We start from the raw sequence: 51,453 nt of genomic DNA, 5'->3' as shown, positions 1-51,453 counted from the left end.
ACCGAAACGGTCGACCGGCGCCGCACCTACCGCCCGGCCGACACACGCAGCGGCGCTGACGAACCGAAACGGTCGCTCGACACCGCAACGATGGCGACAGCCCGACAACACCACCGGGGACCCGACCGAGGCTGAGGAAGCGCTAACTGAACGGCACCTGGGCGACTAGCCCAGCAGGTGGAGGCGACGGGCCAGGTCGCTGACGAAGTGGCGTTCGGGGTCGAGGCGGTTGCGCACCGCCCGCCACTCGTCGAGCCGGGGGTACATCTTCGGGACCAGCTCGGGGTGCAGGACGCTGTCCTTGGCGAGGTACACGCGGCCGCCGCAGCCGGCGATCTCGCGGTCGAGCCGGGCCAACAGCTCGACCAGAGCGCCGTCGCCGGCGGGGATGTCGAGGTTCACCGTCCACCCTGACGCCGGGAACGACAGCGGGCCCGGGTTGGCCGGGCCGAAGCGCTTCAGCACGGCCAGGAAGCTGGCGGTGCGGCTGCCCGAGATCGACTCGACCACCGACCGCAGCAGGTCCTCCTCGCCGAACGGCACCAGGCACTGCCACTGCAGGAAGCCCTTGGAGCCGTAGAGGCGGTTCCAGCGGTCGATCATGTCGAGCGGGTAGAAGAACTTGGTGACGGTCTGGAGCTCGTCGCGGCGGCGCTTGGGTTCCTTGCGGAACCACAGCTCGTTGAAGGCCCGGATCGTGAAGCGGTTGAGCAGGCCCGACGGCGCCGGGGGAGCGGGGAGCAGCTTCGGCGGGTCGAAAGCCAGCGGGTCGCCCTTGCCTCCGTCGGCCGCGAACTGCTCCACCGTGGCGAACTCACCCTGGTAGAGCACCGAGCGGCCGAGGTTGCGGCCCCGGGCCAGCAGGTCGATCCAGGCGACCGAGTAGCGGTAGCGCTCCTCGCCCTCGGCCAGCTGGGCGAGCAGGCTGTCGAGGTCGGGCGCCCGGTCGGTGTCGACGGTGATGCGACTGGTCTCGATCGGCCGCAGCGCCACGGTCGCCTCGACGATGGTGCCGGTGAGGCCCATGCCGCCGCACGTGGCCCAGAACTCCTCGGGGGTCGACTCGGGCGTGAGCACCCGGGTGGAGCCGTCGGACAGGCCCAGCACCAGGGACCGCACGTGCGTGCCGAAGGTGCCGGCGGCGTGGTGGTCCTTGCCGTGGACGTCGGACGCGATGGCCCCGCCGACGGTCACGAACTTCGTGCCGGGCGTGACCGGTAGGAACCAGCCCTGCGGGATGGTGACCCGCATCAGGTCGTCGAGCGACGTGCCGGCCAGCACCCGGACGATGCCGCTGGCCGGGTCGAGGTCGAGCACGCCGGACACGCCGGTGGCGTCGACCACGAGGCCGCCGGCATTCATCGCCGCGTCGCCGTAGGCCCGGCCCAGGCCCCGGGCGACGACACCTCGCGGGCCGGCGTCGAGCGGTGCCTTGGTCAGCTCGTCGGGGCTGGTCGGGCGGGCGACGCGGCTTGCCGTGACGGGGTTGCGCCCCCAGCCGGTGACCAGCTCCAGATCATCGTCCATCACGCCGTGTACACCCCGATCCCGAACACCACGACCCAGGCCAACCCAATCAACTGGAGGATTCTGTCACCCAGGAAGATCTCTTCGGGCGCAGAACCCTTGCCCTGATCGAGCACGAGCGCGTAGCGCAGCACGGCGGTCACGAAGGGCACGATCGACGCCTGGAACCAGGGCAGGCCGTCGGGGTTGGCGATCGCCGCCGACGTGGCCTCGTCGAACGCCCAGATGCAGTACGCCACCAGGAAGGCGCTCGACGTGACCGACCGCACGTAGGCCGTGTACTCGGGCCGGTAGGAGGCGAGCACGGAGCGGAACGAGCCGGCGTTCTCGCCCATCTCGGCGGCCTCGGCGCCCCGCTTGCCGGCCACCACGAACAGCGAGCCGAAGATCGTCACGATGAAGAACCACTGCGAGATCCCCACCTCGGTGGCCTCGGCCCCGGCGACCGCCCGCAGCACGAACCCGGCTGCCACCGCCACCAGGTCGACCACGGCGATGTTCTTCAGCCAGCTCGAGTAGGCGGTGGTGAGGCACACGTAGCCGACGACGACCGCCGCCAGCTTCGGGTTGGCCAGCAGCGCCACACCCACCGACGACACCAGCAGGCAGCCGCCCAGCACGAAGGCCAGCGACACCGGCACCACGCCGCTGGCGACGGGGCGGAAGCGCTTCTTCGGGTGCAGGCGGTCGGCGGCGACGTCGCGGGCGTCGTTGATGTAGTAGGTGCCCGCCGCCGCCATGCAGAAGGCCACGAAGGCGATGAGCGAGTCGGTGAGCGGGCCGACCTCCTTGAGCAGCCCCGCGGCGCCGGGGGCCGCGAACACCAGGAGGTTCTTGATCCACTGCTTGGGCCGGGCCAGCTTGAGCAGCCCGAGGAGCAGCGACGAGGAGTCGTCGGGCGCCTGGTCGTCGGGCACGGGCACGGGTGCGGAGGTGCGGGTGGAAGGGTCCGACGTCGCGGTCATCGTCGGCCTCCCGGTCCGGGAGTCAGCGGTTGGCGGAGACCTTGCGCCACAGCGGTCTCGGGAGGTGCCGGAAGACGGTCATCAGATAGCGGAAGGTGTTGGGTACCCATACGATCTCCTTGCCGCCCGAAGCCAGTGCCCCGGCCACCGCGTCGGCGACCACCTCCGGCGTCGTCGCCAGCGGAGCAGGGTCTTTGCCCTCCGTCATGGATGTGTGCACGTAGCCGGGGCGGACGACGACGACCCGCACGCCCGAGCCGACCAGCGAGTCGGCCAGGCCCTGCGAGAAGACGTCGAGGCCGGCCTTCGACGAGCCGTACACGAAGTTCGAGCGCCGGGCCCGCTCACCCGCCACCGACGACAGCACCACGATGCTGCCGTGCCCCTGCTGGCGCAGCCGCTGGGCGACGTGCAGCAGGGTGGACACCGGCCCGGTGTAGTTGGCGGTGAGGGCCTCGGCCGCGGCCGTGGGGTCGTCTTCGAAGTGGGACTGCTCGCCCAGCACGCCGGCGGACATGACCACGCAGTCGACGTCGCCGCCACCGGGCATCGCGTCCCAGGCGGCCTTCACGGCGTCGGCGTGGCTGCCGATGTCGACGGCGTCCCAGACGGTGACCCCGACCTGGGCACCCGCACCCCGGAGGCGCTCGGCGACGGGCTCCATGGCCTCGGGCCGGCGACCCGCCAGCACCACCGAACGGCAGCCGTCGCGGATGAGCCGCTCGGTGATCGCGGCCCCGATGTCGGAGGCACCACCGAGCACCACAACTGATTGGACAGAACCGAGTGCGTTGCGCACAGTCTCATCTCCCGGAGCCCGGCAGGACAGGCCGAGACTTTAGTTGGCTGCCGGGCCGCGAGGCGCGCTCCCTGATCTCGGCTCACGCGCGGTGGGTGCAGGTGCCTTGACGGGCTAGCGTTTCCGCACGCCGAACCAGGCTTGGGGCAGGGAGGTCCACCACATGGCGCAGATCGCCGTCATCGGAGCTGGGTACGTGGGCCTCACCACGGCCGCCTGCTTCTCGCACCTCGGCCACGACGTCGTGTGCGCCGACATCGACGAGGGCAAGGTGGCGCAGCTCAGCCGGGGCGAGATCCCGATCGTGGAGGCCGGCCTCGACAACATGGTGCGCGAGGGCCTCGAGGGTGGCCGGCTGCGTTTCGTGGTCGGCGCCGAGAACGCCGCCAGCGACGCCGACTTCGCCTACCTGTGCGTGCCCACCCCGCAGGCCGACGACGGCTCCGCCGACCTGTCGTACATCGAGACCGCGGCCCGCCAGATCGGGCCGGTGCTGCCGGCCGAGGCCGTCGTCGTCAACAAGTCGACCGTGCCGGTGGGCTCCACCCGGGCGGTCGAGCGGGTGCTGGGGCGCGACGACGTCGCCGTGGTCAGCAACCCCGAGTTCCTGCGTGAGGGCTCGGCGGTGCACGACTTCCTCCACCCCGACCGCATCGTGATCGGCAGCGAGCACCAGGCCGCCGCGGTGCGGGTGGCGGCGCTGTACATCGGCGTGACCGCCCCGATCATCGTCACCGACCCGGCGTCGGCCGAGACCATCAAGTACGCCTCCAACGCCTTCCTGGCCACGAAGATCAGCTTCGTGAACGCCATCGCCGCGGTGTGCGAGGCCGTGGGCGCCGACGTCAAGGACGTGGTGCTGGGGATGGGCTACGACAAGCGCATCGGCCACGAGTTCCTCCGCCCGGGCCCGGGTTGGGGCGGCTCGTGCTTCCCGAAGGACTCGCGGGCGCTGGTCCACATCGCCGACACCGCCGGGTACTCGTTCGACCTGCTGCGGGGCGTGATCACCGTCAACGACGACCAGTTCCACCGGGTGGTCACCAAGGTGCGGGAGATGGCGGGCGGGTCCCTGGAGGGCGTGAAGGTGGGCGTGTGGGGCCTCACGTTCAAGGCCCGCACCGACGACACCCGCGACTCGCCGGCGCTGAAGGTCATCCAGCTGCTGCAGGCCGAGGGCGCCGACGTGTGCGCCTACGACCCGGCCGTGAAGTCGGAGATCGTGGGCCTGACGCCCGCCAACGACGCCTACTCGGTGTGCGAGGGCGCCGACGTTCTGGCGGTTCTGACCGAGTGGGACGAGTTCCGCTGGACGGACTTCGACAAAGTGGCCAATCTGATGAAGGCGCCCCGCATCGTGGACGCTCGCAACCTGTTGGACCGACCGGCCCTGGAACGTCGAGGGTTCTCGTACGTCGGCATCGGCCGGTAGCAGTCGTCGCCCGGCGGGGGCGTCACAGGCACAGCTACAGCCACAAACCGAAAGTTGAGAGACGAGAACCATGGCGCGCGTCGTCGTCACCGGTGGAGCTGGCTTTCTCGGATCGCATCTGTGCGATGTGTTGCTCGCGCGCGGCGATGAGGTCATCGCGCTCGACAACATGAGCACGGGCGCGGTCCCCAACATCGAGCACCTCTTCGGCCATCCCGGGTTCACGTTCGTCGACCACGACGTGAGCACCTACGTGTGGGTGCCCGGCCCCGTCGATGCGGTGCTGCACTTCGCGTCGCCGGCCTCGCCTCGCGACTACATGGAGATGCCGATCCAGACGCTCAAGGTCGGCAGCCTCGGCACCCACAACTGCCTGGGCCTCGCCAAGCGCAAGGACGCCCGCTTCCTGCTGGCGTCCACCAGCGAGGTCTACGGCGACCCCAAGGTCCACCCCCAGCACGAGCAGTACTGGGGCCACGTCAACCCCGTGGGCCCCCGCGGCGTCTACGACGAGGCGAAGCGCTTCGCCGAGGCGATCACGATGGCGTACCACCGCTACCACGGGTTGGACGTGAGGATCGTCCGCATCTTCAACTCGATCCTCGCTGACGAGCAGGTGCTCTACGACGACGGCACCGAGCTACGGCGCGAGCGTGTCGGCGACCTGGCCGCCCGCATCGGCACCAACGTCGACCTCCACGGCTACACCGTGCCGGCGTTCGGCGACGGCGGTCGGATCGCCGCGTCCGAGGCGATCGCGCTGCTCGGCCATCCGCCGACCGGCCCCTGCTTCGAGGTCCACACCCGCTACGGGCGCTCGGTTCGGGTGACCGGCGACCACAGCCTGTTCGTCGAAGGGCCCGGCGGCGAGCCGGAGGCGCGACCGGTCACCCAGCTGCAGGTGGGCGACCGCATCGCCGTGGCCACTCGCATCGAGGTGCCGGAGCGCGACAAGGAGTGGGTGTCGGTGGTCGACGCCTGGGAGGCGACGGGCGGCTCCGCCGACGACCTCCAGGTCACCTGGCCGGGCCTGGGCTGGCACGTGTGGGAGAACCGCCAGGACCTGGTCGCCGACCGGGTGTCCCGCCGCACTCCTGGGCCGAAGGTCCGGCAGTCGACCTGGGGTTCGGTGGTCCGCAGCCGTGATCTCGACTACCTGACGGTTGGCGAGGTCCGTCGGCTGGGCCTGCACGTCCCAGAGACGGCGATGGTGCGGCGCCGGGTCAGCGGCGCGTCGCCCTGGCTGCCGATCACGTTGAAGGTCACCGACGAGCTGCTCTGGCTGCTGGGGCTGTGGGTGGCGGAGGGTTGCTGGCAGCAGAGCGACCACGACGCCTACGTCAACTGGTCGTGCGACACGGACACGCTCAAGCGGGCCGCGAAGGTGGTCGAGCGGGACCTGTGGCTGCACGTCGGCTGGCAGCAGCCGAGTGAGGCGCGGTCGGGGGCGATCATCGCCCGAGGCCAGCTCCTGCTCGCCGTGCTGGAGCACCTCGGCTTCGGCGCGGGTCCCAAGAAGATCCCCGGCTGGATCCTGGGGCTGCCGTTGTCCCGCCTCAAGTGGTTCATGGAGGGCTACCGCGAGGGCGACGGCGTCCACTCCGGTCAGAAGTTCGAGGAGGGTGTCCGGCACGAGTTCTCCACGGTCAGCGACGACCTGAAGGACGACCTGATCGTGGCGCTGGCCCGCTTCGGCATCTGCCCCAGTGTCGGTCGCTACACCAGCACCTTGAGGCAACGCACCGGTGATCGTCGGTATCCCTTCTGGCGGGTCACGGTGCCGCAGGTGTCACCGTGGAGCCCGCTCGACTGGGACCGTGGTGTCACGCAGAAGCTGAACGCTCGCCGCACTGGCGACCTCGTGTGGGCTCCGGTGAAGTCGATCGAGGAGATCGAACCGACCGAGCTGGTCTACGACTTCTCGGTCCCGGGCCGGGAGAACTTCTGGGCGGGGACCGGCGTGGCCTGCCACAACACCTACGGTCCTCGGATGAGGATCGAGGACGGGCGGGTGGTGTCGAACTTCCTCGTGCAGGCCATCCAGGGGAAGTCGTTGACGATCTACGGGGACGGGACGCAGTCCCGGAGCTTCTGCTACGTCGACGACGAGATCCGGGGGATCGTCGCGCTGCTCGACGGCGACATCACGGGGCCCGTGAACATCGGCAACCCGGTGGAGTTCACGGTGTCCGAGCTGGCCGAGATCGTGCTGGACGTGGTGGGCTCCTCGTCGGAGATCGTCTACGAGCAGCTGCCGGCCGACGACCCCACCCAGCGCAAGCCCGACATCAGCCTGGCCCGCAAGAGCCTCGGCTGGGAGCCCAGCGTCGACGTTCGCGAGGGGTTGGCCCGCACCGCCGACTACTTCCGCAAGGCCCTCCGCCACCCGTAAGGGTCGGCGGTGTCGGCGACGCCCAGTCCCGGCACATTGCGTCGATCAGCCCGCCATGAGCGGGTTTTCGAACGCAATTTGCCGGGGGAGGGGTGGGTCAGACCGCTCGGGCCTCGGCTTCGGCTCGGTGGGCCTCGTACCACTCGACGGTCGTCTTCAGGCCGACCGTGAACGGGGTCTGGGCCTTGAAGTCGAACAGGTCGGCGGCGCGGGAGGGGTCGACGCGGCGGCGGGGCTGGCCGTCGGGCTTCGACGTGTCCCAGCGCACCTCGCCGGTGAACCCGGTGGCCTCGGCGATCAGGGGCACCAGGTCGCGGATCGGGACCTCCTCGTCGGTGCCCAGGTTGACCGGGAGAGGCCCGTCGTAGCGCTCGGCCGCCAGCACGATGCCCTCGGCCGCGTCGTCGACGTAGAGGAACTCACGCGAGGCGGCGCCCGTGCCCCACACCTCGATGTGGTCGAGCCCCTGCTCCCGGGCCTCGACGCACTTCTTGATCAGCGCGGGGATCACGTGGCTGACGGCGGCGTTGAACTTGTCGCCCGGGCCGTACAGGTTCGTCGGCATCAGGTACACGACGTTCTGCCCGTACTGCGCCCGGTTCGACTGCGCCTGCACGAGCTGCGCCAGCTTGGCGATGCCGTACGGGGCGTTGGTCTCCTCGGGGTAGCCCTGCCACAGCGAGTCCTCGCTGAACGGCACCGGCGTGTGCTTCGGGTACGAGCAGATCGTGCCGATCACCACCGCCTTGGGCGTGCCCGACAGCCGGGCCTGCTCGATGACGTAGGTGCCCATCAGCAGGTTGTCGAGGTAGAGCGCGGCCGGCCGCTCCTGGTTGGCGCCGATGCCGCCGACCCGGGCCGCGAGGTGGACGACGAGATCGGGCTCCAGGTCGTCGAACATGCGCTCCACGTCGCCCGGGACGCGGAGGTCGTAGTCGGACGATGACGGGGTGGACAGCGATCCGACGCCACGCTGGTTCAGCTTGGCGGCGACGTGCTTCCCGAGGAACCCCGTGCCACCGGTGACGAGCACCTTGCGGTCGGACCAGAACCCAGACATGGCCGCGCACTGTACCGCCTTCACGAGCGCTGCGACCGAGCGTCCGATGAACCCTCGGTGGCCCCCCAGCGACGCCGTATGACGACGGGGTTCCGCCCCACCCGTCCCGTTCGTGCGATCATTCGAAGCCGTGCGAGTTGCCGTCGTCCTGGAGCAGTGTTGGCACCGTGTGCCCGGGGGCACGGCGCGTGCCGCGCTCGAGCAGGTCCGGGCGGTGGCGGCGACGCGGCGGGTCGACCAGATCGGCGTGGCTGCGAGGCACCTGCGCCAGCCGCCCGAGTCGTGGCGACCGGTGATCCCCGTGCGGCAACTGCCCTTCCCCCGCAAGGTGCTGTACGAGTCGTGGAACCGGCTGCGCTGGCCCGGCGTCGAGTCGGCGACCGGCCGGGTCGACCTGGTCCACGCCACCGGCTACGCCGTGCCCCGCCGCACCTGCCCGCTGGTGGTGACCATCCACGACCTGGCCTGGCGCCGCGACCCCGGCAACTTCACCGCCAACGGCGTGCAGTTCTTCGAGGGGGCGCTGGCCCGCACCCGCGACGACGCCGACCTGGTGCTGTGCCCCTCCAACGCCACCCGCGACGACTGCTCGGCGGCCGGCATCGAGCAGGGCCGGCTGCGGGTGATCCCCTGGGGCATGGCGGCCGAGGCCGCCACCGACGACGCCGTCGTCCGCATGCGGGCCCGCTACGGGCTCACCGGCCGCTACGTGCTGTCGGTCGGCACGCTGGAGCCCCGCAAGAACCTCCCCCGCCTCCTGCAGGCCATGCAGCGGGTGCCGCACGACGACGTGACGCTGGCCGTCGTCGGCCCCACCGGCTGGGGCGACGCGCTCGGCCCCGAGGCCGCCCAGCTCGGCGACCGGGTGAAGCTGCTCGGCTTCGTGCCGCCGGACGAGCTGCCGGCCCTCTACCGGGCGGCCGCCGTGGTGGCGTACCCGTCGCTGTGGGAGGGCTACGGGCTGCCGGTCGCCGAGGCGTTGGCGCAGGGCGCGCCGGTGGTCACGTCGAAGGGCACGGCCACCGAGGAGCTCGTCGCCGGGGGAGCGGGGATCGCCATCGACCCCTACGACCCGGACGCCATCGCCGGCGCCATCGCGTCGATCCTCGACGACTTCGACTTCTCCGAGCAGCTCCGGGCGGCGGCGTTGGCCCGCGCCGCCGAGTACACCTGGGAGGCGACGGCCAGCCAGACGGTGGCCGCCTACGAGTTCGCCGCGGCCCGCGGAAGGGTGTGGACTTGAGCGACGTGACCGGTACCGACACCACCGACACGAAGACGCAGGTGGCCTTCAACCTCCTGTGGCTCGTGCCGGGCGTGGTGGGCGGCACCGAGGAGGCGACGGTCGAGCTGCTGACGGCGCTGGCCGAGGATCGCCCCGACGACCTGGAGCACCGCCTCTACGCCCTGGAGTCGTTCGCCGCCACCCACCCCCGTGTCGCCGGCCGCTACCCGACCCGCCTCCTGCCCCTGCGCGGTCGCCTCAAACCCATGCGGATCGTGGCCGAGGGCACCTGGCTGGCCAACACCGCCCGGCGCGACGGGGTGGCGCTGGTCCACCACCTGGGCGGGACGCTGCCGCCCCGCTCGAGCCTGCCGGCGGTCGTCACCCTGCACGACCTGCAGCCCTTCGACCTGCCCGAGAACTTCCACCCCACCAAGCGCGCCTACCTGCACCGGGCGGTGCCGCGGTCGGTCCGCAAGGCCCGGTTCGTCCACGTGCACAGCGAGTTCGTGCGCACGGGCGTGGTCGAGCGCTTCGGCATCGCGCCCGAGCGGGTGCGGGTGGTGCCGGCCGGCGTGCAGCTGCCGTCGGCGCCCGACACGCCGGTCGAGGAGCTGCGGGCCCGCTACGGCCTGCCCGAGCGCTGGTTCATCTACCCGGCGATCACCTACCCCCACAAGAACCACGTGACGTTGCTGCGGGCGTTCGCCGGCGTCGTCGCCAAGGATCCCGACGTCGCCCTGGTGCTCACCGGTCGCGCCGAGCGGGCCGCCCCGGTGGTGGAGCAGGAGCTGGTGCGGCTGGGCCTCGAGCAGAGCGTGGTGCGGACCGGCCGGATCCCCCGCCACGACCTGCTGGGGCTGCTGGCGGGCGCCGTCGCCCTGACGTTCCCCTCGCGCTACGAGGGCTTCGGCCTGCCGGTGCTGGAGGCGATGGCGCTGGGCACCCCGGTGCTGGCCGCCGACGCCACCGCCCTGCCCGAGGTGGTGGGGGCCGCGGGCCTGCTCCTGCCCCCTGACGACCTCGACATGTGGGCAGACGCGATGCTGGATGCCTTGTCGGGCACCAGTCGTGAGAGTTGGGCCCGGGCCGGTCGGGCCCGGGCGGAGAAGCTGTCGTGGGCGCGCGCCGCCTCCGGGATCGCCCAGTTGCACCGTGACGCCCTCGGGTTGGGTGCCGGGGCCGGGGCCGGGGCCGGTGCGGGCTCGGGTGCCGGGACGACGCCCGACGTGGACGCGGGGGCCGGCGCGTGAGGCTCCTCGTCCTCTGCCCGCACTACGCCCCCGACGTGGCACCCACCGGCGAGGTGATGACCAGCATCGGCACCGAGCTGATCAAGCGGGGCCACACGCTGCACGTGGTCACGTCGCTGCCCTGGTACGAGCACCACCGGGTGGAGCCGGGCTGGGGCGGCCGGCTGTGGCGCCACGAGACCACCGAGTGGGGCCAGCTCACCCGGGTGCACCCGTTCCCCACCGACAAGCGCAACATCCCCGCACGGGCGCTGGCGTTCGTGGGCTTCACGCTGCTGGCCACGTGGAAGGCCATCGTCGGGAAGCGCCCCGGCCGGCCGGACGCGGTGCTGGCCATGTCGCCGCCCCTCACGCTGGGCGCCGCCGGGTGGCTGGCCGCGAAGCGCTGGCGGGTGCCGTTCGTCTTCAACATCCAGGACGTGTTCCCCGACGTGGCCGTCGAGGTCGGGGCGATCAGCAACCCCAAGGTGATCCGGGTGGCGTCGTGGCTGGAGCGCTGGAGCTACCAGCGGGCCGACGCCGTGACCGTCCTGTCCGACGACCTCCATGCCAACCTCGTCGCCAAGCTGGAGGGGCACGTGCAGGACCCGGTCGACCGGGTGCGGGTGATCCCCAACTTCGTCGACACCGAGCGCATCTACCCCCGCGACCCCGAGGAGGGCAGCTACCGGGCGGAGAACGACCTGGTCGGCAAGCGGGTGGTGATGTACGCCGGCAACGTCGGCTTCTCGCAGTCGCTGGGGCTCGTGCTCTCGGCGGCGCGGGAGCTGCGGGACCGCCGTGACGTCGTCTTCGTCATCAACGGCGGCGGCTCGGCCCGGGCCGACCTCGAGCGCGACGCCGCGGGGGCGCCCAACATCCGCTTCGTCGACTTCCAGCCCAAGGAGCGCCTGCCCGAGGTGCTGGCCGCGGCCGACATCCACGTCGTGCCCCTCAAGCGGGGGCTGGCGGCCTCCAGCGTGCCGTCGAAGACCTACTCGATCATGGCGTCGGGCCGGCCGCTGATCGCCAGCGTCGACGAGGGCACCGAGGTGGCCCGGGTGGTCGAGCGGGCCGAGGCCGGCATCGCCGTGCCGCCCGACGACCCCGCGGCGTTCACGGCCGCCGTCACCAAGCTGCTCGACGCCCCCGAGATGGCCTCCCATATGGGCCGCAGCGCCCGCCGCTTCGTGGAGCGCTGGGCCTCCCCGGCCGTCGTCGCGCTCCAGTACGAGACCCTCTTCGAGGAGCTGCGCGCCCGCCGCGCGTGACGCCGTACTCAGGCCACGGACAGCCGCTGCAGCGGCTGTCCGGTGATGTCGGCGATGAGCTCGAAGTCCTTGTCGACGTGCAGGACCGTGAGATCCGTCAGTTCGGCGGTGGCGGCGACGAGGAGGTCGGGGACGGAGGGCGCCCGATGGTGACCGCGGTCGGCCAGCGCAGCCTGCACGGCGATCGCCCGGTCCTCGATCAGCGGCGTGAGGTACTCGACCGGCATCGCTGACAGGGGCGGTCGTCGGATGCCGTCGCGCAGCTCGTCAGCCGATCGAGCCGAGTAGCCGACCTCGAGAAGGGTGAGTGTCGTGATGCGGACAAGGCCCCGTTGGATGCGGGCTGCCCACTCCTCGGCTTCCGCACTGACGGCGAGCCGCACGAGTGCCGACTTGTCGACGAGCCAGCTCGTCACTCCCACGCCTGTCGCATGACGTCGTCGTCGGCCAGGTCAGCGAATGTCTCGGCAAAACGGGACAGGTCTCGCACGCTCACGTCCTCGTCGCGGCCGGTGCCCTCCCTCGCCAGGGCGCGGCGGAGGTACTCCGTGCGCGAGACGCCCATCCGTCGGGCCTTCGCGTCGATCGCCGCGACTACGTGCTCAGGTACGTCTCGGATCAGCAGATCGGTCATCGGCACCTCCCTCGTCTGATATCTGATGATATCGCCCACCGTGTGAGGTTGGCCCAGTTCCCGTCGCACCCTCTGGGGCGAGTACGGTGGCTCCCTCTATGGGCAAGGCTTCCTCCGCCAAAAAGATCGCGCGCGCCGCCCGCGCCGGTGGGCGCGCCTCGGGCGTGCGCCAGCGCAACCTGCTGTTCCCGGGCACCATCGCCGCCATCGTCATCCTCGGCGTGACGATGGTGGGGTTCTCGATACGTGAGCACCGGGCCGACGCGAACACCGTTCCCCCGCTGGCCGGCAAGGACGGCCTACCCGGCGACCACTGGCACGCCGCCTACGGCTTCTGGGTGTGCGGCGAGTGGCTGCCGAGCCTCCCGACGTTCGAGAGCACCGCGGGCATCCACACGCACGCCGACGGCGTGATCCACATCCACCCGTTCGGCGACGCCGGTGCAGGTCGGAACGCCACCGTGGGCACCTTCCTCGAGCAGGCGCCGGGCGTGACGCTGACGGACGACAAGCTCACCGTCGGCGAGGAGTCCTGGGAGACCGGCAAGACGGAGTGCGACGGGAAGAAGGGCGAGCTGGTCGTCGCCCGCTGGGAGAACGTCCAGACCACCGACGAGAACCCGAGCCTGGACTACGACAACTTCGACGACATCCGGTTCCGGAAGGACGGCGAGGGCTACACGATCGCCTTCGTCCCCGAGGGCGACACGGACGACATCCCGAAGCCCGAGTCGGCAGCCCAGCTGAGCGAGCTCGGTGCGGTCGACTCCGAGAACCCGTCGGGCACCACCACGGTCCCCGAGGGCGGGGCGACCACCACCACGGCTCCCCCGCCTCCCCCAGGGGAGACCACCACGGTTCCCCCGCCCCCGCCTCCCCCAGGGGAGACGACGACGGCGCCACCCGCGCCCCCGGACACAGAGGCCCCGGGGTGATGCGGGCCGTCGTGCTGGTGGGTGGGTTCGGCACGCGGCTCCGCCCTCTGACCAACACCCGTCCCAAGCAGATGCTGCCGATCGTCAACCGACCGATGATCGAGCACGTCGTGGGGCACCTGGCCGACCACGGCATCGACGACGTGGTGCTGTCGATGGGCTACCGGCCCGACGCCTTCGCCGCGGCCTACCCGTCGGGCCGCTGCGCCGGCGCCACGCTGCACTACGCCGTCGAGCCCGAGCCGCTCGACACCGCCGGCGCCATCCGCTTCGCCGCCGAGGACGCGGGGATCGACAGCCGCTTCCTGGTGCTCAACGGCGACATCCTCACCGACCTCGACCTCACGGCGTTCCTGGCCTTCCACGAGTCGCACGGGGCCGAGGGGACGATCCACCTGTTCCCGGTCGACGACCCGTCCCGCTTCGGCGTGGTGCCCACCGACGACGACGGCCGCGTGCTGGCGTTCGTGGAGAAGCCGCCCCGCGACGAGGCCCCCACCAACCTGATCAACGCCGGCACCTACGTGCTGGAGCCGTCGGTGCTCGACCGGATCCCCGCCGGGCGCAAGGTGTCGGTGGAGCGCGAGACGTTCCCGGCTATGGCGGCCGCCGGCACGCTCTACGCCGTGGGTGGCGCCACCTACTGGCTCGACACCGGCACGCCCGAGCAGTACCTCCAGGCCCAGGTCGACCTGCTGGAGGGGGTGCGGGGCACGCCGGTCGACGGCGTCGACCCCACGGCCGAGGTGAGCCCCGACGCCACCGTGGTCCGCTCGGTGATCGGTCCCGGAGCCACGGTGGACGCGGGGGCGACCGTGATGCGGTCGGTCCTGCTGCGGGGTGCCTGGGTGCACGCCGGCAGCATCGTGGTCGACTCGGTGCTGGGCGAGTCGGCGGAGGTGTTGCCGGGGGCCCGGATCGTGGGCGGTACGGTCGTGGGCGACGGCGAGGTGATCGAGAGCGGAACGAGCCTCGACGGGGCACGGGTGCCGGTGGCGGCCCCCTGAGCCACGCACCGGGACGACGGCGAGAGCGGGAGTTGGACGCATGAAGGCGTTGGTGACGGGAGGGGCCGGCTTCATCGGCTCGACCCTGGTCGACCGGTTGCTGGCCGAGGGCCACGAGGTCGACGTGCTGGACGACCTGTCGTCCGGCTCGCTGGCCAACCTGGCGGAGGCCCGGGCCGACCGCGACCGGGCCAACAAGCTGACCTTCCACCAGATCGACGTGCGCGACCCCGAGATCGTGGGGCTGATCGAGCGCCGGTCGCCCGAGGTGGTCTTCCACCTGGCCGCCCAGGCCGACGTGCGGGTGTCGGTGGCCAAGCCCGCCTTCGACGCCGAGGTCAACGTCGTGGGCACGATCAACGTGCTGGAGGGCGCCCGGAAGGCCGGGGCCCGCAAGGTCGCGTTCGCCTCCAGCGGCGGCACCATCTACGGCGAGGTCGCCGGCATCGACCTGCCGGCCAAGGAGTCGCAGCCGCAGCTGCCGGTGTCGCCCTACGGCGTCGCCAAGCGGGTGGTGTTCGACTACCTCAACGTCTACCGGGTGCTCCACGGCATCGAGTTCACGGCGCTGGCCCTGGCCAACGTCTACGGCCCCCGGCAGGACCCTCACGGCGAGGCCGGCGTGGTGGCGATCTTCGCCGGCAAGCTGCTGGCGGGGGAGCCCTGCACGGTCTTCGGCGACGGCGAGCAGACCCGCGACTTCGTGTTCGTCGACGACGTGGTCGACGCCTTCGTCCGGGCCGCCGGCCGGGGTGACGGCCTGCTGGTGAACATCGGGACCGGCAACGAGACGTCGGTCAACAAGCTGTACCGCACGATGGCGACGGCGGCGGGCGTCGACACCCCGGCGCTCAGCGCCGCGGCGCGCGCCGGTGAGCTGCAGCGCTCGTCGCTCGACCCCGGCCGGGCGGCGGTGCAGCTGGGCTGGCGGCCGTGGACGTCGATCGAGGAGGGCGCCGCCCGCGTCCTCGAGTGGTTCAGAACGAAAACCTGAGTCCGTAGCACAGCTATTCTTGCCGGGTTCTACCCGGCAGCCGTGCAGAAGGGGCGGAGGATGGTGACGACGGTGACGACAGCGCCGTCTCGGGACGAGACGGTGGCGGCGTCAGCCGTGGAGGCCCCCGCGCCGGCCCGGGAGGATCGCGGGCGGGGCTTCGGGCGCGTCGTCGGATCGGCCGCGCTGGTCGGGCTGGGGTTGCGGATCGCCATCGCCCTCACCGACCGGGCGCCGTCCACCGACGAGGTCGCCTACCTGCGCTCGGGGCTGTCGCTGGCCGCCGGCGACGGGTTCGACCGGGTCCCCGGCCGGCCCGAGCTGCACTTCCCGCCGTTCGTGCCGTTCCTGATGGGCCTGGCCAGCAAGCTGTTCGACGACCCGCACACCGCGGCCGTGGTGATCACCTGCCTGGCGAGCGCCGCCCTGGTGCTGCCGCTGGCGCTGCTGGCCCGCCGGGCGGCCGGCCGGCGCGCCGGCAAGATCACCGCCTGGGTGGTGGCCCTGACCCCGGGCCTGTCGACCACGTTCGTGATCTCGGGCGGCGGGTCGGAGGCCGTGTACACACTGCTGCTGGTGACCGCGGCGTGGCTGGCGGTGGTGGCGTCGTCGCACACCGGCAGGACGCAGCTGGCGTGGATCGCCGGCAGCGGGCTGTCGGCCGGCTTCGCCTACCTCACCCGTCCCGAGGGCCTGATGGCCGCCCTGCCGCTGCTGGTGGCGGTGGTGGTCCCGGTGGTGCTGGTCGCCCGCGCCGGTGGCGCGGGCCTGGTCGGGTGGGCGCGGGCCGTGGCGCTGCCGGGAGCGGCGTTCCTGCTGGCCCTGGCCGTGTGCGTGGTGCCCTACGCCCGCTTCCTCCACTCCAACACGGGGAGCTGGGAGCTGAGCGCCAAGTCGCAGGACGTGTCGATCGAGGCGTGGCGGGCCGTGGCCGACGGCGACCGCCGGGCCCGCGACGAGGAGCTCTACGCCCTCGACGAGTCGGGCCTCGAGCTGGCGTCCGACGAGCGCACGTCGCTGCCGGCGCTGGCCCGCGAGGACCCGGGCGGCTACGCCGGCATCTTCGGCACCAACGTCGTCAACCTGTTCGACACGCAGATCTCGTCGTTCGGTGGCCACCCCTTCGTCTGGCTGCTGCTGCCCCTGCCGCTGTGGGGGTTCGCGGTGCTGGGGGCGTGGCGGCTGCGGCGGTCGCGCACGGTGGGCCTGCTGCTGGCGATCGGGGCGCTGCCGGTCGCCACGGCGCTCGTGTTCTTCGTGCAGCCCCGCTACCTGATCACCGCGGTGGCGCCGGCCGCGGTGCTGGTGGGCGTGGGCCTGGCGAGCATCGCCTCGGAGCGGCGCCGGCGCGGGCTGCTGGCGGGCACGTTCGTGCTCCTGGCGCTGTCGTGCGCGTTCGCCTTCGAGGGCGGCGCCGGCTGGGGGCACCCGTCCGACCAGCTGAGCCAGCGTCGGGCCGGCGAGTGGATCAACGCCAACACCGCCCCGGACGACCGCCTGATGGCCCGCAGCATGGTGGTGGAGTTCTACGCCGACCGGGCGACCGCCCCCATCCCCTACGGCTCCTACGACGAGATCCTCCGCTTCGCCCGGCACTACGGGGTGGAGTACCTGGTGGTCGACCCGAGCACCTACAACCGCCTGCGGCCGCAGCTGTCGTTCCTGCGCTCCGTCGAGTCCACCCCCGACCTGCGGCTGGTCGCCAGCGTGCGGGCCGACTCCCAGACCACGCGGATCTTCGCGCTCGACCCGGCGCCGACGGGCGAGGGTGCGCCGATCACGCAGGGCCTGGGCTACGTCGGCGACGCCACCGGCTGACGCCGGGCCTCCGAGGTTCAGCCCCGCGGGGTGAAGCGGACCAGGTAGAGGTCGCCGTCGTACACGGTGATCTCGGTGGCGACGTAGACGAAGCGCACCACGGGGTCGGCGAGCAGCCGCTCGACCCGGCGCTGGCCCTCCGGGCTGCGGTCGACGTACCAGACGGTGGTGCTGGGGTCGGCCACCATCCGCCGGCCCATGTCGCGGGGCGAGATGGTGTCGTAGAAGCGGCGGACGTCGCCGAGCGGCTCGACGGGGGAGAGCGGCACCAGGTCGGGGCGGGGGGCCTCGTCGCCGCCGGCGGCCCACCAGTAGTCGACGGGCGGGCGGTACTTCTCGGGGACGAGCAGGCGGTCGCCGTCGCGGGCGCCGGCGGCGAGGTGGGCGACGACGCCGGGCCAGTCCTCCTGGCCGCCGGACGTGACGTGCGAGTGGTCGGCCAGCAGCGCCACCACCAGCACCACCCCGGCGGCGGCGCCCAACACCCGGGGCCGGATGTGGGCCAGCGCCAGGCCGGCCAGCAGGGCGACGGCGGGCAGCGAGCTCAGGACGTAGCGGGGCTCGGCGTAGGGCCGCTGCGTCGACAGGGCCAGCAGGCACAGCGGCATCACCGTGAGCCACAGCACGGGCACGAGGGGGGCCCAGGCGGCGATCTGGTCGGCCCGGTCGGCGGGCTCGCCGTCGCCGCCGGGCGCGTGGGGGCCGGGTCGCTCGGTCCGGTGGCGGAGCTCCACGACCGCCAGCACGGCTCCGGCGACGGCCACGCCGCCGATGGCCCAGCCGGTGAGGCCGTAGCCGAACAGCACGTGGGCCATGCTGTGCACCTGGTCCCAGTGCAGCGGCGGCACCCAGTTGCCCACCTCGCCGGCGCCGATCGTGAACAGCAGCCCGGCCTCCAGCGCCAGCCCGGCGGCCACCGGCACGCAGGCCCGCAACCACCGACGCCGGTCCGGGGCCAGGGCGAAGGCGGCCAGGTGCCCCGCGAACTGGAGGGCGGCGAGGCCGTGGGCCAGGGGCATCAGCAGGGTGGCGGTCACGTAGAGCCACCACCAGCGGCGTCGCTCGGCCGGCGCGTCGGGCGCGGCCTGCACGGCGGCCACGAGCCCCAGCCAGCCGAGCGACACCACGAGGATGGTGAGCGTGTAGGAACGGGCCTCGATGGCGTAGCGGGCCAGGGCCCACATGGCGGCGAGGGTGCAGGCGGCCAGCGCCCCGGCCCGCCGCCCGGCCACCCGTCGCCCGATCTCGTGGACCACCACGACGGTGCCGAGCGCGCACGCCAGCGACGGCAGGCGCAGCCAGGCCTGGGCGGTCGACACCCGCGTCACCGGCCACATCAGCAGGTAGTAGAGGGCCTGGGTGCCGCCCGAGCCGCGCCAGGTGGCCACCAGGTCGCGGGTGGCGCCGACGGTGTAGGCCTCGTCGAGCCACACGGGGCGGGTGTCGATGTGCGGCAGCGCGGCCCCGAGCGCGATGACGACGGCCAGCCCCAGGGGGCCGACCCGGGCCAGGCGGTCGAGGCCGGGGTGGGGCCTCTGCCGGGCGTCGACGGGCGCGGTCGTGGTGCTCATGGTCACTTTCGTCCGCCCACGTAGGCAGCTTCGCGCACGGCTCCGGCCCCGACGACGCGCCTGACCGGGTTCTTCGCGGTCGCGCGGACGCGGTCTAGCGGAAGAGGTCCTCCGCCGGGGGACGGACGACCTCGGTGACGACCTCGCCGCGGCCGAGCCACGTGGGGTCGACGCCGCGGACGACGGCGGCGCACAGGCCCGTCGCCTTGCCCATCACCATCTCGGCCGCCGACGCCAGCTCGTCGACCACGCACACCTCGGTGGCCTGCAGCTCGTAGCCGTTGCTGTCCTCGGTGCCCCGCAGGTCGACGATCGCCTTGATGCCGGCGCAGCCGATGGCCACGTCGGTGAGGCCCCGCCGCCACGGCCGCCCGAAGGTGTCGCTGATGATGACGGCGACGTCGACGCTCATCCGGCCCCGCAGGCCGTCCCGGAGCCGCCGGGCCGACCGGTCGGGGTCCTCGGGCAGCAGCGCCGCCCACCCGGCCGACACGTTGGACAGGTCGACCCCGGCGTTGGCGCACACGAACCCGTGGCGGGTCTCGCTCACCACCAGCTCGCCCCGCCGGCGCAGGATCCGCACCGACTCGCCCTCGACGATCCTGGTCTTGCTCAGCGGGTCGCCGGGGTCGATCGGCACCAGCTGCGCCTCGGCCTTCGACACCACCTTCTGGGTCACGACGAGGACGTCGCCGTCCTCCAGGTCCGGCTTGGCCGCGACGATCAGGCCGACCAGGTCGTCGCCCGGGCGCACCTCGCCGATCCCGTCGACCGCCCATATCTCGAGCCTCGGGCTCGGGCTCATCGTGCCCCCTCCACGTCTCAGAACCGCAAGATCGTAGAGCACAGCTCCGCGGCTGCGGACGGGTCGCGCATGATCGTTCCCGTGACCCGGCAGCGCATCCCCGCCGCCTCCACGTCGGCGGCGAGCGCGGCGTCGGCGTGGTCGACCACGAGCGTCCCGGCGAAGCCCGCGTAGTGCCGGGCCACGCCCACGACCGACTGCTCGTGGCCCAGCTCGGACAGCATCCGGTCGGCCGGGCCCTTGAGCGCCCGCCCACCGACGATGGGCGACACGGCGACCACCCGGTCGCGCCGGGCCTCGACCGCCGCCCGCACCCCGGGCACGGCCAGCACCGGGTCGATCGACACCAGCGGGTTCGACGGGGCGATCACCACGGCGTCGGCGTCGGCGATCGCCTCGAGGACGCCGGGCGCGGGTCGGGCGTCGTCGGCGCCGGCGAAGCGGATCCCCGCCACCGGCACCGAGTGCTGCCGCCGCACGAAGTACTCCTGGAACGAGACCTCGTCCGAAACCTCATCCGAAACTTCGACAGAACTGGTGGCCAGAGCGCCATCTGTGTCGAGATTTCGGTCTCGGTCTCGGTCTCGGTCGGGGGCGAGGGTGATCATCGTGCGCAGCGGGTCGTCGGTCGCCGGGACCACGTGGAGGCCCAGCTTCCACGCCGCGGCGATCTCCGAGGTCACCTGCGACAGGGACGCGCCCTCGGCCAGCCGGGTGCTCCGGAACAGGTGGGTGGCCAGGTCGCGGTCACCGAGCGAGAACCAGGTCGGCGCCCCGTAGCGCTCCAGGCCCTCCATGGCGTGCCAGGTCTCGTCGGCCAGCCCCCAACCCCGCTCGGGGTCGATGGCGCCGGCCACCGTGTAGACCACGGTGTCGACGTCGGGGCTGACGTGCAGGCCGTGGAGCTCGACGTCGTCACCGACGTTGACGATCGCGGTGACCGATTCGGCCGGGACGGCGCGCACCATCCCGGCGAGCAACTTCGCAGCCCCCACACCCCCGCAGACGACCGCTGTGCCCATGGCTCAGGCGATGCCCTTGAGCTTCCCCTCGAGGAGGTCCACGTCGGCGTCGACCATGAGCCGCACGAGGTCGGGGAACGACGTCTTTGGCACCCAGCCCAGCTGGTCCCGGGCCTTCGAGGCGTCGCCGACCAGCAGGTCGACCTCCGCCGGCCGGAAGAACTTCTCGTCGATCACCACGTACTTCTCCCAGTCGAGCCCCACGTGGTCGAACGCCAGCTGCAGGAACTCCCGCACCGAGTGGGTCTCGCCGGTGGCGATCACGTAGTCGTCGGGCTCGTCCTGCTGCAGCATCAGCCACATGGCCTCGACGTAGTCGCCGGCGTAGCCCCAGTCGCGCTTGGCGTCGAGGTTGCCGAGGCGCAGCTCGTTGGCCAGCCCGAGCTTGATCTTGGCGACGGCGTTGGACACCTTCCGGGGCAGGAACTCGATGCCCCGGCGCGGCCCCTCGTGGTTGAAGAGGATGCCGCTGGTGGCGTGCAGGCCGTAGGACTCGCGGTAGTTCACGGTGATCCAGTGGCCGTACACCTTGGCCACCCCGTACGGCGACCGCGGGTAGAACGGCGTCGACTCCCGCTGCGGCGTCTCCATCACCTTGCCGAACATCTCGCTCGACGACGCCTGGTAGAAGCGGATCGCCGGGTTGATGATGCGGATGGCGTCGAGCACCCGGGTGACGCCCAGGGCCGTGAACTCGCCGGTGAGCACCGGCTGCTGCCACGACGTCGGCACGAACGACTGGGCCGCCAGGTTGTACACCTCGACCGGCTCGTACTCCTGGAGGATCGACAGCAGCGACACCTGGTCGAGCAGGTCACCGTGGCAGAAGACGATGCGGTCCTGCAGGTGGCCGATCCGCTCCCAGTTGACGGTGCTGGTGCGCCGGACCATCCCGAGGACCTCGTAGCCCTTGTCGAGCAGCAGCTCGGCGAGGTGCGATCCGTCCTGGCCCGTGATGCCCGTGATCAAGGCCCTTTTGGTCACAGCGATTCCTCCTGCCGCAATGGAGCCCGGCCGCCCATGGAGGTGCCATGCTGGCACATCTGGAGGCGGCGGCTCTTCGTCGCTCGGTCGTCAGCTCTGGACACGCGTCCTCCAGTCGGAGAGCACGTCGGCGAGGGTGGTCGCCAGGTCGATCGTGGGGGACCAGCCGGTGGCCGCCGTCAGCTTGCCGGAGTCGCCCACCAGCACGGGGATGTCGACGGGCCGCTTGAGGTCCGGGTCGATCACCAGCCGCATCGGCTTGAGGGCCATCGCCAGCAGCTGCTCGGCGATCTCCTCCACTGCCACGGCCTTCCCGCTGCACACGTTGTAGGCCTCGCCCGGCGCCCCGCGCTCGATGAGCAGCCGGTACGCCCGGACGACGTCGCGCACGTCGGTGACGTCGCGGCGCGGGGTCAGGTTGCCGATGGGCACCTCGTCGCCCCCGTCGCGCTCGTTGCGGGCGATGCGGGCGGCCAGCGAGGGGGCCACGAACTTGTCGCTCTGACCCGGGCCCAGGTGGTTGAAGGCCCGCACCCGGATGACCGGCATCTGGTGGCCCAGCCAGGCCTGCTGGGCCAGGGCGTCGGCGGCGACCTTCGACGCCGCGTAGGGCGACACCGGCCGCAGCGGCTGCTCCTCGTCCAGCGGCAGCTCGGCCTCGGTGACCCGGCCGTAGACGTCGGCGCTGGTCACGGCCAGGACCCGGTCGGCGCCGGCCTCTCGGCTGGCCTCCAGCACGTTGAGCGTGCCGAGGGCGTTGGCCAGGAACGTCGCCCGGGGCTCGGCCCAGCTGCCACCCACGTCGGACGCCCCGGCGAGGTGGTAGACGGCGTCGGGCTCCGCCTTGACGACGGCCTCGGTGAGGTCGTGGGGCTCGGTGATGTCGATCCCGTCGACCCGCCCCTCCAGCTCGACCACCTCGTCGCCGCACGCCGCCAGGTGACGGACGAGATGGCGCCCGACGAACCCGCCGGCACCTGTCACGAGCGCTCTCACGGCGGGCAACTCTAGGGCAAGGCCGGAATGAGGACTGAAACGACAGGGTTATCCGGAATGAGCCGCGACCGCCTTCAGCAGAGCCGCGAAGCCGTCCGACGCGGTGTCCCAGGTGTAGCGGGCCGCGGTCGCCTCTCCCCGGCGCACGAGGTCGGCGCGGTGGGCCTCGTCGCCCAGCACCCGGTTCAGTGCCTTGGCCAGGGCTTCCACGTCGCCGACGGGCACGAGGTCGGCGCCGTCGCCGCACACCTCGGGCAGCGAGCCGGTGCGGGTGGCGACCACGGGGACGCCCGCGCTCATCGCCTCCAGGGGCGGCAGCCCGAAGCCCTCGTAGATCGACGGGTAGGCGTAGACGGCGGCGCCCCGCACCAGGGCGACCCGGTCGTCGTCGTCGACCCACCCCAGGCGCACGATGCGGTCGCGGTGCGGTGACCGGGCGACGGCCTCGGTCAGCGCCTCGGCGCCCCAGCCGTCGGCGCCGGCGATCACCAGGCGGACCTCGGGGTCGTCGTCGGCGAGCTGGTCGTACGCCGACACCAGGGTGGGCAGGTCCTTGCGGGGCTCGACGGTGCCGAGCGCCAGCACGTAGCGGTCGCCGCCGGCCAGGGCGTGACCCGGCTCGGGGGGACCCGGGGGCGTCGGTTTGATGCCGCCGGCGACCACCCGCACCCGCTCGGGGTCGGCGCCGAAGTGCTCGATCACCTCGTCGCGCACGAACGACGACATCGTGTGCACCCAGGCGCCCCGCTCGAGGGCCCGGCGGATCAGGCCGGGGAAGGTGCGGGTGTGCTCGTTGGCGAGCTGGGGGAAGCGCAGGGGCGTCAGGTCGTAGACCGACACCAGCGACGCGGCCCGGGTGGGTGGGACCACGAAGTTGGTGCCCCACACCACGTCGTGGCGGCCGATCCAGTGGTCGATGCGGGGGTGGTCGGTGCGCATCCAGATCTGGTGCAGCGGGCGGGCGGCCATGGGCCGGTCGGCGATGGTCATGCCCGGGGGGACCGCGCCCGCCAGCAGCGCCCGGCCCCGCCAGGTGACGGCGTAGCCGGTGAGGTGCAGGTCGTCGCGTCGGGCCAGGTGGCCGACCATCTCGTCGACGAACACACCGATGCCGGTGCGGGGCGTGAGCAGTGGGGTGAGGTCGGCGGCGACGCTCAGCACGGCCGAGGACGTTAGTCGGGTTGCCCGGCCGGGTCGGGTCGCTCGGCCGGCTCGGCGTCCTCGGCGTCCTCGCCGTCGCCGGTGGCGAAGCTGCGGACCTCACGCACCACGTGGTGGACCACCTCGCCCAGCTCGGCCAGCGCCCGGGGTGCCGCCTTGGCCAGCTCCCGCCGCTGGACCTGGGCGTTCTGGAACAGCAGCACGCCCACACCGACGGTGGTGGTCAGCCCCCGTCGGGCCACCTCCATGAGGCTGTCGCCGTCGTCGCTCATCGGCTTCCGAAGCTACCGCCGGGCGGCCCGGCGACGCCCGGCAGCATCCCTCGGCCGCTCTCTGTGCATGGATACTCTCGGAGAGTGGTTCCGGGTGACACCACCCCACATCTGCTGTTCCTCCGCGAGGACGTGGTCCTCGACCCTGGTGGCCTCGATGCCCTGATGGCCGTGGCCGAGGCGACCGGAGCGGCGATCGTGGGGCCGAAGCTGGTGTCCGCCGAGGACCCGCAGCGGCTGGTCGACGTCGGCTACGGCGTCACCAAGGCCGGCGAGGTGGTGTCGCTGGTGGAGCCCGACGAGCTCGACCAGGGCCAGCACGACGGCACCCGCGACGTCTTCGCCCTCCCCAGCGCCTGCCTGCTGGTGCGGGCCGACGTGTTCCGGTCGATCGGTGGCTGCGACCCGGCCCTCCCCTACGGCACCCCCGAGGCCGACGTCAGCCTCTGCTGGCGGGCCCGCACCGCCGGCGCCGGCGTGGTCGTCACCTCCGACGCCCGGGCCCTCGTCCCCTCCGACGCCCGCCCCCCGGCCGGCGACCCGCGCCACCGGTTGCGGCTGGTGCTGTCGTGCTACGGCCGGGCCCACCGGCTGCGGGTGGTGCCGCAGGTGGTCGGGGCCGGCGTGGTCGGCTCGCTGCGGGACCTCCTCACCGCCCGCCCCCGGCAGGTCGGGGCGGCCATGGGGGCGTGGGCCTGGAACCTCTGGCGCTGGCGGTCGCTGCGGGCCGTGCGGCGCCCCGTCCGGACCGCCCGCCGGACACCCGACCGGACCGTGCGCCGCCTGCAGGTGCCGGGCGTGCTGCGGCCCCGACTGGCCGCCCGCCGGGGCATGGGGGGCGGTGCCGCCCTGGGCGTCCCCCGCCCGGTCGCCGCCTGGGCCGACGGCCTCCGGCAACGTTGGACCAGCGAAGGAGCTGTCGTGATGCTCGCCCTCGTCGGAGTGCTCGCCCTGGGGAGCCGGCACCTGCTGAGCCGGGGCGTGCCCACGGTCGGCGACCTGCTGCCGGTCGGCGTCGACGGGCTCCACACCGGCGCCGGGGCCCTCCGGGTGCTGCTCACCGTCGGTCTGGTGCCGGCCGGCATCGCCGGGGTGCTGGCCGCCGTGCGACCGCTCGGCTCGCCGCGGGCACCGGTGGCTGCCGCCGTCGCCTACGCCGCGCTGCCGATGCCCTACGCGGCGCTGGCCGAGGGCCGTTGGGCGCCGCTCGCCGTCTACGCCGTGGTGCCCTGGTGGCTGGTGCAGCTGGGTCTGGTCGGTCCGCCGACGGTGTCGGGTGCCCGGCGGGCCGCGGTGCTGGGCATCCTCGCTGCGCTGGCGGCCACGGTCGTGCCGGCGGCGCCGCTGCTGCTGGCCGGGCTCGGGGTGGCGCTGGCGGTCGGCAGCCTGCTGGCGTTCCGGTTCCGCGACGTCCTGCCGACGGCGGCCGTCGCGGTGGCCGGCGGGCTGGTCGGCGTGGTGCTCCACCTGCCGTGGGCGATCGCCCCGTCGAGCCCGGGCTCGCCGTGGCAGGCGCTGCGGGCGTTGGTCGACGGCACCGGGGCGACGGGCGTGCCGGTCGACGTCGAGCCGGTCGACCTGCTGGGCTTCGGGGCCGGGCATCCCGCCGTGCTGCCGTGGCTGTGGGCGCTCCCGCTGGCCGCCGTCATCCCGCTGCTGGCGGGCCGGGGTACCCGGCTGGTGGGCGGCATCCGGGCCTGGACGCTGGCGCTGGTGGCGTGGGCCGTGGCCCTGGCGGCCGGGCGGGCGGGCGTGGCGGCCCCGCTGCCCGACGTCGATGTGCTGCTGGTGGTGGCCGGGGTCGGCGTCGCGGCTGCGGTGGGGCTGGCGGCCGCCGCCGTCGAGGCCGACCTGGCGTCGCCGCGGCGTCGCCGGGTGCGACGGCGTGACCGGCGCCGCTGGCATGCCCCGACCCAGGCCCGGCGCCTGGGCTGGCGCAGCCTCACCGGCGCCGTGGGCCTGGTCGCCGTGGCGCTGGCCACGATCCCGCTCCTGAAGGCGTCGCTCGACGGCTACTGGGGCATGCCGCGGGGCGACTTCGGCAGCGTCCTCGCCTTCGTCGACGACGACGTCGCCGCCACCGGCGGCCGCATCCTCTGGCTGGGCGACACCGCCGTCCTGCCCCTCCAGATGGGGCGGGCGGGGGGCACGGCGGCGCTGGCCGTGACCGACCGGCTGCCCCGCATGCCCGACCGCTGGCGTCCCGCCCCCACGGCGCTGCTGGCCGGCACCCGGGAAGCCGTCGAGTCGAGCACCTCGTACGCCACCAGCCGCGTCGGCCGGGCCCTCGCCCGCCTCGGGGTCGAGTACGTGGTGGTCCCGCAGGGCCTCGCCCCCTCGCCGTTCCAGGTGCCCGGCGCCCCCTCGCCGCGGGTGGTCGACGCCCTCGACGGCCAGTTCGACCTCGAACGGGTCGACGTCGACCCCGCCGTGGTCGTCTACCGCAACCTGGAGTTCCGGTCGCGGCCCCGCCCGGTCGCCGCCGCCCCGCCCGATCCGTCGTCGTCGGCGCCGCCCGAGGCCCCTGCGGTCCCGGGCGAGCCGTCCGAGCCGTCGCCCTGGAAGGTCCGCCTGGGCCTCACCGCCTGGGGCGCCGTCCTGCTGTTCCTCGTCGTCCACCAACGCCGCACCGCGGACATGCAGGCGCAGGAGCAATGACCCCGCGGTTGCCGTTCCTGGCCATCGTGGTGCTCGGCGTGACGGGGGCCGTGCTGGCCTCCGAGGGGCGTGACCGGAGTGACGGCACGTCGGCCGCCGAGAGTCCGCCGAGGGCGATCGAGCCGCCCGGCGCCACCTGGTTCTGCGCGGCCGGCGGGGGTGTCGAGCACACCGTGGTGGTCGACGCCGGCGAGCGGGCGGTGACGGGCCGGCTCACCGTCGTGCCCGGCGACCACGCCCCGCCGCCCGCCACCAGCGCAACGACCACGTCGACGTCAACCACCTCGTCGACCTCGGCCCCGTCGACCACCGCCACCCCGGTCGGGAGTCGCCGCTCGGTAGCGCGCGACTTCACGGTCGCGGCCGGCGACGAGGCCCAGTTCCGGCTCGGCGATCTGGTCGATGCCCCGCTCGCCGCCGCGGTGGTCGAGATCGACCCCGAGCCCCGCACCACCGTCCCCCCGCCCACCGAGGGCGCCGACGCCCCGCCGGACGTCACCGTGGCCCACGAGGTGCGCGGCGCCCAGGGCGTCGACTCCGCCCCCTGCACCACCCAGAGCGCCTCCACCTGGCACTTCGCCTGGGGCGCCACCACCCGCGACGCGCGGGAGCAGCTCGTGCTGTTCAACCCGTTCCCCAACGACGTGGCCGTCGACGCGGTGTTCAGCACCGACCGCGGCGTCCGCGAGCCGGTGCGCTGGCAGGGGTTGACGGTGCCCGCCCGCAGCGTGCTGGCGGTCGACGTCGGCGAGGACGTGACCCGCCGGGGCCACGTCGCCGCCAGCCTCCACGTGCGGGGTGGGCGTCTGGTCGTCGACCGGCTGCAGAGCTTCGACGGCCGGCTGGGCTCGGCGGGCGTGAGCGTCGCCGCCGGCGTGCCCGAGGCGGCCACCCGCTGGACGTTCGCCGACGGGCTGGTCGAGGCCGGCGACGCCGAGCGGATCGTCCTCTACAACCCGGGGGAGACCGTCGCCGAGACCGAGGTCGTGGTCGAGCTGGCCGACCCCGGCGCGGCCGACGGCTACCGGCCCGAGCCCTTCGCCGTGGTGGTCCGCCCCGGCCGCTACGAGGTGCTCGACCTGGCCGAGCAGGCCCGGGTGCCCAAGGGGAAGGCCCACACGATCACCGTGCGGTCGACCAACGACACGCCGGTCGTGGTCGAGCGGGTGACCGGCGTCCCCGATCCGGCTGCCGCCCCCGGCGGTGCAGCCACCCCACCCCTGCGCCTCGACGCCGACTCGCCCGTGGTGGCCCCGTAGTCCCCTAGTCTCGATCGCGATGGAGCGCGTCGTCCTCGTCGTGGTGCTGGCCGTGGTGGCGGTGGTCGTGGCGGCGGTGGTGCAGCGCCGGCAGCGTCCGGCGGCGCCCACCCACACGGGCTACGACGTGCCCGACCAGCTCGACCGGTCCGACTTCACCCGCCCCGACGCCGCCTGGCTGGTCGCCGTGTTCACGTCGGCCACGTGCGACTCGTGTGCCGCGGTGTGGCAGAAGGCCCGGTTGCTCGACGGCGACGCGGTCGCCACGCAGGAGCTGGAGGTCGCCGCCGAGGCCGACCTCCACCGCAAGTACGCCATCGGCGCGGTGCCCGCGACCCTGGTGGTCGACCGGGCGGGCGTGGTGCAGGCGAGCTTCCTCGGCCCGGTCACCGCCACCGACCTGTGGGCCACCCTCGCCGAGCTCCGCGCCCCCGGGACCCTCCCCACCGACGGCTGCGACCACGGAGTCTGACCCGAAATTGCGTGTGTGGCGGTCGCTATGGGGCCGCCACACACGCAATTTCGGCGAGGGAGCGAGTTGTCAGGTCGGGGGAGTGGGAGGGGCGAGGAGGCTCTTGTCGGCGCTGTCGTTGTCGGACCGGCCGCCGTTGTCGCCGTCCTCGTCGCCGTTGCCCAGCTGCAGCGACGTGTTGTTGGCCACGTCGATCAGGCGGTTGACCTCGGCGCCGTCGATGGTCTCGTACTCCAGCAGCGCCCGGGCCACCAGGTCGAGGGCCTTGCGGTGGGTCCGCAGCGTGACCCGGCAGCGGTCCTCCTGGCGGCGCAGGATGCCCTCGACCTCTTCGTCGATCACCCGGGCGGTCTCGTCGGAGTAGTCGCGGGTGTGGATCAGGTCTTCACCGAGGAACACCTGACCGGCGGAGCCCCACGCCATCGGCCCGACCCGGCCGGACATGCCCCACTCGGCGACCATCTTGCGGGCCAGCTCGGTGGAGCCGACCAGGTCGTTGTTGGCGCCGGTGGAGATGACGCCGAACACGAGCTCCTCGGCGCAGCGCCCGCCCATGCGGACCACCAGGCTGTCCTCGATGTAGTCCTGCCGGTAGATGTGCTTCTCGTCGATCGGCAGCTGCTGGGTGAGGCCCAGCGCCATGCCCATCGGGAGGATCGTCACCTTGTGCACGGGGTCGGCGTTCTCGAGCACCGCAGCGGTGACCGCGTGGCCGGCCTCGTGGTAGGCGATGACCTCCTTCTCCTTCTCCGACAGCGCCATCGACTCGCGCCGCTGGCCCATCAGCACCCGGTCGCGGGCCGACTCGAAGTCTTCGCTGGCGACCATGTCGCGCCCCGCCCGCACCGCGTAGAGGGCAGCCTCGTTGACCAGGTTGGACAGATCGGCGCCGCTCATGCCGGGCGTGCCCCGGGCGACGATCCGCAGGTCGACGTCGGGAGCCAACCGCTTGTTCTTGGAGTGGACCTCGAGGATGGCGACGCGCTCGTCGAGCTCGGGCAGCGGCACGACCACCTGGCGGTCGAAGCGGCCGGGCCGGAGCAGCGCCGGGTCGAGGATGTCGGGCCGGTTGGTGGCCGCCATCATCACGATGCCCTCGGTGGCCTCGAAGCCGTCCATCTCGGACAGCATCTGGTTGAGGGTCTGCTCCCGCTCGTCGTGGCCGCCACCCAGGCCGGCGCCGCGCTTGCGGCCGATCGAGTCGACCTCGTCGACGAAGATGATCGCCCGGCCCAGCTTGCGGGCGGTCTGGAACAGGTCGCGCACCCGGGAGGCGCCGACGCCCACGAACATCTCCATGAAGTCGGAGCCGGTGACCGACAGGAACGGCACGCCCGCCTCGCCGGCGACCGCCCGGGCGATGAGGGTCTTGCCGGTGCCGGGGGGACCGACCAGCAGCACGCCCTTGGGGACGCGGGCGCCGATCTCGGCGAAGCGCTCGGGGTGGCGCAGGAAGTCGACCACCTCGGTGACCTCCTGCTTGACGCCTTCGTAGCCGGCGACGTCGGCGAACGTGGTGCCGGGTCGCTCGGTGGAGTACGTCTTGGCCTTCGACCGCCCGATCGACATGATCCCGCCCATCTGTGACTGGGCGCGGCGCTGGATCAGCCAGAAGATGCCCAGGAACAGGGCCAACGGGAGCAGCAGCGGGAGGATGGCGGTGAGGAAGTTGCCCTGCGGGGTGTCGAACTTGACGGTGACACCGTGGTCCTCGAACAGGGTGCGGTCGGCGTCGGACGGTTCCAGCGGGCCGTTGGTGCGGAACTTCTCGCCGTTCTTCAGCTCACCGCTGATCGAGCCGTTGTTGTTGTTCCACTCGATGGTGTCGACCTTGTCGTCGGCGACCTGGGAGAGCAGCGAGTCGCCCGATCCCTCGTAGTTGATCTCCTTGCTGTCGTCGCGGGGGAAGTTGCCGGCGAGCATGACCATCGCCAGCACGACACCCAGCACCACCCAGATCAGCCAACGGGGGAAGGGGGGCTCGCTGCGTCCGCCAGGGCCTCGCGACGAACGCCCCGGAGAGGGGGGCGGCGGAGGCGGCGGTTGTGAGCTCATGGACCACAGGATAAGGCGACTCTCGTCCCTCGCGGATACAGGGCCGTCAACCGTCCCCAGGTCCCCGGGCAGGCGTACGGTCGACGCTACGTTTGGGGGTCATGACTCGCCAGTGCGCCCGGCCGGGCTGCAGCGAGGTCGCCCGCGCCACGCTCGCGTACGACTACAAGCAGCGGACCACCTGGCTCGACCCGCTCTCCGACGAGTCGCACCCCATGGCGTACGACCTGTGCCACGACCATGCCCAGGCGATGACCGTGCCGCGTGGCTGGCGCCTGGAGGACCGGCGCTACCCGTTGGTCGACGGTTCTTTGAGCCGGTGGTGAGTGGGGCCGACCCTGCGTAGCCGCCTACCCTGGTCCGGTGTCTGATCCCGATCTTGCACAGCGCGCCACGCCGGACGACCCGGCGCTGAGGACCCCCACCTGGGGTCTCGGCGACGCCGCCGTCGGGTTCCTCCTCGGGCTGACCGGATCCGTGCTGGCGGTGTCGTCGGTGGTCGCGATCACCGGCGACGACACCGACGACCTGTCGCTGGCCTGGCTGAACGTCGCCCAGATCGGCCTGTGGCTGCCGCTGCTCGGCATCGCGCTGTGGGCCGCCGCGGTGAAGGGCAACGGCGCCGTCCGCGACTTCGGCCTGCGCATCCTGTCCTGGGACCTGCCGCTCGGTGCCGTCGCCGGGGTGCTGTGCCAGTTCGTCCTGCTGCCACTCGTCTACGTACCGATCCTCTGGATCACCAACACCGACACCGAGAAGCTCAACGACGTCGCCCAGGAGCTGACCGACCGGGCCGACAACGGCTTCGGGATCGCGATGCTGGTCGTCCTCACCGGCATCGGCGCCCCGATCGTGGAGGAGATCTTCTACCGGGGCCTGGTGCTGCGCTCGCTGGAACGGCGCTGGGGCCCGACCCCGGCGATCCTCGTGTCGGGCCTCCTCTTCGGGGCCGTCCACTTCCAGCTCCTGCAGCTGCCGGGCCTGGCGGTCTTCGGGGTGGTGCTGGCCTGGATGACGATCAGGACGGGTCGGTTGGGGCCCGCCATCGCCGCGCACATGGCGTTCAACCTCGTCACCGTCGTCGCTCTGGTGGCGGACAACTGATGGCCGACGAGTCGCCCCGTCACCTCGCGCCCCGCATCCCCGATGCCGGAGCGCTGGGCCCGCCCCTCGACCCGCCGGTGTTCGTGAGCGAGGAGGGGGCGTTGCCCGACGCCCCGCCGGCGTCGCCCGCGCACCTGGCGCCGTCGGAGAACGGCGGCAACGGCGACCGCAACGGTGGCGGCCCCTGGGGCCCGTCCTTCGTCGGCGAGCAGCTCGACCCCCTCCCGCCGATCGACGATCCCGAGGCCGAGGCCCGCCGCGCGCGGGTCCGCAACCTGGTCGACTGCGGCATCGTCCTGGCCTGCTGCCTGTTCGTGTTCCTGCAGCTCGGCCCCGGCAACATCTTCAGCGACACCACGCCCGCCGGCGGCGACATGGGCGCCCACGTGTGGGGCCCCGCCTACCTGCGCGACAACCTGCTGCCCAACTTCCAGGTGTCCGGCTGGTCGCCCGACTGGTACGCCGGCTTCCCCGTCTACCAGTTCTACATGGTGGTCCCGTCGCTGCTGATCGTGCTGCTCGACGTGGGCTTCGAGGGGCCGTTCGCCATCCTGCCCCTGGCCGTCGCCGTGGGGTGCGCGGTGATGGCGTACCGGTCGTGGCCCCGCGAGCCGGGCGGCTCGACCTGGCGCCGCAACGCCTGGGTGGCCGGCGGGATCCTGGCCCTGTGCTGCGTCGGCATGCCCTACGGGGTGGCCTTCAAGCTGGTGTCGATCAGCGGTGCGGTGACGCTGCCGCTCGCCGCCTACGCCTTCGGTCGCCTGTCGGGCCTGCGCTTCCCCACGCCGGCGTTGTTCGCGGCGGCGTCGCTGGTGTTCCTCTTCTACCGGGGCTTCACGATCTACGGCGGCAACCTGCCGTCGACGCTGGCGGGCGAGTTCGCCTTCTCGATGTCCCTGAGCCTCGGCCTCGTCTACCTGGGCGTGCTGTTCCGGGGCTTCGAGACCGGCAAGGGCCGCGGCCTGGCCGCGGTGCTGCTGGCGCTCACCGGCCTCTGCCACCTCATCCCCGCGTTCTGGGTGATCGGGGTGACGCTGGTGGCGCTGGTCGTCCGGCCCCGCCGCACCACCGAGGCCAACACCCGGCTGTGCGCCTGGTTGGCGGGGGCGGGCGCGGCGGTCTGCCTGCTGGGGGTGCACTGGAACTTCGGCGTCGGGTCGTTCGGCTGGCGCTTCGACGACGCCGTGATGTGGGACGCCTCCTGGAAGATCCCCTTCCCGCTGGTCGGCGGTCAGGAGCTGCCGGTCGCGGCGTGGATCGGCGGGGCGTTGGCGCTGGCGGCGCTGGTGCTGTGGCTGGTGCCGTCGCAGACCCTGCGGTTCACCGTGCCGGCGCTGGTGATCGGCGGGATGCTGTCGGCCTGGTGGGTGCTGCCGTTCCAGCGCCGGGGCCTCTACGTGAACGACATGGGCTGGGAGAAGATCCCGATCCCCGGCCAGGACCCGCCCCAGACGTGGATGCAGTACCTGCTCCCGTCCAACGGCCCCGACACCTCGGGGAGCGACCTGCGCTGGGTGTTCGCCATCGCCCTGGTGGGGGTGGGCCTCAGCCTGGCGGCGCGCCTGCGGATCGGCATCTTCCTCACCGCCAGTGCCGCGGTGCTGGCCTTCGCGTTCTGGATGGCGCCCGACTGGCGGCTCTGGAACGCCCGCCTGCTGCCCTTCTACTACCTGACCGTGATGCTGCTGGCGGCGCTGGCGTTCGTCGAGGTGATCCGCCTCCTGGTGCAGCTCGCGCAGGTCCGACCCGCCGGCGCCGAGGAGCGCAGCCTGGGCTCGAGCGTCGCCACCGCGCTCGGGGGCTTCGCCGTGATCCTGGTGGTCGTCGGCCTGCCGCTCGGCGTGCTGCCCTTCAAGGAGAGCGCGGTCGACGCCGCGGGCGGCACCGGCTATTCGTGGCCCCGCTTCAGCCCGCTCCAGGTCACCGCGACGGGTGCCCCGGGCTCGCCGTCGGGCTTCGTCAAGAGCTGGGCCAACTGGAACTACGAGGGTTACGAGGGCAAGCCGAGCTACCGCGAGTACTACGAGATCACCCAGACCATGCAGCGCCTGGGCGAGCGGCCGGGCGGCTGCGGTCGAGCCATGTGGGAGTACGAGAAGGAGCTCAACCGCTACGGCACCCCGATGGCGCTGATGCTGCTGCCGTACTGGACCGACGGCTGCATCGGGTCGATGGAGGGCCTCTACTTCGAGGCGTCGTCCACCACGCCGTTCCACTTCCTCATGCAGTCGGAGCTGTCGCAGAACTGCAGCTGCGCCCAGCGCGACATGCCCTACAGCGGCTTCGACATCAACCGCGGCGTGCAGCACATGCAGCTGCTGGGCGTCCGCTACTACATGGCCACGACCGACCTGGCGGTGCAGGCCGCCAGCGGCCACCCCGACCTCACGAAGGTGGCCGAGTCGGGGCCGTGGGCGGTGTTCGAGGTGGCCAACAGCCCGCTGGTCCAGCCGCTGATCAACGAGCCCCAGGTGCTCGAGGACGCGGGCGAGTCGCAGCACGACTGGCTGGAGAACCCGAAGGACGCGTCCGACCGCAACGACGGCCCCGCGGTCCGCTGGTACATGAACCCCGAGCTGTGGGACGTCGCGTTGGCGGCCTCCGGTCCCGACGACTGGGAGCGGGTGAAGGTCGACGAGCTGACCACCGGCCAGCGCCGCACCGGCGTTCCGGTGACGCCGGCCGAGGTGACGAACATCGAGGCGGGCAACGAGAAGATCGAGTTCGACGTCGACCGGGTGGGCAGCCCGGTGCTGGTGAAGGCGTCGTACTTCCCCAACTGGCAGGTGTCGGGCGCCGAGGGCCCCTACCGGGTGGCGCCCAACCTGATGGTCGTGGTGCCCACCGAGCGCCACGTGGAGCTGACGTTCGGCCGGACGTCGGTGGAGTGGTCCGCGTACCTGGTGACGCTGGTGGGGATCGTCGGGTTGGTGCTGCTGGCCCGCAGGGGGAAATACAAGTACTCATGACGCGCAGCGCGATCACGGGGCGGCTGCAGAGGCTCGCCACCGTGTCGCTGATCCCGAGCCTGGTCGACGTCGGCCTGCTGGTGCTGCTGCGACAGGGTCTGGGGTGGGTGCTGGTGGTGGCGGACCTGGTCGCCATCGCCGTGGCGAGCCTGCTGTCGTACCTGCTGCACCGGCTGGTGACGTTCCGCAGCGACCCCTACGTCCGCTGGGTGCACGTGCCGCCGGCGTTCGTGGCGGTCGCGGGCCTGGCGGCGCTGGTCGACGTGGTGGTGCTGCGGGCGCTGTTCGCCGGCACCGGCTTCAGCAGCGTCGCCGGGCTGGTGACGGCCAAGGCTGTGGCCCTGACGGCGGCCGCCGTGGTGCGGCTGGTGGGGTACCGGGCGGTGCTGCTCGTGGGGCTGACGTCGGCCCGCCAGCAGCGGTCGGAGCGCCCGGAGGCGCCGGGGTCGCTGCGCTTCAGCGTGGTGGTGCCGGCCTTCGAGGAGGCCGCGGGGATCAGGGCGACGGTGGGGTCGATCCGCGCGGCGCTCGCCGACGTCGCCGCGGAGGGCGGGCTGGAGGTGATCGTGGTCGACGACGGCTCGTCGGACGGCACCGCCGACGCCGCCCTGGCCGCCGACGCCGACCAGGTGGTGGTGCTGCCGGTCAACCGGGGCAAGGGCGCGGCCGTGCGGGCGGGGGTGCTGGCGGCGCGGGGTCGGACGGTGGCGTTCACCGACGCCGACCTGTCGTACTCGCCCGACCAGCTGCTGCGGATCCTCGATGCCGTCGAGGGCGGCTGGGACGTGGCGATCGGCGATCGGGGCCACCCCGAGGCCCGCACGGTGGTGCGCACGTCGAAGCTGCGGCAGGTGGGGAGCCGGGTGATCAACCTGTTCGGCTACGCGGTGCTGCTGGGGAGCTTCCGTGACACCCAGTGCGGCCTGAAGGGGTTCCGCTCCGACGTGGGCCGGTTCCTGTTCTCCCGGATGCGCATCGACGGGTTCGCCTTCGACATCGAGCTGCTGCACCTGGTGGAGCGCCACGAGCTGTCGTTGGCGCAGGTGCCGGTGGCGGTGTCGCACTCCGACCGGTCGACGGTGCGGGTGGTGCGCGACGCCGTGCGCCTGGTGCGCGACCTGTTCCGGATGCGGCACTGGGCGGCCACCGGCGCCTACGAGGCGGGCGACGCGTCGGCCGACGGGCTGGCGGGGTCGGACGACGCGGAACGCCGCGACAGCGACGCACTAGCGTGAACCAACTCATGGCCGGACTCGACCAGATCTTCAAGGCTTACGACGTGAGGGGCATCGTCCCCGACCAGCTCGACGCCGTCCTGGCGGAGCAGATCGGGCAGGCCTTCGCCCGCTTCGCCGTCGAGGCGTCGGCCCCGTCGTCGGTCACCCGGGTGCTCGTCGCCCGCGACATGCGGCCCTCCGGCGTGGAGCTGGCCACCGCGTTCTCGGAGGGCGTCCAGCGCCAGGGCCTCGACGTGGTCGACCTGGGCATGTCGTCCACCGACCTCCTCTACTTCGCCTCCGGCAAGCTCGCCGCACCCGGCGTCGTCTTCACCGCCTCCCACAACCCCGCCCAGTACAACGGCATCAAGATGTGCCTCGCCGGCGCCAAGCCGGTGGGTCAGGACACCGGCCTCGACGCCATCCGGGCCATGGTCGAGAACGGGGTGCCCGCGTCGACGGCCATGCCGGGGCAGATCGAGTCGGCGGACCTGCTCTCGGAGTTCGCGGAGCACGTGCGGTCGTTCGTCGACCGGGCCAACCTGTACCCGCTGCGGATCGTCGCCGACACGGCCAACGGCATGGGCGGCCTGGTGGTGCCCAAGGTGTTCGAGACCCTGCCGTTCGACCTGGAGATCCTCTACCCCGAGCTCGACGGCACCTTCCCCAACCACCCGGCCGACCCGATCCAGCCCGAGAACCTGCGTGACCTGCAGGCCCGGGTGAAGGCCGTGGGCGCCGACGTCGGCCTGGCGTTCGACGGCGACGCCGACCGGGTGTTCCTGGTCGACGACCGCTCCGAGCCGCTGTCGGGGTCGACCACCACGGCGATCGTGGCGGCCGGCGTCCTCGAGAAGGAGCCGGGGGCGACGATCCTCCACAACCTCATCTGCTCGAAGGCCGTGCCCGAGGTGATCCTGGAGCGCGGCGGCAAGCCCATCCGCACCCGGGTCGGCCACTCGTTCATCAAGCAGGAGATGGCCGAGACGGGGGCGGCGTTCGGCGGCGAGCACTCGGCGCACTACTACTTCCGCGACAACTACCGGGCCGACTCCGGCAGCATCGCCGCGCTGGTGGTGCTGGAGCAGCTGTGCAAGGCCGGGGTGCCGCTGTCGGAGCTCCGCCAGCCGTTCGACCGCTACGCCGACTCGGGCGAGATCAACTTCCGGGTGTCGGAGCCCCCGACCGTCGTCATCGAGCGGGTGGCTGCGCACTACTCCGGTGTGTCGGGCGCATCGCTCGACCACCTCGACGGGCTGACCGTCGACCTGGGCGACTGGTGGTTCAACCTCCGGCCGTCCAACACCGAGCCCCTGCTGCGGCTCAACCTCGAGTCGCCCAGCCAAACCGCGACCGACGAGCACGTCGCCGCCGTACGGTCGCTGATCACCTCTGACAAGGAGAACTGACAGATGTCGCTGGACCCGCAACTGCTCGAGATCCTCGCCTGCCCCGAGGACAAGGGCCCGCTGCTCTACTTCGACGACGAGGACACCCTCTACAACCCGCGCCTGAAGCGCCGGTACCCGATCCGGGACGACATCCCGATCATGCTGGTCGAGGAGGCCGAGACGGTCGACGACGAGACCGACACCCGGCTGCTCGCCAAGGCCGAGTCGCACGGCGTCACCCCGACGTTCGAGGCGTAGAGCCAGGTGTCGGGGATGCTGTCGCCCGAGCTGCTCGACTCGCTCGACATGTTCGGGGTCACCGCCGGGTTCCCGGAGCAGGTCCGCTCGGCCGTGGGGGCCGCGCAGGGCCTCGAGGGCCTGCCCGACCACGACGCGATCGACAACGTCGTCGTGCTGGGGATGGGCGGCAGCGGGATAGCCGGCGACGTGCTGACGGCCGTGGGCGGTCCGTTCGTGCCGGTGCCGATCGTGGTGGCGAAGGGCTACGCCCCGCCGTCGTTCGTGGGGCCGGAGACCCTGTGCTTCGCGGTGTCGTTCTCGGGCGACACGGAGGAGACGGTGGAGGCGGCGTCCGCGGCCGCGGCTGCGGGCGCCCGGATGGTGGTGATCGCCCGGGGCGGCGTCCTGGGTGACCTGGCGCCGCGGTGGGGGGCCGTGCGGGTGCCGCTGCCCGACGGCATCCCGATGCCGCGGGCGGCTCTGGGGGCGCTGGCGGTGCCGCCGCTGCTGGTGATGGAGGCGGTCGGACTGTTCCCGGGGGCGTCGGCGTGGGTCGAGGCCGCGGTGGCCCAGGTGTCGGCGCGGCGTGACCAGCTGGTGGCGGCCGGGGCCGACTCCCGGGCCCGTTCACTGGCCCGGACCATCGGGCGGACGATTCCGCTGGTGGTGGGCGCCGGTCCGCTGGGCGCGGTCGCGGCCCGCCGTTGGAAGACGCAGGTGAACGAGAACGCCAAGGCGCCGGCGTTCGCCTCGGAGATCCCGGAGCTGTGCCACAACGAGATCGCCGGCTGGGGCCAGCACGGCGACATGACCCGCCAGGTGTTCACGCTGATCGAGCTGCGCCACGACGAGGAGCACCCGCAGGAGGCCCGGCGCTTCGAGCTGACGCGGGACATCATGGCCGAGGTGGTCCACGAGGTGGTCGAGGTCCGCGCCGAGGGCGAGGGCCCCCTGGCCCAGCTCTTCGACCTGATCCTCATGGGCGATTTCGTGTCCTTGCACCTCGCCGCCCAGGAGAACCTCGACCCGGGCCCCATCCCGGTCCTCGACGACCTGAAGCGAGCTCTCTCGGGCTGACGTTCTTTCGCCCGTCGTTGCGATGCCGGCCGACCGTTTCGGTCGCTGGGCGCCGCATCGACGTGGGCGGCGGCGTCGTTGCGATGGGACGTGACCCTTTCGGTCGTTGGGTGCCGCAGCGACTGGCCGTGGGTCTCTCCTTGCTTGTCACACCCCGTCGGCATCATGCGGGTCATGACTGCTCGCCATCTCGACCAGGCCATCGACCGACTCGCCCGTCGCCAGCACGGGGCCTTCGGTGACCGCCAGGCACGTGCCGCCGGTGCCACGGAGCGGATGATCCGACGCCGTGTGGCCACCGGCCGCTGGCTCCCGCTCGACCACCACGTCTACGCCCTCCCCAGCCACCCGGGCACCTGGCGTCGGCAGTGCATGGCGGGCACGCTCGTGATCGAGGGGGCCGCCGTGTCCCACGTGAGCGCCGCGGTGCTGCACGAGCTGGCGGGGTTCCGGCCGGGGCCGCTGCACCTCGTCGCTCCCCGAGGGTCGCGGCACCGAAGTCGCCTGGCGACGGTGCACGAGTCGTCGTGGCCCAGGTCGACGATCGTCGACGGCATCCCGACCGTGACACTGTCCGACACCGTCTTCCAGCTCGCCGGCATGGTCGACCAGCTGCGCCTCCGAACCCTCTTCGCCGACGCCGTCGTCGCCCACCCGCCGGTGCTCGCTGCGATCGCCGACCGGTACGTCGACCTCGCCTACGCCCGGCTGCCCGGCATCGGGCTCGTGCGGTCGCTGCTCCGCGAGCACGACACGGGCGAAACCCCGGCCCTCAACGACCTGGAGCGCCTGCTCGACGCCCTGCTCGACCGGGTCCGCGGCCTGCCGCGGCGTCGGCGGCAGGCCGCGCTGCCGGGGTGGGAGCACGGCGACGCCCGGGTCGACGTCCTCGTCGACGACTGGCGGCTCATCGTCGAGGCCGACGGTCGGCGTTGGCACACGCGTGTCACCGACTTCGAGCGGGATCGTTGGCGCGACAACGTCGCCACCACCCAGGGCTACGACGTCCTGCGGTTCACCTACAGCCAGCTCACGACGGGGTGCGACGAGAGCCTTGCACTGCTGGCGCGCTACGCGGAGGGTCGGGCTCGTGCGGCGTGAGGCGACCGGTTCGGTCGTTGGGCGCCGCAACGAGGTGGCGAGCCAGCACAATGGTCGGCGCCGAAGGGGGGCCGTGATGGGAACGACGGTGACGAACGAGGTCAGGACCGCTTATCGCATCTGTCCGTTGTGCGAGGCCGGGTGCGGGTTGGAGGTCACGCTCGAGGGGGATCGGGTCAAGCGGATCCGGGGCGACCGGGACGACGTGTTCAGCCACGGGTACATCTGTCCCAAGGGGTCGACGCTCAAGCAGCTCCACGAGGACCCCGACTGGCTGCGCCAACCGCTGGTGCGGCGGGACGGCGAGCTGGTGCCGGTCACGTGGGACGAGGCGTTCGCCGAGGTCGAGCGGCTGCTCCTCCCGGTGCTGGAGGCCCACGGCCGCGACGCGGCGGCTGTCTACCTCGGCAACCCCAGCGCCCACTCGCTCGGCGCCCTGCTGTTCGCCCGGCCGATGGTCCGGGCGCTGGGCACCACCAACGTCTTCTCGGCCAGCACCGTCGACCAGCGTCCCAAGGAGATCTCGTCGGGCCTGATGTTCGGCGGCGGGCTGACGGTCCCGGTCCCCGACGTCGACCGCACCGACTACCTGCTGATGCTGGGCGCCAACCCGTTCGCGTCGAACGGCAGCCTGGCCACCGCTCCCGACTGGCCGGGCCGCCTGGAGGCTCTGCTCGAACGGGGCGGGAAGCTGGTGGTGGTCGACCCCCGCCGCAGCCGCACGGCCGAGGCGGCCAGCGAGCACGTGGCGGTCCGCCCCGGCACCGACGCCTTCCTGCTGATGGCGCTGGTGAACGTCCTGTCGACCGAGGGGCTGGTCGACGTGGGCGCCGGGCTCGAGCCGTACCTGGCGGGTCTCGACGAGGTGCTGGCGGCGGCCGAGCCCTTCACCCCGGAGGCCACGGCGGCGCTCACCGGGATCGACGCGGAGACGGTGCGTCGGTTGGCGCGGGAGCTGGCGGCGGCGCCGACGGCCTGCGTCTACGGCCGCATCGGCACCACCGTCGCCGAGTTCGGGACGGCGGCGTCGTGGCTGGTCGACGTGCTCAACGTGCTCACCGGCAACCTCGACCGTCCGGGCGGCGCCATGTTCACCCGGGCGGCCGCGGGCTCCTCCAACACCCGGGGGACTCCCCGCTACGGGCGGGGCCTGCGCCTCTACCGGCGGCAGAGCCGGGTGCGGGGTGCGGGCGAGACGCTGGGCGAGCTGCCCGTCGCCTGCCTGGCCGAGGAGATCGACACGCCCGGCGACGGCCAGGTGCGGGCGCTGATCACGGTGGCCGGCAACCCGGTGCTGTCGACCCCCAACTCCGGGCGGCTCGACGCCGCGCTGGCGACCCTCGACGCCTACGTGGCGGTCGACCCGTACGTCAACGAGACCACCCGCCACGCCGACGTGATCCTGCCGCCTCCGACGGCCCTGCAGAAGGGCCACTACGACCTGGCGCTGCTGCAGCTGGCGATCCGCAACGTGGCGAACTACTCGCCGCCGGTGCTGCCACTGGCCGACGGGCAGCCCGACGAGTGGGAGATCCTGGCCCGCCTGGCGCTGATCCTGCAGGGCCTCGGCGCCTCTGCGTCGCCCGACCTGGTCGACGACCTGGTGCTGCGGACGCTCGTCGGGGCGATGGTGGCCGACGAGACGAGCCCGCTGGCTGGGCGTTCGGTGGACGACGTGGTCGCCGAGCTGGGCGACCGCCGGGGCCCGGAGCGGCTGATCGACCTGATGCTGCGCACCGGCCCGTACGGCGACGGCTTCGGGGCGGGCCCGGGGACGCTGACGCTCGACGTGCTGCTGGCGAACCCCCACGGCGTCGACTTCGGGCCGCTGACGCCCCGGCTGCCGGAGGTGCTGCGGACGCCGTCGGGCATGGTCGAGCTGGCGCCCGAGGTGCTGGTGGCCGACGTGGCCCGGATGTCCGAACGGTTGGCGGCGGGGGTTCCCGACGACCAGATCCTGCTGATCGGCCGGCGTGACCTGCGTTCCAACAACTCGTGGATGCACAACGTGGAGGTGCTGGTGAAGGGCAAGCCCCGCTGCACCCTGCACGTCCACCCTGCGGATGCGACCCGGCTGGGCCTGACCGACGGTGTCGCGGCGGAGGTCGCCTCCCGGGCCGGCAAGGTGACGGTCCCGGTCGAGGTCACCGACGCCATCCGCCCGGGTGTCGTCAGCATCCCCCACGGCTGGGGCCACGACCTCCCCGGCGTCGAGCTGTCGGTCGCGAGCCGCTACGCCGGCGTGAACACCAACATCCTCGCCGACGAGGACCACCTCGACCCCGTCTCCGGCACCGCCGTCCTCAACGGCATCCCGGTCTCCGTCACCCCCGCCTCTGCGTAGCCCCGCCACCCGCTACTCCCGGCCGGCCGCGTAGGCGGTCGCGAGGCGGCGTTCGGCGCGCTGGCGGTGGGCGAACAGGGTGCGCTCGGGGATGCCGTTGGCGACCGCCAGGTCCGACAGGCGGTGCCCGGAGATCCGGGACCGGGCGATGAGCGTCGCCTCGGCCGGCGCCAGCAGCCCGTCGTGGACGGCGTCGCACAGCACCTCGGTGAGCTCGACGCCGGGGTGCGCCGCCGTCGCCGCGGCGTCGTCGGCCGGGTCGAGCGCGGGGACCTCGGGGCGGGGCACGGCGTTGCGCATGTCGCGGGACGCATCCATCAGCACGTTGGCGGCGACCCGACCCGGCCGCCGCGCCAACGGGTACCGCCGGATGCGTTGGTACACGGCGGCGACCGCGGCGGCGGCCCGCTCGTCGTGGTCGCCCAGCGCCCACCAGCGCCGGGCCAGGTTGCGGGTGCCCGGCAGCAGCAGCTGCAGCAGCACCCGGGCCGCCAGGCCGTCGCCCTCGACCGCCCGCGCCACCAGCGCCAGCAGCACCCGGTCGGCCTCGGCGGGCCCGGCCCGGCGCACGTACTGCTCGACGTCGGCCAGCGTCTGGGCCGAGCCGGCGACCCGGCGGACGTCGGCCAGCTGGCGGGCGGCGGCCCGGGAGCCTGCCAGCCGGCGCCAGTCCCGGTCCAGGTCCGTGAACACGTTGCTCGTCATGGAGCGAACCGTGCGACGCGGGAGTACCGCCAGCGGTACCCGCGACGCTCCCGCCCGCCGAGAAATCCCAGGTGGAGCCCCATACGACCGACGGGGGAGTCCCGCGGCTGCCATCGCCGCGCACCCGTCGTGCATCCACCCGGTGGTGAGCGATCGCGACGATGCCTGGCAGTCGGCCCTGACCACCGCGCTGATGCTGCTGGCCGCGGCGGCCGGCCTGGTGCTGGTCACCGGGCACCTGGCGACGTGGATGTTCGAGCGCGACTGGCCCAGCTACGACGTCGACGACGCACCCGGCATCGTCTGGCGGGTGGTCGAGCACCCGGGCGATCCGGCGGCGGCGTGGACGCCGGTGAACCGGGGCGCCCAGCCGCCCGGCCCGGCGGTGTGGTGGGCGATGTACCTGCTGTTCGTGTCGCGGCTGGTGACGCTGGCGACGGTCACCCGGCGGATCGGCACCCGCCTCGCCGGGGCGCTGAGCCCCTCGAACGCCGGCGGGTGGGTCCCCTGGCGCGACCCGCGCCGCCAGCGCGACGGCACCCGCTGGGCGTCGTGGCGCGACCAGCACCGGCTCCGCCCCCGGCGCGACGACGAGGCCGCCGTGGTGGTCGGCTGCAGCGCCCACCAACCCGCGGTCACCCGCTTCGTGCAGGTGGTGACCGGCATCGGCGGGCGTCGACGCCTGGTGGTCCGCGACCGGCACAGCCTGCTCGTCATCGGCCCGTCGAACTCGGGCAAGAGCAGCGCGGTGGCGATCCCGGCGATCCTCGAGTGGCCGGGCCTGGTGGTCGTGGCGTCGGCGAAGGCGTCGGTGGTCGACCACACGATCGGTTGGCGCAGCCGGCTGGGCGACGTCCACGTGTTCGACCCCGGCGACGCCAGCCGCTTCCGGGGCTCCGGCTGGTCGCCGTTGGCGGGTTGCGGCACCTGGACCGGCGCCCGGCGGGCCGCGCAGGACCTGGCCGCCGCGGCCCAGGCCGCCGCGCAGGTCGACCCGGAGACCCCGCCGATCCCCACCCACGCCGTGGCCAAGGCGCTGGCGCCGTACCTGTTCGCCGCGGCGCTCACCAACCGCAAGGTGGCCGACCTGGCCTACTGGCTCGACCGGGAGGAGCGCGACGACGTGCTGGCCGAGCTGGCGGCCGCCCACCCCGACGTGGCCCACGCCCACCTCCAGGCCGTGTTCCGCCTCGAGGACACCGTGCGGGAGGCGGTGTTCGAGGCGTTGCGGCTGCTGTTCGAGCCGTACCTCGACCCCCACGTGGCCCGCTCGGCGGAGCAGCACGAGGTGGTCGCCGACGAGCTGCTCGACGGCGGGGCCCACACGCTGTACGTCACCAGCCCCTACCACTCGCGGGCCCGGCTGCGGCCGATCTGTGCGGCGGTGCTGCGCCAGATCGTCACCCGGGCCTACGAGCAGGCGGCGGCGTCCGGTCGGCCGCTGGCCCGGCCGGCGCTGCTGGTGGTCGACGAGGGTGCGGCGATCGCTCCGACCGCCGACCTGGAGACGGTGGCGTCGAGCGCGGCGCTGTCGGGCATCCAGCTGGTGACCCTGTTCCAGGACGTGGCCCAGATCCAGCGCCGCTACCGGGACCAGGCGGCGGCGGTGGTCAACAACCACCGGGCCAAGCTCTACCTCCCGACCCGGATCGACTTCGCCACGGTCGGCGACGCCGAGTCGACCGGCGCCGACGCCGGGGCCGGTGCCGGCGCAGGGGGCGACGTCGGGGCCGGGGCGGTACTGCGCCGGGCGCTGCTGCCGCCGGCCCACGCCCGGCAGCTGGCGGAGGGCGAGGGGGTGCTGCTGTACGGCAACCTCGCTCCGATCCGGACCCGCCTGCGCCCGTGGTTCCGGAGCCGGACGCTGCGCCGCCGCGTCGAGCTCCCCCAGGACGACCTGGCCCCCGCCCCGGGCAGCGGCCTCGGCCCGCCGCGCTCGGACCTGGAGCTACCCCCGAGCCCCCCACCCGATGCGAACCCGTCGCTTCCCCGCAACGTCACCCGCCTCGGCACCCACCGCGGCCGCCCCACCCCGATCTGACCCCCGAGTCGTTCGTGGTCGTTTTGTCGTTCTCGAGTCGTCTGTAGTCGGTCTCCGACGACGAACGACTCGACCGTGGGTTGGCGACCACAGACGACTCGGCTAGGGGCGGGTCTCCCCGACGGTGCGGGCGGTGACCCAGGTGGCGATCTGGGTGCGGGTGCTGAAGCCGAGCTTGGTGAGGATGTGCTGGACGTGGTTCTCCGCGGTCCGTTCGGCGATGTGGGCCTCGGCGGCGATCTGCCGGTTGGTCAGGCCCTGGGCGACGAGCCGGGCGATCTCGTGCTCGCGGCGGCTGAGCGGGCTGAGCGGGCCGGCGGCGTCCGCGTCGGCGTCGCCGCCCGGACGACCGAGGTCGGCCAGCACGGCCCGGGCCTGGGCCTGCACGGGCGCCATGCCGAGGCGCTGCGCCGTGGCCTCGGCCTCGGTCGCGACCGTGAACGCGTCGTCGCGGTCGCCGGGCCCACCCCGTCGGTGGAGCACCTCGGCGAGAGCGCCCTGGCTATCGGTGGTGCAGGCGAGCAGCCCGGCGTCGCGGTTGGCGGCGACGGCGGCCCGGAGGTGATCGACGGCGTCGTCCAACCGGCCGCACCCCGCGGCGCTGACGCCGATGAACCTCTCGGTCGACCCCCGGGTGAGGATGACGCCGGCGCCGCTGGCGACATGGACCGAGGCGTGGGGGAGCAGGCGCTCGTAAGCGGTCTCGGCCGCGGCGCTGTCGCCCAGGGCGGCCGCGACCGCGCCGCGGTAGGCGTGGTAGGTCGGGGTGAAGAACGGTGGCGGGCGCCAGCTCGGGGGCGGCAGGTGCTCGCACAGCTCGGCGGCCTCGTCCGGGCGGCCCAGCGCGAGGCTCAGCTCGGCGCGACTGAGCCGCATGAGCGGCCCGAGCGGCAGGGGCATGTCGAGGACGGCCGCCCAGGTCGACGAGCTGACCAGATCGGTGCCGGTGAGCGTGGCGACGACGACCCTGACGGCCTCCGATCCCATGAGCGCGATGTGGTGCTGGCCCCACTCGGCCAGGGCGGTGGCTTCGTCGGTGGCGGCGAGGGCGTCGGCGAAGCGGCCACGGCCGGCGAGGATCGCCGCCCGGCTGCGGGCCAGGTGCCAGCGACCGAGGGGTTGACGCATGCGGGTGACGAGCGGTTCCAGCCGGTCGAGCTCGCTCTCGGCTTCGTCGATCCGCCCGAGCTGCACCAGCGCGTCGAAGCGCCACAGGCGCCCCCACATGACCGCGGCGGCATCGTGGGTCCGCTCGCCGAGCTGCCGCATGCGCCCGGCCAGCGTCAGCCGTTCACCGACGCCGTCGGGGTTCGACAGGGCCATCTGGCGGGCGCGGAGCGCGATCAGCAGTGCGGTCGGGTCGTCGAGCCGCTCGGCCATGGCGAGCGACTCGGCGCTCACCGCGGCCATGTCCTCGAGGTCGCCGGTGAAGGTCCAGGCGAGGGCCTGCTGGGCGAGGAGCTGCGACCGCAGCGGGCTGTCCGCGGCGTCGAGTCCGGCCAGCGCGGTGTGGCACCAGCCGTCGACCTTGGGAAGCCACTCGGGTGACGACACGTCGGGCATGACGACGGCGGCCCGCGCCAGCCCCTCGAAATCGCCGGCCTGCTGGGCGAGGGCCGCGGCTTCCTCGACGCTGGCCGTGGCGGCGTTGACGTCGCCCGCGAGGTGCTCCGCCCGGGCCTTCTCGACCAGCAGGCGGCCGCGGGCGCGCCCGTCGACTCGAGCGCCGCGGGTGGCGTCGAGCGCCCGGCCGTACAGCACGGCGGCGTCCTCGAAGGCGAGCTGGCGGAGGGCCAGCTCGGCAGCCCGGCCGGTCGCCTCGAGCGCGGCGAGCGGATCACCGACCGGCAGGGACTCGAGACGGTGGTGGGCGATCTCGGAGCGGTGGCCGTCGACGTCGGTGGCGGTCAGGTGCTCGGCGGCCCGGAGGTGGGCGCGGGCCCGCGCCGCGGTGGGCACCTCCAGGCGGAGGCTGTCGCGCACCAGGTCGTGCTCGAAGCGGTAGCCGGCGGACAGGCGCGACCGGACCACGATCCCCGCGGCCAGGGCTTCGTCGAGCCCCGACAGCACGGCGTCGAGCCCGGTGTCGGCGATGGCCGCGAGCAGGTGCGGCTCGATGTCGACGCTGACGACCGCCGCCCGGGCGAGCAGCTCGCGGCACGATGGCGACAGGTGCCCCAGCCGCTCGACGATCACGGCTCGGACCGCGTCGGGCACCAGGCCCTCGTCGGCGCCAGCGCCAGCGTCGGCGTCGGGGCCCGGCTGGGTGTGGCTGGCGAGGAGGCGGCCGATCTCCTGGACGAACAGCGGGTTGCCGGCGCTCCGCTGCGCGACGGTCGCCACGGTGGCGTCGTCGGGCCGGCGGCCCAGGGTGTGGGTGAGCTGCTCGCCGACCTCCGTCGGGGTCACGCCGACGAGGTCGATCCTGGTGATCGAGCGCTGGCGGCCGATGTCGGCGAGGACCTCGCCCGGTTCACCGGCCCACCGCGCGTCGAGGGGCCGCAGCGCGCCGGTGACGAGCAGCCGGGCGTCGCGGACGTTCCGCACCAGATGGGCCAGCAGCAGGAGCGACGCGGTGTCGGCCCAGTGCAGGTCGTCGAGCACGAGGACGAGCCCGTGGTCGGCGGCCGCGGCGACGAGGAAGTCGCAGACGACCTCGAAGAGCGCGAAGCGCTGCTCGGTGCCGGCGAGCGCCGGTCCGATCGGGCTGCCGGGCGTGGCGCCGGTCAGGGCACGGAGCTCGGGGGCGATGCGGGTCAGGTCGTCGGCCGCCCCGCCGAGCAGCGCCTGCGCCGCGTCGGGGTCGGTCCCGGCCAGCCAGCCCCGCAGGATCTGGCGCCACGGCCAGAACGGGGGCGCACCCTCCTCGTTCGTGGCCCGCCCCCAGACCACCGGGACCGAGCGGGACCCGGCGAGGCGTCCGAACTCCTCGAGCAGGCGGGTTTTGCCGATGCCCGCTTCGCCTGTGACCAGCACGTTCGTCGCGTGGCCGGCAACGGCTCGGTCGAGGGCGCCGACGAGCGTGGTCAGCTCGGACGAGCGCCCCACGAACCGCTGCTCCGTCGACATGCGCAGAACACTAAGGACTCGCGCGGAGGGCATCGGTCAACCCTCGTAGGCGGCAGCCACCTTCTTCGGCACGCACATGCGCCAGGCGTCGACGAGCAGCTCCCGCAGCTCGTCGACGTCGAGGGCATCGAGCCGTACGCAGACCCACCGGTACCGCATGTCGGAGGGGCGGGGCATGAGGAACTTGTCGGGCTCCGAGGCCACGAGTGCCTCCCGCTCGTCCCTGGGGAAGCCGAAGCCCATGATCGTGTCGTCGTGGTAGAACGCGGCGTAGACCATGCGGCCGACCCGGAACCTCACCTCGCCGCGGACGAGCGCCTCGTACGAGCGAGGGAGCGTGGCGGCGATCGCCCGGGCGTCGTCGATCGTCACCCCCATCGGCGGCGCAGCACCTCGGCGGTGCGATCGTCGGCGGGTAGGAACGCCTCGAGGTGCAGCTCGGCGAGCGTCACGTCGGCGGCGGTGGCGAACGACGTGAGCGTCGTGATGAGGCGGAGGTCGCCGTCGGCCGAACCGAGCTCCAGGGGCACGGCGAAGCCGAGCACGTCGTCCGGCGGCGGCAGCGGCGGCAGGTAGCCCTCGAGCTCGGCGAGCAGCGCGTCCAGGGACGGGTCCGGGCTGCGGCTGAGCTGGGCCCGCAGGTTCTCGGTGATGTGCCGGCCCCACTCCGGCAGGTTGCGAACCCGGGACGCGTTGCCGTCGGGGTGGAGGGCGAGGCGGAACACGTTGACCGGCGGCGCCAGCAACGCGGGGTCGACGTCCTCGTGGAACAGCTCGAACGCCCGGTTGGCGGTGACGAGGATGCCGTGTGGTCGTACGACCATCGCCGGGTACGGAAGGTGGCCGTCGAGGATCGTGTCCAGCGCCTCGCGGATCGGCCGGAGTGCCGCGTCGTCGAGCCGTGACTCCGGGAACGCCGGCGCGAAGCCGGCGGCGAGGAGCAGCTCGTTGCGCTCGCGCAGCGTGAGGTCCATCGACTCCGACAGCCGCACGACCACGTTGCGCCCCGGTCGGGAGCGGCCCTGTTCGATGAAGCTCACGTGCCGCTGGGTCGTGTCCGCCCGTATCGCCAGCTCCAGCTGGCTCAACCGGCGCGCCGTGCGCCAGCGCCGTAGCTCGGTCGGGAATCGGGACATCACCGGACGATCGTTGCCCACACCGGGCCTCGATGCCATTCCCTCCAGGGAGTTGCCGCGATGCCCGCCTCGGCGGACGATGCGGCCATGACCGACACCACCACCGTCATCGACCGGTACAACGCCGCCTTCCTCGAGCGGGCACCCGAGAAGCTCGTCGACCTCATCGCCGCCGATTGCGTGATGGAGGGCACCGGCCCGGCGCCCGACGGCAACCGCTGGGCGGGCTACGACGAATGCCTCGCCGGCTGGCAGGGGTTGGCCTCCGACCCCACCATCCAGTTCGAGGTCGAGCACGTCGACGTCGACGGTGACCGCGCCGTGATCCGGTGGCGGATCACCGGCGCCGAGGACTACCGGGGCGTGAACCTCATGCGCGTCCGGGACGGGAAGATCGTCGAGGCGCTCGGGTACGGCAAGCGGCCCTGAGAAATGAGTACCGGCGATGAGTAGTCGCCACGATGCGGCGCTGGCGGTTCCGTCGTACTACTGACCCGTGACCACGGATCGCCGACCACGACAGCGCCTCGCCCTCCGCGCCGCAGGGCTCTTCGACGGAACCGGGGCGACCCTGCGCCCCGATCCACTCGTACTGATCGACGACGGCCGGATCGTCGCGGTCGAGACCGGCCGGGTCGAGCCGCCCGACGACGCGACGGTGGTCGACCTCGGCACGGCGACCCTGATGCCGGGGCTCGTCGACACGCACCTGCACCTGGCCTTCGACGCGGGCCCCGACCCGGTCGCGGCCCTCCGGGCGAGCGACGACGCCACCGTGCTCGCCGGCATGGCCGTCGCCGCCCGCCGGGCCCTGCGCGCCGGGGTGACCACGGTCCGCGACCTCGGCGACCGCAACTACCTGGCGCTCCGCCTGCGTGACGCCACGGACCACGGGCTCCCGACGATCGTGGCCGCCGGCCCGCCCATCACGACGCCCGGCGGTCACTGCCACTTCCTGGGTGCCACCGCGCAGGGCGAGAGCGCCGTCCGTGCCGCGGTGCGCGAGCACGCCGCGCGGGGCGTCGACGTCATCAAGGTGATGGCCAGCGGCGGGTTCATCACCCCGGGGTCGACCGGCCTCGTCCCCCAGTTCGACGCCGACGAGCTGCGGGCCGCCGTCGACGAGGCCCACCGCCACGGTCTGCCGGTCACCGCCCACGCCCACAGCACGCTGTCCGTGGCGGCCGCGCTCGACGCCGGCGTCGACGGCATCGAGCACTGCTCGTTCATGACCGACGACGGCGTGGACGCACCCGACGAGCTGATCCGGCGCATCGCCCGGCAGCGCGTCGCCATCGGCGCGACCCTCGGCGCGCTCCCCGGTGCCGTGCCGCCCCCGCCCGTCGCCCAGCGCCTCGACGCCATGCGGGCGACCATCGGGCGCCTCCACCGCGCCGGCGCCCAGATCCTGGCCGCGAGCGATGCCGGCATCGGGCCGCCGAAGCCCCACGACGTCCTGCCGTACGGCATCGAGCTGCTCGGCCAGATCGGCCTCAGCAACTACGAGGCGCTCCGTGCCGCCACGGTCGAGGCGGCCCGGGTGTGCGGCCTCGCCGACCGGAAGGGCCGCGTCGCCCCCGGACTCGACGCCGACCTCGTCGCCCTCGACGGCGACCCCCTCACCGACCTCTCGGCCCTCCATCGCGTCGCCGCGGTCTACCGCCACGGCCGCCACGTCACGGAGGAGACCGGATGACAACCACCCACCCGAAGCAAGGAGACACGGACATGCAACGACAGCGATTCGGTAGAGGCTTCGCGGCCGTGGCGATCGTGGCACTGATCGCCGCGGGCTGCGGCGACGACGACAGCGACAGCAACAGCGAGGCCGACGCCGCCGGGGAGCCGGCCGCAGCCACCGGCGACGGCGCGAACGTCGAGGCCTACTGCGACGCCGTGCTCGACGTCGAGACCGCACCGCCCCCTGACGTCGACTTCGAGTCGGCGTCGCCCGAGGAGCAGGCCGCGGCGCTGCGGGCCTACGCCACCGACACGGTGCAGCCGCTCGTGGCCGAGGCCCGGGCCGCCGCCCCCGACGAGATCGCGGACGAGGCCGAGGTCGCCTCGCAGGCGTTCGCCGACATGGCCGAGACGGGAGATCCCTCCGTGACGGAGCAGCCCGACGCCGTCGCGGCCTTCGCGACGCTCCACGCGTTCGACCTGGAGAACTGCGGTTGGACCCGCCAGGACGTCACCGCCACGGAGTACGCCTTCGCCGGGCTGCCCGACGAGCTGGCGGCCGGCCCCGTCAGCTTCGAGCTCGGCAACGACGGCTCCGAGATGCACGAGCTGCAGCTCGTCCGCCGCAACGACGGCGTGACCGAACCCGTCGAGGAGCTGCTGGCCCTGCCCGAGGAGCAGGTCATGTCCAAGGTGACCCCCGTCGGCTCGGGGGCGTTCGCCCCGCCGGGCGAGAGCGGGTACATGGTCGTCGACCTCGCCGCCGGCGACTACATCGCCCTGTGCTTCGTCCCCACCGGCATGACCGGCGAGGACCAGCCCCCGGCCCCGGA

The 51,453-nt window shown here is 73.1% G+C and carries 43 protein-coding genes; 25 read left to right on the top strand and 18 right to left on the bottom strand.

Annotation, left to right across the window (positions count from 1 at the left end):
* Positions 1–165 precede the first annotated feature (165 nt).
* The 3 genes from VK611_27340 to VK611_27330 are packed head-to-tail and all read right to left on the bottom strand — an operon-like array spanning position 166 to position 3,291.
* Positions 166–1,527 carry an FAD-binding oxidoreductase gene (locus VK611_27340; protein ID HMG45077.1) on the bottom strand — a complete coding sequence of 454 codons (1,362 nt, stop codon included), beginning with the start codon at positions 1,525–1,527 and terminating at the stop codon, positions 166–168.
* Entirely contained in the window at positions 1,527–2,492 is a 966-nt protein-coding gene (locus VK611_27335; protein HMG45076.1) for a decaprenyl-phosphate phosphoribosyltransferase, read from the bottom strand. The genes VK611_27340 and VK611_27335 overlap by 1 nt, the downstream gene beginning before the upstream one ends.
* Before the next feature lie 22 nt (positions 2,493–2,514).
* Positions 2,515–3,291 carry a decaprenylphospho-beta-D-erythro-pentofuranosid-2-ulose 2-reductase gene (locus tag VK611_27330; protein ID HMG45075.1) on the bottom strand — a complete coding sequence of 259 codons (777 nt, stop codon included), beginning with the start codon at positions 3,289–3,291 and terminating at the stop codon, positions 2,515–2,517.
* Positions 3,292–3,454: 163 nt separating this feature from the next.
* Here VK611_27330 and VK611_27325 point away from each other — a divergent pair, with 163 nt between their 5' ends.
* The gene (locus tag VK611_27325; protein ID HMG45074.1) at positions 3,455–4,723 is read left to right on the top strand and encodes a UDP-glucose/GDP-mannose dehydrogenase family protein; all 1,269 of its coding nucleotides are present in this window, start codon (positions 3,455–3,457) and stop codon (positions 4,721–4,723) included.
* A gap of 70 nt (positions 4,724–4,793) precedes the next feature.
* Positions 4,794–7,115, top strand: coding sequence for a GDP-mannose 4,6-dehydratase (locus VK611_27320; GenBank protein ID HMG45073.1), 2,322 nt, complete (start codon positions 4,794–4,796; stop codon positions 7,113–7,115).
* Positions 7,116–7,212: 97 nt separating this feature from the next.
* Here the strand turns inward: VK611_27320 and VK611_27315 are convergent, their stop codons facing one another.
* Positions 7,213–8,175: a GDP-L-fucose synthase gene (locus VK611_27315; GenBank protein HMG45072.1), complete on the bottom strand. Its 963-nt coding sequence runs from the start codon at positions 8,173–8,175 to the stop codon at positions 7,213–7,215.
* A 130-nt stretch (positions 8,176–8,305) separates the two neighbouring features.
* On the opposite strand from VK611_27315, the gene VK611_27310 reads away from it, so the two are divergent.
* Genes VK611_27310 through VK611_27300 form a run of 3 tightly spaced genes read left to right on the top strand, consistent with a single transcriptional unit; the run spans position 8,306 to position 11,903 of the window.
* A complete protein-coding gene (locus VK611_27310; GenBank protein HMG45071.1) occupies positions 8,306–9,418 on the top strand; it encodes a glycosyltransferase family 1 protein in 1,113 nt (370 codons plus the stop codon).
* Between the two features lie 5 nt (positions 9,419–9,423).
* The gene (locus VK611_27305; GenBank protein ID HMG45070.1) at positions 9,424–10,653 is read left to right on the top strand and encodes a glycosyltransferase family 1 protein; all 1,230 of its coding nucleotides are present in this window, start codon (positions 9,424–9,426) and stop codon (positions 10,651–10,653) included.
* A complete protein-coding gene (locus VK611_27300) occupies positions 10,650–11,903 on the top strand; it encodes a glycosyltransferase family 4 protein (protein ID HMG45069.1) in 1,254 nt (417 codons plus the stop codon). The genes VK611_27305 and VK611_27300 overlap by 4 nt, the downstream gene beginning before the upstream one ends.
* An 8-nt stretch (positions 11,904–11,911) precedes the next feature.
* Here the strand turns inward: VK611_27300 and VK611_27295 are convergent, their stop codons facing one another.
* Both VK611_27295 and VK611_27290 read right to left on the bottom strand, forming a co-directional pair.
* A complete protein-coding gene (locus tag VK611_27295; protein ID HMG45068.1) occupies positions 11,912–12,319 on the bottom strand; it encodes a PIN domain nuclease in 408 nt (135 codons plus the stop codon).
* Entirely contained in the window at positions 12,316–12,537 is a 222-nt protein-coding gene (locus tag VK611_27290; GenBank protein HMG45067.1) for a ribbon-helix-helix protein, CopG family, read from the bottom strand. The genes VK611_27295 and VK611_27290 overlap by 4 nt, the downstream gene beginning before the upstream one ends.
* A 98-nt stretch (positions 12,538–12,635) precedes the next feature.
* Between VK611_27290 and VK611_27285 the strand changes: the two genes are divergently transcribed.
* Genes VK611_27285 through VK611_27270 form a run of 4 tightly spaced genes read left to right on the top strand, consistent with a single transcriptional unit; the run spans position 12,636 to position 17,291 of the window.
* On the top strand, positions 12,636–13,472 hold the full coding sequence (locus tag VK611_27285; GenBank protein ID HMG45066.1) for a hypothetical protein: 837 nt from the start codon (positions 12,636–12,638) through the stop codon (positions 13,470–13,472).
* A complete protein-coding gene (locus VK611_27280; protein HMG45065.1) occupies positions 13,472–14,479 on the top strand; it encodes an NDP-sugar synthase in 1,008 nt (335 codons plus the stop codon). Before VK611_27285 ends, VK611_27280 begins: the two co-directional genes overlap by 1 nt.
* 40 nt (positions 14,480–14,519) lie before the next feature.
* Positions 14,520–15,473 (top strand): NAD-dependent epimerase/dehydratase family protein, encoded by a 954-nt coding sequence (locus VK611_27275; GenBank protein ID HMG45064.1) that lies wholly within the window; start codon positions 14,520–14,522, stop codon positions 15,471–15,473.
* A 60-nt stretch (positions 15,474–15,533) separates the two neighbouring features.
* Positions 15,534–17,291, top strand: coding sequence for a glycosyltransferase family 39 protein (locus tag VK611_27270; protein HMG45063.1), 1,758 nt, complete (start codon positions 15,534–15,536; stop codon positions 17,289–17,291).
* 17 nt (positions 17,292–17,308) lie between these two features.
* On the opposite strand, the gene VK611_27265 is transcribed toward VK611_27270, so the two are convergent.
* From VK611_27265 to VK611_27235, 7 genes are all read right to left on the bottom strand, one after another.
* A complete protein-coding gene (locus tag VK611_27265) occupies positions 17,309–18,862 on the bottom strand; it encodes a hypothetical protein (protein HMG45062.1) in 1,554 nt (517 codons plus the stop codon).
* 94 nt (positions 18,863–18,956) lie between these two features.
* Positions 18,957–19,667 carry a coenzyme F420-0:L-glutamate ligase gene (cofE, locus tag VK611_27260; protein HMG45061.1) on the bottom strand — a complete coding sequence of 237 codons (711 nt, stop codon included), beginning with the start codon at positions 19,665–19,667 and terminating at the stop codon, positions 18,957–18,959.
* Positions 19,668–19,684: 17 nt separating this feature from the next.
* A complete protein-coding gene (locus VK611_27255) occupies positions 19,685–20,689 on the bottom strand; it encodes a 2-phospho-L-lactate transferase (GenBank protein HMG45060.1) in 1,005 nt (334 codons plus the stop codon).
* Positions 20,690–20,692: 3 nt separating this feature from the next.
* Positions 20,693–21,673, bottom strand: a complete 981-nt coding sequence (gene gmd / locus VK611_27250) for a GDP-mannose 4,6-dehydratase (GenBank protein ID HMG45059.1) — start codon at positions 21,671–21,673, stop codon at positions 20,693–20,695.
* A gap of 90 nt (positions 21,674–21,763) precedes the next feature.
* Positions 21,764–22,669 (bottom strand): GDP-mannose 4,6-dehydratase, encoded by a 906-nt coding sequence (locus VK611_27245; GenBank protein ID HMG45058.1) that lies wholly within the window; start codon positions 22,667–22,669, stop codon positions 21,764–21,766.
* Positions 22,670–22,717: 48 nt separating this feature from the next.
* The gene (locus VK611_27240) at positions 22,718–23,830 is read right to left on the bottom strand and encodes a glycosyltransferase family 1 protein (protein HMG45057.1); all 1,113 of its coding nucleotides are present in this window, start codon (positions 23,828–23,830) and stop codon (positions 22,718–22,720) included.
* Between the two features lie 11 nt (positions 23,831–23,841).
* Complete coding sequence (locus VK611_27235) at positions 23,842–24,102, bottom strand: hypothetical protein (GenBank protein ID HMG45056.1); 261 nt, start codon at positions 24,100–24,102, stop codon at positions 23,842–23,844.
* Positions 24,103–24,186: 84 nt separating this feature from the next.
* On the opposite strand from VK611_27235, the gene VK611_27230 reads away from it, so the two are divergent.
* Genes VK611_27230 through VK611_27220 form a run of 3 tightly spaced genes read left to right on the top strand, consistent with a single transcriptional unit; the run spans position 24,187 to position 28,491 of the window.
* Positions 24,187–26,760: a hypothetical protein gene (locus tag VK611_27230; protein ID HMG45055.1), complete on the top strand. Its 2,574-nt coding sequence runs from the start codon at positions 24,187–24,189 to the stop codon at positions 26,758–26,760.
* Positions 26,757–28,019 (top strand): DUF5719 family protein, encoded by a 1,263-nt coding sequence (locus VK611_27225; GenBank protein ID HMG45054.1) that lies wholly within the window; start codon positions 26,757–26,759, stop codon positions 28,017–28,019. The genes VK611_27230 and VK611_27225 overlap by 4 nt, the downstream gene beginning before the upstream one ends.
* Positions 28,020–28,038: 19 nt before the next feature.
* A complete protein-coding gene (locus VK611_27220) occupies positions 28,039–28,491 on the top strand; it encodes a hypothetical protein (GenBank protein HMG45053.1) in 453 nt (150 codons plus the stop codon).
* Positions 28,492–28,560: 69 nt separating this feature from the next.
* On the opposite strand, the gene ftsH is transcribed toward VK611_27220, so the two are convergent.
* Positions 28,561–30,444 (bottom strand): ATP-dependent zinc metalloprotease FtsH, encoded by a 1,884-nt coding sequence (gene ftsH, locus VK611_27215; GenBank protein ID HMG45052.1) that lies wholly within the window; start codon positions 30,442–30,444, stop codon positions 28,561–28,563.
* Between the two features lie 203 nt (positions 30,445–30,647).
* Here ftsH and VK611_27210 point away from each other — a divergent pair, with 203 nt between their 5' ends.
* From VK611_27210 to VK611_27170, 9 genes are all read left to right on the top strand, one after another.
* Entirely contained in the window at positions 30,648–30,872 is a 225-nt protein-coding gene (locus VK611_27210) for a DUF3499 family protein (protein ID HMG45051.1), read from the top strand.
* 37 nt (positions 30,873–30,909) lie between these two features.
* Positions 30,910–31,650: a type II CAAX endopeptidase family protein gene (locus tag VK611_27205; protein HMG45050.1), complete on the top strand. Its 741-nt coding sequence runs from the start codon at positions 30,910–30,912 to the stop codon at positions 31,648–31,650.
* Positions 31,650–34,619, top strand: coding sequence for a hypothetical protein (locus tag VK611_27200; GenBank protein HMG45049.1), 2,970 nt, complete (start codon positions 31,650–31,652; stop codon positions 34,617–34,619). The genes VK611_27205 and VK611_27200 overlap by 1 nt, the downstream gene beginning before the upstream one ends.
* Positions 34,616–35,854, top strand: a complete 1,239-nt coding sequence (locus tag VK611_27195) for a glycosyltransferase (GenBank protein HMG45048.1) — start codon at positions 34,616–34,618, stop codon at positions 35,852–35,854. Before VK611_27200 ends, VK611_27195 begins: the two co-directional genes overlap by 4 nt.
* Before the next feature lie 8 nt (positions 35,855–35,862).
* Complete coding sequence (locus VK611_27190; GenBank protein ID HMG45047.1) at positions 35,863–37,245, top strand: phosphomannomutase/phosphoglucomutase; 1,383 nt, start codon at positions 35,863–35,865, stop codon at positions 37,243–37,245.
* A gap of 3 nt (positions 37,246–37,248) precedes the next feature.
* On the top strand, positions 37,249–37,485 hold the full coding sequence (locus VK611_27185; protein ID HMG45046.1) for a Trm112 family protein: 237 nt from the start codon (positions 37,249–37,251) through the stop codon (positions 37,483–37,485).
* 15 nt (positions 37,486–37,500) lie between these two features.
* A complete protein-coding gene (locus VK611_27180) occupies positions 37,501–38,544 on the top strand; it encodes a bifunctional phosphoglucose/phosphomannose isomerase (GenBank protein HMG45045.1) in 1,044 nt (347 codons plus the stop codon).
* 174 nt (positions 38,545–38,718) lie between these two features.
* Entirely contained in the window at positions 38,719–39,645 is a 927-nt protein-coding gene (locus tag VK611_27175) for a type IV toxin-antitoxin system AbiEi family antitoxin domain-containing protein (GenBank protein ID HMG45044.1), read from the top strand.
* A gap of 76 nt (positions 39,646–39,721) precedes the next feature.
* Positions 39,722–41,989 carry a molybdopterin oxidoreductase family protein gene (locus tag VK611_27170; GenBank protein HMG45043.1) on the top strand — a complete coding sequence of 756 codons (2,268 nt, stop codon included), beginning with the start codon at positions 39,722–39,724 and terminating at the stop codon, positions 41,987–41,989.
* A gap of 12 nt (positions 41,990–42,001) precedes the next feature.
* Here the strand turns inward: VK611_27170 and VK611_27165 are convergent, their stop codons facing one another.
* Entirely contained in the window at positions 42,002–42,694 is a 693-nt protein-coding gene (locus VK611_27165; GenBank protein ID HMG45042.1) for a hypothetical protein, read from the bottom strand.
* Positions 42,695–42,839: 145 nt separating this feature from the next.
* Here VK611_27165 and VK611_27160 point away from each other — a divergent pair, with 145 nt between their 5' ends.
* Positions 42,840–44,735, top strand: coding sequence for a type IV secretory system conjugative DNA transfer family protein (locus VK611_27160; protein HMG45041.1), 1,896 nt, complete (start codon positions 42,840–42,842; stop codon positions 44,733–44,735).
* A 102-nt stretch (positions 44,736–44,837) separates the two neighbouring features.
* Here the strand turns inward: VK611_27160 and VK611_27155 are convergent, their stop codons facing one another.
* The 3 genes from VK611_27155 to VK611_27145 are packed head-to-tail and all read right to left on the bottom strand — an operon-like array spanning position 44,838 to position 48,940.
* Positions 44,838–47,804 carry an AAA family ATPase gene (locus VK611_27155; protein ID HMG45040.1) on the bottom strand — a complete coding sequence of 989 codons (2,967 nt, stop codon included), beginning with the start codon at positions 47,802–47,804 and terminating at the stop codon, positions 44,838–44,840.
* Between the two features lie 36 nt (positions 47,805–47,840).
* Entirely contained in the window at positions 47,841–48,182 is a 342-nt protein-coding gene (locus tag VK611_27150; protein HMG45039.1) for an MmcQ/YjbR family DNA-binding protein, read from the bottom strand.
* Entirely contained in the window at positions 48,173–48,940 is a 768-nt protein-coding gene (locus tag VK611_27145) for a helix-turn-helix transcriptional regulator (GenBank protein ID HMG45038.1), read from the bottom strand. Before VK611_27145 ends, VK611_27150 begins: the two co-directional genes overlap by 10 nt.
* A gap of 87 nt (positions 48,941–49,027) precedes the next feature.
* Here VK611_27145 and VK611_27140 point away from each other — a divergent pair, with 87 nt between their 5' ends.
* From VK611_27140 to VK611_27130, 3 genes are all read left to right on the top strand, one after another.
* Positions 49,028–49,369: a nuclear transport factor 2 family protein gene (locus VK611_27140; GenBank protein ID HMG45037.1), complete on the top strand. Its 342-nt coding sequence runs from the start codon at positions 49,028–49,030 to the stop codon at positions 49,367–49,369.
* Between the two features lie 67 nt (positions 49,370–49,436).
* Positions 49,437–50,636: an amidohydrolase family protein gene (locus VK611_27135; protein ID HMG45036.1), complete on the top strand. Its 1,200-nt coding sequence runs from the start codon at positions 49,437–49,439 to the stop codon at positions 50,634–50,636.
* Between the two features lie 32 nt (positions 50,637–50,668).
* A partial coding sequence (locus VK611_27130) for a hypothetical protein (protein ID HMG45035.1) occupies positions 50,669–51,453 on the top strand: 785 nt, incomplete at its 3' end.

Source organism: Acidimicrobiales bacterium (genome assembly GCA_035316325.1).
Classification (GTDB): Bacteria; Actinomycetota; Acidimicrobiia; order Acidimicrobiales; family VFJN01; genus DASXTK01.
The sequence above is the reverse complement of the archived record's forward strand: the minus strand, read 5'-3'. Positions and strand labels throughout refer to the sequence as shown.

Bases quoted from the DNA above. Each gene is read 5' to 3' on its own strand.
- VK611_27255 (HMG45060.1), bottom strand. From the start codon at position 20,689: ATGGGCACAGCGGTCGTCTGCGGGGGTGTGGGGGCTGCGAAGTTGCTC.
- VK611_27235 (HMG45056.1), bottom strand. From the start codon at position 24,102: ATGAGCGACGACGGCGACAGCCTCATGGAGGTGGCCCGACGGGGGCTG.
- VK611_27270 (HMG45063.1), top strand. From the start codon at position 15,534: ATGGTGACGACGGTGACGACAGCGCCGTCTCGGGACGAGACGGTGGCG.
- VK611_27315 (HMG45072.1), bottom strand. From the start codon at position 8,175: ATGTCTGGGTTCTGGTCCGACCGCAAGGTGCTCGTCACCGGTGGCACG.
- VK611_27320 (HMG45073.1), top strand. From the start codon at position 4,794: ATGGCGCGCGTCGTCGTCACCGGTGGAGCTGGCTTTCTCGGATCGCAT.
- VK611_27340 (HMG45077.1), bottom strand. From the start codon at position 1,527: ATGGACGATGATCTGGAGCTGGTCACCGGCTGGGGGCGCAACCCCGTC.
- VK611_27285 (HMG45066.1), top strand. From the start codon at position 12,636: ATGGGCAAGGCTTCCTCCGCCAAAAAGATCGCGCGCGCCGCCCGCGCC.
- VK611_27150 (HMG45039.1), bottom strand. From the start codon at position 48,182: ATGGGGGTGACGATCGACGACGCCCGGGCGATCGCCGCCACGCTCCCT.
- VK611_27210 (HMG45051.1), top strand. From the start codon at position 30,648: ATGACTCGCCAGTGCGCCCGGCCGGGCTGCAGCGAGGTCGCCCGCGCC.
- VK611_27180 (HMG45045.1), top strand. From the start codon at position 37,501: ATGCTGTCGCCCGAGCTGCTCGACTCGCTCGACATGTTCGGGGTCACC.
- VK611_27220 (HMG45053.1), top strand. From the start codon at position 28,039: ATGGAGCGCGTCGTCCTCGTCGTGGTGCTGGCCGTGGTGGCGGTGGTC.
- VK611_27280 (HMG45065.1), top strand. From the start codon at position 13,472: ATGCGGGCCGTCGTGCTGGTGGGTGGGTTCGGCACGCGGCTCCGCCCT.
- VK611_27190 (HMG45047.1), top strand. From the start codon at position 35,863: ATGGCCGGACTCGACCAGATCTTCAAGGCTTACGACGTGAGGGGCATC.
- VK611_27290 (HMG45067.1), bottom strand. From the start codon at position 12,537: ATGACCGATCTGCTGATCCGAGACGTACCTGAGCACGTAGTCGCGGCG.
- cofE (HMG45061.1), bottom strand. From the start codon at position 19,667: ATGAGCCCGAGCCCGAGGCTCGAGATATGGGCGGTCGACGGGATCGGC.
- VK611_27325 (HMG45074.1), top strand. From the start codon at position 3,455: ATGGCGCAGATCGCCGTCATCGGAGCTGGGTACGTGGGCCTCACCACG.
- VK611_27165 (HMG45042.1), bottom strand. From the start codon at position 42,694: ATGACGAGCAACGTGTTCACGGACCTGGACCGGGACTGGCGCCGGCTG.
- VK611_27275 (HMG45064.1), top strand. From the start codon at position 14,520: ATGAAGGCGTTGGTGACGGGAGGGGCCGGCTTCATCGGCTCGACCCTG.
- VK611_27195 (HMG45048.1), top strand. From the start codon at position 34,616: ATGACGCGCAGCGCGATCACGGGGCGGCTGCAGAGGCTCGCCACCGTG.
- VK611_27335 (HMG45076.1), bottom strand. From the start codon at position 2,492: ATGACCGCGACGTCGGACCCTTCCACCCGCACCTCCGCACCCGTGCCC.
- VK611_27225 (HMG45054.1), top strand. From the start codon at position 26,757: ATGACCCCGCGGTTGCCGTTCCTGGCCATCGTGGTGCTCGGCGTGACG.
- VK611_27265 (HMG45062.1), bottom strand. From the start codon at position 18,862: ATGAGCACCACGACCGCGCCCGTCGACGCCCGGCAGAGGCCCCACCCC.
- VK611_27200 (HMG45049.1), top strand. From the start codon at position 31,650: ATGGCCGACGAGTCGCCCCGTCACCTCGCGCCCCGCATCCCCGATGCC.
- VK611_27170 (HMG45043.1), top strand. From the start codon at position 39,722: ATGGGAACGACGGTGACGAACGAGGTCAGGACCGCTTATCGCATCTGT.
- VK611_27155 (HMG45040.1), bottom strand. From the start codon at position 47,804: ATGTCGACGGAGCAGCGGTTCGTGGGGCGCTCGTCCGAGCTGACCACG.
- VK611_27175 (HMG45044.1), top strand. From the start codon at position 38,719: ATGACTGCTCGCCATCTCGACCAGGCCATCGACCGACTCGCCCGTCGC.
- VK611_27185 (HMG45046.1), top strand. From the start codon at position 37,249: ATGTCGCTGGACCCGCAACTGCTCGAGATCCTCGCCTGCCCCGAGGAC.
- VK611_27145 (HMG45038.1), bottom strand. From the start codon at position 48,940: ATGTCCCGATTCCCGACCGAGCTACGGCGCTGGCGCACGGCGCGCCGG.
- VK611_27140 (HMG45037.1), top strand. From the start codon at position 49,028: ATGACCGACACCACCACCGTCATCGACCGGTACAACGCCGCCTTCCTC.